Annotated in this window: 53 protein-coding genes and 2 pseudogenes (1 of these 55 only partly in view); 26 read left to right on the top strand and 29 right to left on the bottom strand. The window is 68.7% G+C overall.

The features are described from left to right. The 3 genes in view from CSC76_RS08230 to CSC76_RS08220 are tightly spaced (at most 2 nt apart) and all read left to right on the top strand, a layout consistent with a single transcriptional unit that may run on beyond the window. Positions 1-1,061, top strand: the 3' portion of a protein-coding gene (locus tag CSC76_RS08230; RefSeq protein WP_162109547.1) for a serine hydrolase. 583 nt of this gene lie to the left of the window's left edge; the window shows 1,061 of its 1,644 coding nt (coding positions 584-1,644); the start codon falls outside the window, past its left edge; the stop codon is at positions 1,059-1,061. Positions 1,062-1,063: 2 nt separating this feature from the next. Continuing rightward, on the top strand, positions 1,064-2,281 hold the full coding sequence (locus CSC76_RS08225; RefSeq protein ID WP_162109546.1) for a sensor histidine kinase: 1,218 nt from the start codon (positions 1,064-1,066) through the stop codon (positions 2,279-2,281). After that, on the top strand, positions 2,278-3,039 hold the full coding sequence (locus tag CSC76_RS08220; RefSeq protein WP_162109545.1) for a LytR/AlgR family response regulator transcription factor: 762 nt from the start codon (positions 2,278-2,280) through the stop codon (positions 3,037-3,039). The genes CSC76_RS08225 and CSC76_RS08220 overlap by 4 nt, the downstream gene beginning before the upstream one ends. Before the next feature lie 6 nt (positions 3,040-3,045). Here the strand turns inward: CSC76_RS08220 and CSC76_RS08215 are convergent, their stop codons facing one another. The 3 genes from CSC76_RS08215 to CSC76_RS08205 all read right to left on the bottom strand — a co-directional run bounded on the left by CSC76_RS08215 (position 3,046) and on the right by CSC76_RS08205 (position 6,452). Further along, positions 3,046-3,555 (bottom strand): methylated-DNA--[protein]-cysteine S-methyltransferase, encoded by a 510-nt coding sequence (locus CSC76_RS08215; RefSeq protein ID WP_238394914.1) that lies wholly within the window; start codon positions 3,553-3,555, stop codon positions 3,046-3,048. Positions 3,556-3,637: 82 nt separating this feature from the next. Continuing rightward, complete coding sequence (locus tag CSC76_RS08210) at positions 3,638-5,137, bottom strand: DNA-3-methyladenine glycosylase 2 (protein WP_162109544.1); 1,500 nt, start codon at positions 5,135-5,137, stop codon at positions 3,638-3,640. A 49-nt stretch (positions 5,138-5,186) separates the two neighbouring features. Next, positions 5,187-6,452, bottom strand: coding sequence for an alkaline phosphatase family protein (locus CSC76_RS08205; RefSeq protein ID WP_162109543.1), 1,266 nt, complete (start codon positions 6,450-6,452; stop codon positions 5,187-5,189). A 56-nt stretch (positions 6,453-6,508) separates the two neighbouring features. Here CSC76_RS08205 and CSC76_RS08200 point away from each other — a divergent pair, with 56 nt between their 5' ends. Next, positions 6,509-7,030 (top strand): YybH family protein, encoded by a 522-nt coding sequence (locus CSC76_RS08200; protein WP_162109542.1) that lies wholly within the window; start codon positions 6,509-6,511, stop codon positions 7,028-7,030. Between the two features lie 87 nt (positions 7,031-7,117). Next, positions 7,118-7,468 carry a hypothetical protein gene (locus tag CSC76_RS08195; RefSeq protein ID WP_162109541.1) on the top strand — a complete coding sequence of 117 codons (351 nt, stop codon included), beginning with the start codon at positions 7,118-7,120 and terminating at the stop codon, positions 7,466-7,468. A gap of 42 nt (positions 7,469-7,510) precedes the next feature. On the opposite strand, the gene CSC76_RS08190 is transcribed toward CSC76_RS08195, so the two are convergent. Further along, positions 7,511-8,245, bottom strand: a complete 735-nt coding sequence (locus CSC76_RS08190; protein WP_162109540.1) for a ThuA domain-containing protein — start codon at positions 8,243-8,245, stop codon at positions 7,511-7,513. Between the two features lie 107 nt (positions 8,246-8,352). Here CSC76_RS08190 and hutU point away from each other — a divergent pair, with 107 nt between their 5' ends. The 6 genes from hutU (at position 8,353) to CSC76_RS08160 (ending at position 18,264) form a co-directional block, all read left to right on the top strand. Further along, positions 8,353-10,020: a urocanate hydratase gene (gene hutU / locus CSC76_RS08185; protein ID WP_162109539.1), complete on the top strand. Its 1,668-nt coding sequence runs from the start codon at positions 8,353-8,355 to the stop codon at positions 10,018-10,020. A gap of 173 nt (positions 10,021-10,193) precedes the next feature. After that, entirely contained in the window at positions 10,194-10,793 is a 600-nt protein-coding gene (locus tag CSC76_RS08180; protein WP_162109538.1) for an RNA polymerase sigma factor, read from the top strand. Beyond that, a complete protein-coding gene (locus CSC76_RS08175) occupies positions 10,702-11,769 on the top strand; it encodes a FecR family protein (protein WP_338014943.1) in 1,068 nt (355 codons plus the stop codon). The genes CSC76_RS08180 and CSC76_RS08175 overlap by 92 nt, the downstream gene beginning before the upstream one ends. 91 nt (positions 11,770-11,860) lie before the next feature. Next, positions 11,861-15,238 (top strand): TonB-dependent receptor domain-containing protein, encoded by a 3,378-nt coding sequence (locus CSC76_RS08170; RefSeq protein ID WP_162109537.1) that lies wholly within the window; start codon positions 11,861-11,863, stop codon positions 15,236-15,238. A 102-nt stretch (positions 15,239-15,340) separates the two neighbouring features. After that, entirely contained in the window at positions 15,341-16,930 is a 1,590-nt protein-coding gene (locus CSC76_RS08165) for an alkaline phosphatase D family protein (protein ID WP_162109536.1), read from the top strand. After that, entirely contained in the window at positions 16,927-18,264 is a 1,338-nt protein-coding gene (locus CSC76_RS08160; protein ID WP_162109535.1) for a ComEC/Rec2 family competence protein, read from the top strand. Before CSC76_RS08165 ends, CSC76_RS08160 begins: the two co-directional genes overlap by 4 nt. Before the next feature lie 87 nt (positions 18,265-18,351). Here the strand turns inward: CSC76_RS08160 and CSC76_RS08155 are convergent, their stop codons facing one another. The 10 genes from CSC76_RS08155 to CSC76_RS08110 form a co-directional block, all read right to left on the bottom strand. After that, positions 18,352-19,887, bottom strand: a complete 1,536-nt coding sequence (locus tag CSC76_RS08155; RefSeq protein ID WP_162109534.1) for a sensor domain-containing phosphodiesterase — start codon at positions 19,885-19,887, stop codon at positions 18,352-18,354. Between the two features lie 255 nt (positions 19,888-20,142). Beyond that, a complete protein-coding gene (locus tag CSC76_RS08150) occupies positions 20,143-20,646 on the bottom strand; it encodes a lipocalin family protein (RefSeq protein WP_379605222.1) in 504 nt (167 codons plus the stop codon). 34 nt (positions 20,647-20,680) lie between these two features. Beyond that, a complete protein-coding gene (locus CSC76_RS08145; protein WP_162109532.1) occupies positions 20,681-21,763 on the bottom strand; it encodes a cyclopropane-fatty-acyl-phospholipid synthase family protein in 1,083 nt (360 codons plus the stop codon). Beyond that, a complete protein-coding gene (locus CSC76_RS08140; protein ID WP_425500847.1) occupies positions 21,760-22,548 on the bottom strand; it encodes a DUF1295 domain-containing protein in 789 nt (262 codons plus the stop codon). Before CSC76_RS08140 ends, CSC76_RS08145 begins: the two co-directional genes overlap by 4 nt. 5 nt (positions 22,549-22,553) lie before the next feature. After that, positions 22,554-23,804 carry an SAM-dependent methyltransferase gene (locus CSC76_RS08135; protein WP_162109530.1) on the bottom strand — a complete coding sequence of 417 codons (1,251 nt, stop codon included), beginning with the start codon at positions 23,802-23,804 and terminating at the stop codon, positions 22,554-22,556. Then, entirely contained in the window at positions 23,801-24,577 is a 777-nt protein-coding gene (locus CSC76_RS08130; RefSeq protein WP_162109529.1) for a DUF1365 domain-containing protein, read from the bottom strand. Before CSC76_RS08130 ends, CSC76_RS08135 begins: the two co-directional genes overlap by 4 nt. Continuing rightward, positions 24,574-25,857, bottom strand: a complete 1,284-nt coding sequence (locus CSC76_RS08125) for an NAD(P)/FAD-dependent oxidoreductase (protein WP_162109560.1) — start codon at positions 25,855-25,857, stop codon at positions 24,574-24,576. The genes CSC76_RS08130 and CSC76_RS08125 overlap by 4 nt, the downstream gene beginning before the upstream one ends. A gap of 2 nt (positions 25,858-25,859) precedes the next feature. Further along, entirely contained in the window at positions 25,860-26,783 is a 924-nt protein-coding gene (locus CSC76_RS08120; protein WP_162109561.1) for an acyl-CoA desaturase, read from the bottom strand. Positions 26,784-26,880: 97 nt separating this feature from the next. After that, positions 26,881-27,249: a hypothetical protein gene (locus CSC76_RS08115; protein WP_162109528.1), complete on the bottom strand. Its 369-nt coding sequence runs from the start codon at positions 27,247-27,249 to the stop codon at positions 26,881-26,883. Next, entirely contained in the window at positions 27,225-27,659 is a 435-nt protein-coding gene (locus CSC76_RS08110; protein WP_162109527.1) for a hypothetical protein, read from the bottom strand. Before CSC76_RS08110 ends, CSC76_RS08115 begins: the two co-directional genes overlap by 25 nt. Positions 27,660-28,049: 390 nt before the next feature. Between CSC76_RS08110 and CSC76_RS19040 the strand changes: the two genes are divergently transcribed. The 3 genes from CSC76_RS19040 (at position 28,050) to CSC76_RS08095 (ending at position 30,526) form a co-directional block, all read left to right on the top strand. Beyond that, positions 28,050-28,427 carry a sigma-70 family RNA polymerase sigma factor gene (locus CSC76_RS19040; RefSeq protein WP_238394913.1) on the top strand — a complete coding sequence of 126 codons (378 nt, stop codon included), beginning with the start codon at positions 28,050-28,052 and terminating at the stop codon, positions 28,425-28,427. Then, a complete protein-coding gene (locus tag CSC76_RS08100; RefSeq protein WP_162109526.1) occupies positions 28,424-29,092 on the top strand; it encodes a ChrR family anti-sigma-E factor in 669 nt (222 codons plus the stop codon). The genes CSC76_RS19040 and CSC76_RS08100 overlap by 4 nt, the downstream gene beginning before the upstream one ends. A 75-nt stretch (positions 29,093-29,167) precedes the next feature. After that, a complete protein-coding gene (locus CSC76_RS08095; protein WP_162109525.1) occupies positions 29,168-30,526 on the top strand; it encodes a S41 family peptidase in 1,359 nt (452 codons plus the stop codon). 23 nt (positions 30,527-30,549) lie between these two features. On the opposite strand, the gene CSC76_RS08090 is transcribed toward CSC76_RS08095, so the two are convergent. Next, on the bottom strand, positions 30,550-31,107 hold the full coding sequence (locus tag CSC76_RS08090) for a PH domain-containing protein (protein WP_162109524.1): 558 nt from the start codon (positions 31,105-31,107) through the stop codon (positions 30,550-30,552). 364 nt (positions 31,108-31,471) lie between these two features. Here CSC76_RS08090 and CSC76_RS08085 point away from each other — a divergent pair, with 364 nt between their 5' ends. The 3 genes and pseudogenes from CSC76_RS08085 to CSC76_RS08075 form a co-directional block, all read left to right on the top strand. Then, entirely contained in the window at positions 31,472-32,254 is a 783-nt protein-coding gene (locus CSC76_RS08085) for a hypothetical protein (protein ID WP_162109523.1), read from the top strand. A gap of 139 nt (positions 32,255-32,393) precedes the next feature. Then, positions 32,394-33,644 (top strand): putative DNA modification/repair radical SAM protein, encoded by a 1,251-nt coding sequence (locus CSC76_RS08080; RefSeq protein ID WP_162109522.1) that lies wholly within the window; start codon positions 32,394-32,396, stop codon positions 33,642-33,644. A gap of 8 nt (positions 33,645-33,652) precedes the next feature. Continuing rightward, a pseudogene (locus CSC76_RS08075) lies at positions 33,653-34,450 on the top strand (TIGR03915 family putative DNA repair protein); the annotation flags it as partial. Between the two features lie 28 nt (positions 34,451-34,478). Here the strand turns inward: CSC76_RS08075 and CSC76_RS08070 are convergent. Then, complete coding sequence (locus CSC76_RS08070; protein WP_162109520.1) at positions 34,479-34,880, bottom strand: GFA family protein; 402 nt, start codon at positions 34,878-34,880, stop codon at positions 34,479-34,481. A gap of 158 nt (positions 34,881-35,038) precedes the next feature. On the opposite strand from CSC76_RS08070, the gene CSC76_RS08065 reads away from it, so the two are divergent. Next, positions 35,039-35,962, top strand: coding sequence for a TolB family protein (locus tag CSC76_RS08065; protein WP_162109519.1), 924 nt, complete (start codon positions 35,039-35,041; stop codon positions 35,960-35,962). A 95-nt stretch (positions 35,963-36,057) separates the two neighbouring features. After that, positions 36,058-37,623, top strand: a complete 1,566-nt coding sequence (locus tag CSC76_RS08060) for a M20/M25/M40 family metallo-hydrolase (RefSeq protein ID WP_162109518.1) — start codon at positions 36,058-36,060, stop codon at positions 37,621-37,623. A gap of 66 nt (positions 37,624-37,689) precedes the next feature. On the opposite strand, the gene CSC76_RS18875 is transcribed toward CSC76_RS08060, so the two are convergent. Both CSC76_RS18875 and CSC76_RS19035 read right to left on the bottom strand, forming a co-directional pair. After that, the gene (locus tag CSC76_RS18875) at positions 37,690-38,079 is read right to left on the bottom strand and encodes a DUF1428 domain-containing protein (RefSeq protein ID WP_238394915.1); all 390 of its coding nucleotides are present in this window, start codon (positions 38,077-38,079) and stop codon (positions 37,690-37,692) included. Further along, positions 38,065-38,427 (bottom strand): annotated as a pseudogene (locus CSC76_RS19035) (DUF1428 domain-containing protein); the annotation flags it as partial. The pseudogene CSC76_RS19035 and the gene CSC76_RS18875, both read right to left, overlap by 15 nt. A gap of 140 nt (positions 38,428-38,567) precedes the next feature. Between CSC76_RS19035 and CSC76_RS08050 the strand changes: the two are divergent. Further along, complete coding sequence (locus CSC76_RS08050) at positions 38,568-39,299, top strand: hypothetical protein (protein WP_162109516.1); 732 nt, start codon at positions 38,568-38,570, stop codon at positions 39,297-39,299. A 7-nt stretch (positions 39,300-39,306) separates the two neighbouring features. Here the strand turns inward: CSC76_RS08050 and CSC76_RS08045 are convergent, their stop codons facing one another. Next, positions 39,307-40,410, bottom strand: coding sequence for a DUF1615 domain-containing protein (locus CSC76_RS08045; RefSeq protein WP_162109515.1), 1,104 nt, complete (start codon positions 40,408-40,410; stop codon positions 39,307-39,309). An 82-nt stretch (positions 40,411-40,492) separates the two neighbouring features. On the opposite strand from CSC76_RS08045, the gene CSC76_RS08040 reads away from it, so the two are divergent. Further along, positions 40,493-41,176, top strand: coding sequence for a GNAT family N-acetyltransferase (locus tag CSC76_RS08040; RefSeq protein ID WP_162109514.1), 684 nt, complete (start codon positions 40,493-40,495; stop codon positions 41,174-41,176). Here CSC76_RS08040 and CSC76_RS08035 read toward each other — a convergent pair. Continuing rightward, a complete protein-coding gene (locus tag CSC76_RS08035) occupies positions 41,173-42,210 on the bottom strand; it encodes a GlxA family transcriptional regulator (protein ID WP_162109513.1) in 1,038 nt (345 codons plus the stop codon). The two genes, CSC76_RS08040 and CSC76_RS08035, sit on opposite strands and share 4 nt — an antisense overlap. 100 nt (positions 42,211-42,310) lie before the next feature. Between CSC76_RS08035 and CSC76_RS08030 the strand changes: the two genes are divergently transcribed. Further along, positions 42,311-43,069 (top strand): sterol desaturase family protein, encoded by a 759-nt coding sequence (locus CSC76_RS08030; RefSeq protein ID WP_162109512.1) that lies wholly within the window; start codon positions 42,311-42,313, stop codon positions 43,067-43,069. A gap of 67 nt (positions 43,070-43,136) precedes the next feature. After that, on the top strand, positions 43,137-43,526 hold the full coding sequence (locus tag CSC76_RS08025; RefSeq protein ID WP_162109511.1) for a SpoIIAA family protein: 390 nt from the start codon (positions 43,137-43,139) through the stop codon (positions 43,524-43,526). 207 nt (positions 43,527-43,733) lie between these two features. Here CSC76_RS08025 and CSC76_RS08020 read toward each other — a convergent pair whose 3' ends face one another. From CSC76_RS08020 to CSC76_RS07990, 7 genes are all read right to left on the bottom strand, one after another. Then, complete coding sequence (locus CSC76_RS08020) at positions 43,734-44,282, bottom strand: redoxin domain-containing protein (protein WP_162109510.1); 549 nt, start codon at positions 44,280-44,282, stop codon at positions 43,734-43,736. A gap of 58 nt (positions 44,283-44,340) precedes the next feature. Continuing rightward, positions 44,341-45,099: a hypothetical protein gene (locus CSC76_RS08015; RefSeq protein ID WP_162109509.1), complete on the bottom strand. Its 759-nt coding sequence runs from the start codon at positions 45,097-45,099 to the stop codon at positions 44,341-44,343. Positions 45,100-45,190: 91 nt separating this feature from the next. Then, complete coding sequence (locus CSC76_RS08010) at positions 45,191-45,835, bottom strand: MarR family winged helix-turn-helix transcriptional regulator (protein ID WP_162109508.1); 645 nt, start codon at positions 45,833-45,835, stop codon at positions 45,191-45,193. A gap of 73 nt (positions 45,836-45,908) precedes the next feature. Then, positions 45,909-46,442, bottom strand: coding sequence for a hypothetical protein (locus CSC76_RS08005; RefSeq protein WP_162109507.1), 534 nt, complete (start codon positions 46,440-46,442; stop codon positions 45,909-45,911). A 16-nt stretch (positions 46,443-46,458) separates the two neighbouring features. Then, entirely contained in the window at positions 46,459-46,965 is a 507-nt protein-coding gene (locus tag CSC76_RS08000; protein ID WP_162109506.1) for a hypothetical protein, read from the bottom strand. A gap of 10 nt (positions 46,966-46,975) precedes the next feature. Then, complete coding sequence (locus tag CSC76_RS07995) at positions 46,976-48,055, bottom strand: SMP-30/gluconolactonase/LRE family protein (RefSeq protein WP_162109505.1); 1,080 nt, start codon at positions 48,053-48,055, stop codon at positions 46,976-46,978. A 138-nt stretch (positions 48,056-48,193) separates the two neighbouring features. Further along, positions 48,194-48,607 (bottom strand): DoxX family protein, encoded by a 414-nt coding sequence (locus tag CSC76_RS07990; RefSeq protein WP_162109504.1) that lies wholly within the window; start codon positions 48,605-48,607, stop codon positions 48,194-48,196. 115 nt (positions 48,608-48,722) lie between these two features. Between CSC76_RS07990 and CSC76_RS07985 the strand changes: the two genes are divergently transcribed. The 3 genes from CSC76_RS07985 (at position 48,723) to CSC76_RS07975 (ending at position 52,263) form a co-directional block, all read left to right on the top strand. Continuing rightward, positions 48,723-49,613 carry a LysR family transcriptional regulator gene (locus tag CSC76_RS07985; protein ID WP_162109503.1) on the top strand — a complete coding sequence of 297 codons (891 nt, stop codon included), beginning with the start codon at positions 48,723-48,725 and terminating at the stop codon, positions 49,611-49,613. 113 nt (positions 49,614-49,726) lie between these two features. Continuing rightward, complete coding sequence (locus CSC76_RS07980) at positions 49,727-51,127, top strand: DUF1800 domain-containing protein (RefSeq protein WP_162109502.1); 1,401 nt, start codon at positions 49,727-49,729, stop codon at positions 51,125-51,127. Positions 51,128-51,129: 2 nt separating this feature from the next. Next, positions 51,130-52,263, top strand: coding sequence for a DUF1501 domain-containing protein (locus CSC76_RS07975; RefSeq protein WP_162109501.1), 1,134 nt, complete (start codon positions 51,130-51,132; stop codon positions 52,261-52,263). A gap of 15 nt (positions 52,264-52,278) precedes the next feature. Here CSC76_RS07975 and CSC76_RS07970 read toward each other — a convergent pair whose 3' ends face one another. Both CSC76_RS07970 and CSC76_RS07965 read right to left on the bottom strand, forming a co-directional pair. Next, positions 52,279-55,485, bottom strand: coding sequence for a putative bifunctional diguanylate cyclase/phosphodiesterase (locus tag CSC76_RS07970; protein WP_162109500.1), 3,207 nt, complete (start codon positions 55,483-55,485; stop codon positions 52,279-52,281). 138 nt (positions 55,486-55,623) lie between these two features. Then, the gene (locus tag CSC76_RS07965; RefSeq protein ID WP_162109499.1) at positions 55,624-56,454 is read right to left on the bottom strand and encodes an alpha/beta fold hydrolase; all 831 of its coding nucleotides are present in this window, start codon (positions 56,452-56,454) and stop codon (positions 55,624-55,626) included. Between the last annotated feature and the right edge of the window lie 30 nt (positions 56,455-56,484).

Raw genomic sequence — 56,484 nt, 5'->3', positions numbered from 1 at the left:
GCGCGGGCGCCGACATGGAGAGGCTGCTGAAGCAGCGCCTGTTCGCGCCGCTGGGCATGCGGCATGCCTACGTCAACACGGCGCCGGACGGCGTGCGTGCGGCCGTGGGCCATACGCCGAACGCGCGGGTCACGTCGGCCTGGCATTTCCAGACCAATCTCGCCGGCGTCGGCGGCGTGCGCGCGACGCTAGACGACATGGTGCGTTACGTGCAGGGCCAGCTGGGGACCGAGCCCACGCCGATCTCGGCGGCGCTGCAGCGCTCCCAGCAGAAAGTGTCGGAGTCCCCGCCGATGGCGATGAACTGGATGCTGATGCCGGTCGGCGGACGCACGGTGCACGTGCACGAGGGCGGCACGGGCGGCTTCTCGTCGTTCGTGTCCTTCGACATCGAGAAACAGCGTGGCGTGGTGATCCTGTCCGACACCACCTGGAACTCGATCGGCAGCCTGGGTTCCCTGGGACTGCACCTGGTCGATGCCAGTTTCCCGCTGGGCGCGCCGCGGCGAGAAGCCAAGCCGGACGGCACGCTGCTGGATGCGCTGGCTGGCGAGTACGAACTCGCGGGCGGCATGAAGATGACGCTGCGCCGGACAGGCGACGCCTTGGAGATCCAGCCGGCCGGGCAGGGCACGTATGCGATGGGCTACGACAGTGCGGGCGATTTCTATCCGCGCGAGTTCGATGCCGTGCTGCGCCCACGGCGCACGGCGGAAGGCCAGTCCTTCACCTGGATGCAGATGGGCGCCGCGCTGCCGGCCAAGCGCATCGATGCCGCCGCGTCGGCGCCGGTGCTGAAGCTCGACGCCGCTGCCCTGCGCGACTATGAGGGCGACTATCCGCTCATGCCCGCGTTCTCGCTCGCTGTGAAGGCGCAGGGCGACACCTTGACGATCCAGGGTACCGGACAGCCGGCCCTGCCCGTGCAGGCGGTGGCGCGCGATGTCTTCGTGATGGACGCCGTGGGCGCGGAGATCCGCTTCGAGCGTGATGCGGCCGGCAAGGTGATCGCGCTGACGCTGAAGCAGGCAGGCCAGCAGTTGCGCGGAGAAAGGAAGTAAGCATGGAACGGACCTATCCGCTGCGGCAGAAGCTGCCGGCCGAGGTGCTGGTGGGCGGGAACGCGGTGTGGAGCCGTTATCGCCAGTACCCGGTGTTCGGCCTGCGCTGGCTGCTCGGCCGCAGCCTGTTGTTCTGCGGCGTGATCGCGGTGGTCGCCGCATTCATCGGTGCGGGTACCGGCGTGGCCCTGCAGGACCCCGGCATCGCGATCAGGGTAGGCATCACCCAGTTCATCGCCTTCAGCCTGATGGCGACGCTGGGCCCGGCACTGGCCACCGCAGTGCGCCATCGCGGCTGGCCGGTGGCGTGGGAGCGCAAGGCCGTGGTGGTAGCCGTGCTGGCCGGCATGGTGCTCAGCTTCTTCGTCGATCGGGTGGCTTCGTCGTACATCGATCAACTGGTTAAGCCGGAATTGGCCGCCGCCGGCCTGGCAGTTAAGCCACCCGTGCTCTCGCCGGTCGTGAAGGCGATCGGACTGGCCATCAACGTGGCGGCGCTGGTGGTGATCTACGGCCTGTTCGGTGGCGGCCTCGCCCTGCGTGCCTACTTCAGCGAACACCGCCGCTGGGACGAGCACCGCCATGTGCGTGAACTGAACGCGCTCGAAAGCCGCGTGCATGAAGCCGACCTTCGCCTGGGGATACTGCAGGCGCAGGTGGAGCCGCATTTCCTGTTCAACACGCTGGCCTCCCTTCGCGCGCTGGTGCGGCAGGATCCGGCCCAGGCTGAAGCGACCCTGGATGCGCTGGTCGATTTCCTGCGCGCCACGATTCCGAAGCTGCGCGAGGACCGCGGACTGCACGCCACGCTCGGCCAGCAGCTCGACCTCTGCAGCAGTTACCTGGCGCTGATGCAGGTGCGCATGGGTGGGCGACTGACCTATGACGTGCGGGCCGACGAGGCGCTGCGTGCGACGCCGTTTCCGCCGTCGCTGCTGATCACGCTGGTGGAGAATGCGATCAAGCACGGCATCGAACCACGGCCCGGTCCGGGCCGTATCGAGATCGACGCGGTGCGCGACGGCGACGCGTTGCGCGTGCAGGTGCGCGACGATGGCGCGGGTCTTCAGCCTGGCCTGAGCACCGGCGTCGGTCTGGCGAACGTGCGCGAACAGCTGGCGGCACGCTACGGCGCGCGCGCTGCCTTCGTCCTGTCGCCGGCCGCCGAAGGTCGTGGCGTTTGCGCGGAAATCCGCGTACCGCTAGGGTCGGCTGCGTGAACACCGTCACCGCCCTGATCGCCGAGGACGAAGCGCCGCAGCGACGCGCGCTGCAGCAGCAGTTGCGCGCGGCTTGGCCGGAGCTGGAGGTCGTGGCGGTCTGCGAGGACGGGCTCTCGGCGCTGGACGCCGTCGCGCAACATCGCCCGCGCGTCGCCTTCCTCGACATCCGCATGCCGGGCGTCAGTGGACTGGACGTCGCCCGGCAGGTAGTCGCCCAAGGCGGCCTGGTCGTGTTCACCACCGCTTACGAGGACTACGCGATCCGCGCCTTCGAGGCGGGGGCGGCGGACTACCTGCTGAAGCCGGGGCAGGACGCGCGGCTGGCGCAGGCGGTGGAGCGCATGCGGGCGCGTCTGGCCGAGGCGCGCGCGCCGGACATGCGTTCGCTGATCGACGACCTGGAAGCGCGCCTGCGGCCGCAGGGCGACCGCCTGATCCGCTGGATCACCGCCAGTGTCGGCGACAGCGTGCGCATGATCGCCATCGACGAGGTGCTGTTCTTCCAGGCGCAGGACAAGTACGTGCGCGTGGTGACCGCCGATGACGAAGCCATCATCCGCATGTCGCTGAAGGAACTGCTCGGCGGCCTGGATCCGGACGTGTTCTGGCAGGTGCACCGCGGGGTGCTGGTGCGCGTGCAGGCGATCGACCGCGTGCGCAAGGACGAACTGGGCCGCCACCAGCTGAGCGTGAAGGGACGCAACGACGTGCTGCCGGTCAGCGGCGCGTTCCAGCAGCGCTTCCGCGGGATGTGACCGCGCTCAGCCGAACAGGTCGCGGGACTTCGGCAGGGCGCCCTCCAGCTCCAGCAGGAACTGCTTGGTCGGCAGGCCGCCGCCGAATCCCGTCAATGCGCCGTCCGCGCCGATCACGCGGTGGCAGGGCAACACGATGGGCAACGGGTTGCGCCCGTTCGCCGCGCCCACGGCGCGCATCGCGGTGGGTTTGCCCACCCGCTGCGCCAACTGCGCATAGCTGATCGTTTCGCCGTAGCCGATCCCGGCGAGTGCCATCCATACGGCGCGCTGGAACTCGGTGCCGCGCGGCGCCAGCGGCAGGTCGAACACGCACCGCTTCGCGGCGAAGTAGTCGTCCAGCTGGCGTGCCGCCAGATCCAGCAGGCGGTGATCGCCGGGCATCCATCCCTCACGGTCTGCCGGGTGCCGGTTGCGCGGGAATTCGATGGCATGCAGACCCGCGTCCGTTGCGGCGACGGTGAGCGTGCCGACGGGGCTGTCGAGTTCGCGGTAGAGGATCATGGTGGGCAGCATACGAGCGTTCGATGTAGGAGCGACGTTAGTCGCGACCGGGATACTTCGGGTCGCAACAGCATTTCATTCTTGCGGTCGCGACTCACGTCGCTCCTACAGAAGGCATTGCCTTCTGCGCCGGCATACTGGCCTTCCACACGTGGATCACCGCATAGGCGCGCCATGGCCGCCAAGACTCCGCGCGCGCGGTCAGCGCCTTCGCCGTCATCCGCGTGCCATCGGTCGGCACGGCCTTCTGCAGCACCAGGTCGTCGGCGGGGAATGCATCCGGATGGCCGAGCGCGCGCAGCGCCATGTAGTGCGCCGTCCATGGACCGATGCCGGGCAGGGCGACCCAGCGCGCGGTGAATTCCTCCAGCGTGCGCTCCGGCCGGAAATCGACGCGGCCATCGAGCAGTGCCCGCGACATCCCGCGGATCGTGTCGGCCCGCGCACGGGTCAGGCCGATCTCGGTCAGGTCGGCATCGACCAGCGCCTCCGGCGTCGGGAACAGGTGCGTCAGCCCATCGAACGGGATCGCCAGCGGTGTTCCATGCCGTTGCGCCAGGCGCGCCGTCAGCGTGCGCGCGGCGGCCACGCTGACCTGCTGGCCGATCACCGCACGCACCGCGATCTCGAAACCGTCCCAGCCGCTGGGCAGGCGCAGCCCCGGCCGCGCCTCCAGCAACGGGCGCAGGCGGTCGTCATGGCCCAGCGCCGCGGCAATCGCCTGCGGATCGGCATCCAGGTCGAACATGCGCCGCAGGCGGTTGACGATCTGCAGCAGGTCCGCCGCCGCACCGCCCTGCAGCTCCAGCTTCAGCGCATGCGTCTCCCCGCCCCAGGCGCTGACCCGCAACCAGCCTGGCGTATCGGGCGTGCCGATCACGCGCCGATAGCTGACGTCGTCGACGACTTCGACGCCCGGCAGTGCGCGCCCGCGCAGGAAATCGAGCATGGCGCCGAAATCGTACGGTGGTCGGTAACCGAGCCGCAGCGTCATCGCATCGCGGGCGACCGGCAGTTCGCGCTTGCGCAGATCGCGCGGCGCCATCCGGTATTCCTCGCGGAAGGCGGTGTTGAAGCGGGTCAGGCTGCCGAAGCCCGCCGCCAGCGCCACCTGCGTGATCGGCAAGGTGGTCTCGGTCAGCAGCTGCTTGGCGAACAGCAGGCGACGCGTGCCGTGCACGTCGACCGGTGTGGCACCGAGGCGATCGGTGAACAGCCGACGCAGGTGCCGTTCGCCCAGGCCCACGCGCTGCGCAAGGTCCGACAATGGCGCCTCGGTCAATGCGCCCTGGTCGATCAGCTTCAACGCGCGCGCCACGACCTCATCGCCACGCCGCCACGTGCCATCGCCCGGTGCCAGTTCGGGACGGCAGCGCAGGCAGGGCCGGAAGCCCGCGGCTTCTGCGGCCGCCGCGTTCCGGTAGTAGACGATGTTCTGCGGTTTCGGTGCCGGTGCCGGGCACACCGGCCGGCAGTAGATCCGCGTGCTGGTGACGGCGGTGAAGAACAGGCCGTCGAAGCGCGCGTCGCGGCTCAGCCGCGCCTGTTCGCAGACGTGGCGATCGGGCAGGGAGGTGGCATCGGACGGGACCATGGAGGCAGGCTAGCACCGCATCCACGCGTCGACTCACCGTTTCCGGACATTAATGCGCCGGTGTCGCCCGCGGTTTCAGCGCCGGGGTGAACGTCTGCAGCGTTCCGTCGTTCGGCACTGCGTGGATGCGCAGCAGGTGGGCCAGCAGCGGATAGACGTCGACGTTGTCGAAGGCGGGCAAGGTCGCGCTCGGAACGAAGTCGGGCCCAGAGGCCACGAAGAAGGCGCGCATCTGCGGGTCTTCGGGCGCGAAGCCGTGTTCGCCCTTCAGGGGTTGATGCGGCAGCGGGTGACGGCGCAGTTGCAGGCGCCAGCCCGTATCCACCTGGCAGACGATGGATGCGATGCGGGGGTTGCGGCCGTAGTGCCAGGCGGGCGGTAGGGAGGCCTTGTCCCAGCAGGCGTAATGATCATGGCGCCCGAGCAGCCGGCGGCGCACTTCGGCCGCCTGACCCGGGTGCGGCGTGATGTGGGCGACAGGGCCCAAAGATGTCCACGCGTAGAGCGATTCCGGCACCACATCGTCAAGATAGGCCGTGTCCGAGGTGCGTACGTCCGCCATGCCATGGTCGGACAGCACGATCAGGTTGGTGTCGGCGCGAAGACCGCGTGCATCCAGTCCGGCCAGCAGCTTCGCCAGCGCGGCGTCGATGGTCTCCATGGCCTCCATGGCCTGGGGCGAGAAGGTTCCCGCCGCATGCGCGGCGACGTCGTACTGTTCCATGTACAGGGTGATGAACCGCGGGCGTTCGCCCGCCGGAAGATCCAGCCACGCCAGCACTTCGGCCACGCGCTGGTCGGGCGTCAGCTTGCCGTCGAACGGCCGCCAATGGTCCGGGCGCGTACCCGCGATCTCCGCTTCCGAACCGGGCCAGAACATCGTTGCCGTCTTCAATCCCGCACGGCGCGCGGCCACCCAGATGGGTTCGCCGCCCCAGAACCTGCCGTCCCGCCCCGACGCCTTCTTGGACTCGAATCGGCCCAGCATCGAGTCCTCGAGGTCGTTGTGCACGATGCCGTGCCGATCCGGGCGCAATCCCGTCACCAGCGTGTAGTGGTTGGGGAAGGTCAGCGTGGGGTACGACGGATTGACCCACGCCGCCCGCGCACCCTGGGCGAACAGCGCATCGAGCGTGAGCATGCGGCCGCTGCCGGGGATGTCGGCGCGCAGGCCATCGATGGAGACCAGCAGCAGGGTGGGCGGCGAAGCTGAAGCGGCGGCAGGTGCCGGATCGGCGCGTCGGGCGGGAGAGCTGCAGGCGGCCAGCAACACCAGCATGGCCAGCCACGCCCCCCTGACGATTGGCAGGTGCATAGGCTACGTAATCACTCTAGAACGGGGACAGCTTGGCAGACTCCGGGACATTCCGCATGACAACGCGCCTCCGACTTTCGTCCACGCTGGTCCTGGGCCTGCTGGCGGGCCACGCACTGGCCGCAGCGCCGGCGACTGTCCCGCAGGCCGAGTGCCAGGTCTGGCAGCGCGAGCTCAGCTTCGCCCGCTCCGTCGCCGACCACGACGCTGCCGCCTTCGCCCAGCATCTGCATCCCGAGGCGGCCTTCGGCGTCAGCAGGACACCCACGCGCGGGCGCGACGCCATCACCCGCGAGTGGACGCCCCTGATCCAGGGTACGTCGCTGAAGCTCAGCTGGTACCCCGCCGTGGTGACCCTGGGAGGCGACGGCCGCACGGCGTACTCCAGCGGGCCGGCGTTATACGAGGATCCCAAGACCGGGGAAAGCCGCATCGGCCGCTTCGGCTCGGTCTGGCATCGCGGCGACGATGGCGTGTGGCGCGTCCTGTTCGACGACGGCGTCTCGCCACAGAAAGCCGATGCCGCGGCCATCCAGCGCTTCCACGAGGGGCGCCGGGAACAGTGTCCCGCGGCATGAGGAGCACCTGAACCGCAGGATGGAAGCGTGCGACGCGGGCGCGCGCCGGGGCGTACCGTGTAGACCACGTTCCTCCGGAGCTCCCTCATGAAGCATCTCCCCCTCCTGGCCCTCGTTGCCTGCCTGATGGCGACCACCGCGCAGGCCCAGTCCCCCGCATCGACGCCGGAGCCGTCACCCGCGCCCACGCCTGCGCCGGTTGTCGACCCGCCGCTGGATGCCGCCACGTCGGCCGCCATGCCGGTGAAGAACGAGGACACGCCGCGCCTGTCCGACCTCAACTGCATCCGGCAGACCGGCAGCCGCATCCGCCAGCGCGATGCCAAGACCGCGTGCAACGGCCAACCCGGGCGTTCCTACTCGAAGGACGATCTGGACCGCACGGGCCAGCCGAGTCTGGCCGAGGCCTTGCGTACCCTGGACCCCTCGATTCGGTAAGGTTGGTTTTCGCTCTTTACGTGAGTGTGGAGAGCGAAGGCGTCAACAGTCGTCCGAACGTCCCGCGACGTAGCGCAGGCCGCCACGTAGTTGGGCGATGAAGTGGCGGTCGGCATAGACCGCCGCATCGTGCCCGAGTCCGCTGTACCAGCCACGACCGCCATCGAAGGCATGGCACCACGCGATGGGATGGTCCGCGCCCATCGGGCCGCCCTCGTATTGCCGCTCGTCCACCGTGGCGATCCCCCGCACCCGTCCACGCGGATGGGTGCGGTAGTTGTACAGCTCATCCGTGATCGGCCATGGCGTGCCGATCGGTTTGCCATGGCGTTCGGGCTGCACATGGGTGGACTGCAGGCCCTGTGGATGGCTTTTGAAGTACGCGCCCACCAGCCGACCGTACCAGGGCCAGTCGTACTCCGTGTCCGCGGCCGCATGCACGCCGAGGAAGCCGCCCCCCTGACGCACGAAGCCTTCCATCGCCGCCTGCTGTGCTTCATCCAGCACGTCGCCCGTGGTGCTCGCGAACACGATCACGCGATAGCGCGCCAGGTTGGCCGGACGGAACGCCTGCGCATCCTCGGTGTGGTCCAGCGCCATGCCCTCGTCCGCCGCCAGCCGCCGTAGCGCTTCCACGGCGGCCGGGATGGCGTCATGGCGGAAACCCTCGGTCCTGGTGAACACCAGGACGCGGTCGGGTGGGGCGCCCTGCACAGGCACGGCAAACAGCAGGCTGGCCGCCAGCAGGGCCGGAAAAGCGCGGCGGACAGGATTCATGACCCGATTCTGCCACGCATGCCTTCGCGCCCTGCAGCATCGCTGCGGCTCGCGCAGGGGGGGGCCTCCCGCCGATAATGGCCGCATACCTGCATCTGGAACCCGCCATGCCCGATCCCCGCCACGACCCTTCCCGCGGCATCCGCGCCCCGCGTGGCAACACGCTGACCTGCAAGTCCTGGCTCAGCGAGGCGCCGTACCGGATGCTGCAGAACAACCTGGACGCGGAAGTCGCCGAAGACCCCACATCGCTGGTGGTGTACGGCGGCATCGGCCGCGCCGCGCGCGACTGGGCCTGCTACGACGCCATCCTGAAGTCGCTGCGCGAACTCGACGACCATGAGACCCTGCTGGTGCAGTCCGGCAAGCCGGTCGGCATCTTCCCCACGCATCCAGATGCGCCGCGCGTGCTGATCGCCAACTCCAACCTGGTGCCGCACTGGGCCACCTGGGAGCACTTCAACGAACTCGACCGAAAGGGCCTGATGATGTATGGCCAGATGACGGCCGGCTCGTGGATCTACATCGGCAGCCAGGGCATCGTGCAGGGCACCTACGAAACCTTCGTCGAGATGGGGCGCCAGCACTACGGCGGCAACCTGGCCGGCAAATGGATCCTCACCGCCGGCCTCGGCGGCATGGGTGGGGCGCAGCCGCTGGCGGCGGCGCTGGCTGGCGCCAGTTCGCTGAACATCGAATGCCGCCAGTCCAGCATCGACATGCGCCTGCGTACGCGCTACGTGGACGAACAGGCCGCCGACCTCGATGATGCCCTGGCGCGGATCGCGAAGTACACCGCGGCCGGCGAGGCGAAGTCCATCGCGCTGCTCGGCAACGCCGCGGAGATCCTGCCGGAACTGGTGAAGCGCGGCGTACGCCCGGATGCCGTCACCGACCAGACCAGCGCGCACGACCCCGTGCACGGCTACCTGCCGATCGGCTGGACGGTGGAGCAGTGGCTGGCCGAGCAGAAGGCCGAACCCGAGCGCGTGCGCGATGCGGCCAAGCAGTCCATGCGCGTGCACGTGGAAGCGATGCTGGCGTTCCAGCAGATGGGCGTGCCGACCTTCGACTACGGCAACAACATCCGGCAGATGGCGTTCGACCAGGGGTTGAAGAACGCGTTCGATTTCCCCGGCTTCGTGCCGGCCTACGTGCGTCCGCTGTTCTGCCGAGGCGTGGGTCCGTTCCGCTGGGTCGCGCTGAGCGGCGACCCCGAGGACATCTACAAAACCGATGCCAAGGTGAAGGAACTGATCCCCGACGATGCGCACCTGCATCGCTGGCTGGACATGGCGCGCGAGCGCATCAGCTTCCAGGGCCTGCCGGCGCGCATCTGCTGGGTCGGCCTGGGCCTGCGCCACAAGCTCGGCCTGGCGTTCAACGAAATGGTACGCAACGGCGAGCTGAAGGCGCCGGTGGTGATCGGCCGCGACCACCTCGATTCCGGCAGCGTGGCCTCGCCGAACCGCGAAACCGAAGCGATGAAGGACGGTAGCGACGCCGTCAGCGACTGGCCGCTGCTCAACGCGATGCTCAACGTCGCCGGTGGCGCCACCTGGGTGTCGCTGCACCACGGCGGCGGCGTCGGCATGGGCTACTCGCAACACTCAGGCGTCGTGATCGTCTGCGACGGCTCGGAAGAGGCCGACAAGCGCATCGCCCGCGTGCTGTGGAACGACCCCGGCACCGGCGTCATGCGCCATGCGGATGCCGGCTATGACATCGCCGTGCAGTGCGCGAAGGAGCAGGGGTTGAAGCTGCCGATGGTGTGAGCCATCGTCTGCCGTGATCGAAGACGGCCAGTCACGGCGAGCCGTCTTCCCGATGCGGCGCACCGTAATATCCGCGTCATCCCCGCTGCCCAGAATGGGGCGGTCGTGCCTGTCCTCCCCCTGGGCACGTTCGGGGATCCGTCGTGTCGCTCCAATATCCGGTCGAAGAGGCCGTGCCCGACGATGCCGGGCGCGAGCACTGGTTCGCGGTCAACATCCTGCCCCACGAAGTGTCCCTGCGGCGCTGGCTGACACGGCTCCGGGTCCAGGATCCGGATGCACTGGACATCATCCAGGAGAGCTATGCGCTGCTCCTGGAGCGCGAGCGGCTGGACGACATCCTCAATCCCCGCGCGTATCTGTTCCAGGTCGCGCACTCGCTGATGTTGCGCAACATCCGCCGCGCGCGGATCGTACCGATCCTGGCGATCGAGGAGCTGGGCAGCGTCGAGCTGGCCGACAAGGCGGCTACGCCGGAACGCGATGCCATGGGCCGGGACGATCTCCGCCACCTGGCCGACCTGATCGCGGGCATGCCCGAACAGGCGCGCCAGGCCTTCGTCCTCCGCCGCATCCATGCGCTGCCCCAGCGGGAGATCGCCCGACGCATGGGGATTTCCGAGAACACCGTCGAGAAACACATCGCGCGTGGCATCCGATGGCTGGGCGAACGGCTGGCCGATGGCGGAAACGGGGTGTCTGACGTCTCCAAGGGGAGTGGTCGGGATACCAGGAGGGTCTATGGACGGTCGCGAAACCAGTCAGGCGATTGAGCGGAAGGCTGCGCAATGGGTTGCGCGGATGGATCGCGGACCGCTCGACGCGCAGGAACAGGGAGAACTCCAGCATTGGCTGAGCGGCGATGCGCGCAGGCGCGGTGCGTTCATCCGGGCGCGGGCCTTGTGGCGCCGCCCGGACGTCATCGCCCGCGTGGCGCAACCGTCGGTCCTGCACGCGCTGGAGGAGGTGCCCGCGCCCGCCAGGCCATGCGGGCATCGCACGGATCGCGCACCACGGCGCACCGGTCCGGCACTGCGCCGCGGGGTCGCTGCGCTGGCGGCGTCGATCATGCTGTTCGTCCTGGTGGTCGCCAGCATGCCGATGCCGATGGCCTACGCGACGGCGAAGGGAGAGATGCGCCGGGTACCGCTGATCGATGGTTCCACGCTCACCCTCAATACCGAAAGCCGCGTCGACGTGTATGAACAGGAGCGCCGCCTGCGCGTGAGGATCCGGCGCGGGGAGGTGTTCGTTGAAGCGTCCGGAAGCGGCGAGCCCCTGCTGGTGGAAGTCGATGGAGTGCAGCTGCGTGCCGGCGTCGCCGCCTTCGTGGTACGCAAGCTGGATGGCCAGCCGGCCCAGGTCGTGGTGCAGGACGGCGAAGTGGCTCTGCCTGCGCCCGACGGATCGGTGAAGTCGCTCGCGGCGCACCAGCGTGGATCGTGGAAGAGCGTCGCCGGCCGCGTCGAGGTGGCGTCGCTGTCAGCAGACCAGATGCATCGCGAGTTGGCGTGGCGCGAAGGCAAGCTCGCCTTCCACGGGGAGCGCCTGGCCGAAGCGGCCGAGGCCTTCGCGCGCTACAGCGATGTCCGGATCGTCATTTCCGATCCGCGCCTGGCAAATGCGTCCATTACCGGCCTGTTCGCCGCCAACAATCCGGCAGGGTTCAGTCGCGCGGTGGCGGATGTGTTCGGTGCCGAAGTCCGACAGGAAACCAGTCGCGAGATCGTCATCGTTCCGGAAGATTAAATTTTCATGACGCATGGCGGAAGCTGGGCCACGGCGTCTCAAGCATTCGAGGTCCGCAATTCCTGCGGCCAACAATGCGAGTGCTTGCCCGATGATCCGCTGCAACAAGCTTCTCCTGGCCACTGCCGTCGCGATCGCGCTGACCTCCGCGCCGCACGCGATGGCGCAACGGCGCCAGTTCAACGTCCCCACGCAGCCGGCGGTGACCGGCATCCCGGAGTTCGCGCGCCAGGCGCAGCTGCAGATCATCGCCCCCGCGGATGCGCTGGATGGCGTCAACACGCAGGCGGTGGTGGGCGAAGGCGACGCGCGGCAGACGTTGCGTACGCTGTTGCGCGATACCGGTCTGGAAATCAAGTCCGATGACGGTCGCGTGATCCTGCTGCAGCCTTCGCGAGCCGGCGAACCGGGCGCGGGAAGTGGAACGGTGCTGGGCAGCGTGCTGGATCCGGCGACGGGCGGCTATCTCCGGGACGCGGTCGTGCGCATCACCAGCAGCGCCGGCACGCGTGTCGTCCATTCGGGCGAGCGGGGCGAGTTCCAGTTGGCCGGGGTGCCGGTGGGCACGGTGGAGGTGACGGTGAGCTACACCGGCTTCCACGAGGAGCGGCGCACCATCGAGCTTGAGCCGGGCGAACGCGAGCGGCTGGAGTTCCAGTTGCGCAGCACGTGGGTGGAGGCAGGCACCTCCGGCACGCGTACGCTGGATTCGCTGCAGGTGGTCGGGGTGCGCGAGGGCGATGCCAGGGCGATCATGGAGCAGCGCGCCGCCATGAACATCACCAACACGCTGTCGGCCGACAGCTTCGGCGAGATCGGCGACGGCAATCCGGGCGAGTTCCTCAAGTACATGCCGGGTGTCGATTTCGACGTGGTGGCGGACGATGCGCCGCGCAACATCAGCCTGCGCGGCCTGCCGGCGAAGTACACGGGAGTGACGCTCAACGGCGTCAGCCTTCCCGGGATAGATGCCAACTCGTCGAGCTCGCGTACCTTCAGCTTCGAACAGAGCGCACTGGCGGGCGTGGATTCGATCAGCATCAACAAGACCGCCTCGGCCGACATGGATGCGAACGCACCGGCCGGCACCATCGACATCCGGACCAGGAAGGCGTTCGACGCCAAGGGGCGGCGGGTCGTCGTGTCCCTCGGCGGTACCACGCACTCCGGCCTGTGGGACAGCAGGAACACCGGGTGGATGGAAGGCGGCTACGACACCAAGTGGCTGCCCAGCAGCTCCATCACGTATTCGGACGTGTTCTTCGACAAGCGCCTCGGCATCACCGCCGGCATTAGCAGCATCACCAACCTGGTGGAACAGGCACAGATCACGGCCGGCCGGAACTACGTGGCGACGGCCACCAGTCCCTATCCGTATGCCGTGACGTCGATCGCCGCGTCGGGCTACGACCGCGAATACAACCGGCGTGTCGCGTCCTTCAATGCGGACTTCAAGGCGACCGATACGCTGATCCTGTCGCTCTCGGCCAACCTGAGCCGCGGCGACATCGATCCCAACACCATCACGCCCACGTTCACCAACGGCCGCGCGACCGCTGCCAATCCGCATGAGGGCGATCCTTCGCTGGACTGGACGACCCGGTATCCCGCCAGCACCAACACGTTGGCGTTGAACCACAGCTACACCTACAAGGTCGGCTACTCGCGCAACTTCGTGCCCAGCTTCGTCTGGCAGAACGAAAACCTGAAAGTGGATGGCAACCTGTTCTCCGCCACGTCCACCAGCCGCTACGACTCGGTCAAGAAGGGACAGGTCTCCAATCTGCTGAATACGCTGAGCGCGCGCGGCAACTACAGCGCCTCTCGCAGCGACTGGATGCACCAGGACTGGCAGATCCAGCAGATCGACGGCATCGACTGGGCCAGCCCCGACGCATTCACGCTGGGGTCGTATGCCGGCGCGCTGGGTGCGTCCACGAGGCCGTCCATCCGCACCACCAGCGGCAGTTCGGCCGAGCTCGACTACCGGGGCGGGGCGCTCAATGTCGAGTTCTACCAGGACATCGGCCGCATTCCGGTCACATGGAAGACCGGCGTCAAGGCGACCCGTGCCGGCTACGAGTTCGGCAACACCTCCGACGCCAACATCTGGACCTACAACGGCCCGTTGAGCAACGCCGAGTTCCTGCGCGCCGTGCAGAGCCGCAACGTCTGGCACGGGGGCGAGAGCGGCATGGACATCAGGACGCTGAGCGGCGGCGACGTATATCTCTACAGCCTGGCCAGGATCCACCAGATGATGCAGGCCAATCCCGAGCAGTGGATACGCAGCGAGACGGCCGCGCAGTGGTACAACGCCCATATCGCGAACGTGAACGAGCTGGACGAACGGATCACCTCGCTCTATTTCATGGGAACCGCGGATTTCACCGAACGGCTGAAGGGCCAGGCCGGTCTGCGTTGGGAGAGGACCCGTGAGATCGGCTACGATTTCGACCCGCTCAGCCCCGACCAGGTGCGCGCTGCCGGGTATGCCGTTTCCGCGGCCACGGGCCGGGCCGCCACGGTCGACGGCCTGAAGTACCAGTATCTGACCAACCCGCGGAAGGAAACCGAGGGCCGCTACGACGACTTCTTTCCCAGCGCGTCGCTCAAGTACAGCGTGACCGACAGCCTGGACATCCATGCAGGCTACAGTAAGACCATCATGCGTCCGGAGGTCGGCGACCTGGCCGGCGTGTGGTCCATCGCCTACGGCACCGAAGACGGGAACGTGCTCAGCGCGCCCAACGCCAGCCTGAAGCCGGAGTACTCGGACAACTTCTCCCTGCGCGCGACGCAGTACTTCGAGCCGGTCGGGCTGGTGGCGTTCGGCGTGTTCCACAACCGGATCAAGGACCTGATCGATACGGCCACGCTGACGCCGGAGGAGTTCGGCTACGACGGCGACGAGCCCGTCGACCTGGTCAGCACCGCGACCAACAGCGCGGCGGACATCACCGTCAACGGCTACGAGTTCGAGTTCAACCACGCCATGGACTACCTGCCGGGTCCATTGAGCGGGCTGACCCTGCGCGGCCATTTCACCAACACCAACCCGTCGAAGAAGCTTTCGCGCGTGGCCCAGCAGGTGGCGGGCCTCGGCTTCGGCTGGAAGTACGGGCCCATACGCCTGAACCTCAACAGCGTGTGGAGCGACGAGAAGGATCGCGGCCCGACCAGCGCGGTAAGCGTGAACAACGGCAATGGCGCCTATTCGGTCGTCCAGGAGCAGCCCTTCGACGACTACCTGGAGGTGAACCTGTCCGGCAGTTACACCCTCATTCCCAAGACCCGCGACAACTGGCTGGGGCTGGAGGTGTACTTCAGCGCCAACAACCTCTTCGACCAGAACCGCCACACCGTCTACTCCAACGGCCCGGTCGGACTGGGCGCGGGCGGCCACCACAGCCAGATCTACATCACCAGCGGCCGTCGCGCCTCGCTCGGCATCCGGGCGCGCTTCTAGGCATCCGATGGCGGCGGGTGTGCATGCCGCTGGTGCGCGTCGCCGGCGGCAGGGCGCCGCGCCATGCCTCGTCTCCCCTTCCAGAGAGCAGACCGATCCCTCATGTCTACCCGATTCGATCGCCGCACCTTCCTGCAGGCCGCCGGCCGCCTGGCCCTGTTTGCGGGACTGGCTCCGGCCGCGCGCGTGTGGGCCTCGGCGCCCTTTCCCGCGTATCCGTTCCTGCTGGGCGTCGCGTCGGGCGATCCCGTGCCGGATGGCTTCGTGATCTGGACGCGCCTGGCGCCGCGTCCGCTGGATGAACATGCCGGCATGCCCATGGTCGCCGTTCCCGTGCGCTGGGAAGTCGCCGAGGACGAGGCCTTTGCCACCGTGGTGCGCAGGGGAGAGGCCATCGCGCGTCCCGAGCTTGGCCACAGCATCCACGTGGACGTGCAGGGGCTGCGCCCGCGTCGCCCCTACTGGTACCGCTTCCATGTCGCGGGGCAGCCGCCGAGTCCGGTGGGAACGGTGCGTACCGCACCCGCGGCAGCGGATTCGCCGGAGCGCATCCGCATCGGCGTGGCCGGTTGCCAGCACCACGAAGCCGGGCTCTTCACCGCCTACCGCCATCTGAGCCAGGAGCAGGACCTGGATGCGGTGTTCCACTACGGCGACTACATCTACGAGGGGGCAGGCAAGGAGGGTGCGCTGTCCTTTGTCGACACCCACGGCCGCCGCGTGGATCGCAGGCACGTGGGCGGCGAAATCTACGCGCTGGACGACTATCGCAGGCGTTACGCGCAGTACAAGAGCGATCCCGACCTGCAGGCCGCCCACGCCGCCACCGCCTTCCTGTCCACCTGGGACGACCACGAGTTCGACAACAACTGGGCCGCTGCGCTCGACCAGGACGGCACGCCTCCCGAGGTCTTCGCACTGCGGAAATTCGCCGCCATGCAGGCCTGGTACGAGAACATGCCGGTGCGGCGCGCGCTGTTTCCCTCACCGCAGGGCGGCATCACCCTGTATCGGCGGCTGGACTATGGCCGGACGCTGAGGGTGCATCTGCTGGACACGCGGCAGTACCGGAGCAAGCAACGGTGCGAACGGGGGACGACCAGGCCCTGCCGCACCGATGCGGTGGCCGGACCGGAGCACATGCTGGGCAGCGCGCAGGAACAGTGGCTGGGCGCCGGCCTGGACAGCGGCGTGCACTGGCACCTGCTTGCGCCGCAGGTGATGGTGATGCCCTACGCCTATCCGGACAGCCGCAAGTCCGGACCCATCAATACCGACTCGTGGAGCGGCTACCCGGCGGCGCGCGCGCGTCTGGTCGACACCCTCCGGGAAAGAGGGCAGGGCAATGTCGTGGTCGCGACGGGCGACGTGCACAAGCATCATGCCGGCGTGATCCCCTCCGTGGATGGCGATCTGCTCAGCACGCCGGTGGCGACCGAGTTCGTCACCACCTCGATCGCCTCCGGCGGCGATGGCAGCGATATCCCTTCCGGCTGGAAACACGTGCCATCCGAGAATCCCCACACCCATCTGCTCAATGACCGCCGTGGCTATCAGGTCTTCGACATCGGTCCCCGGCTGTGGCGTACCGAGGTGATCGGCGTGGACAAGGTGTCGGCCCCCGGAGGGACGAAGACCGTGAACGCCCGCCTGGCGGTTGAGCACGGCAAGCCAGGCATCCAGCCCGCATGACCGCCGCGATTGAACGCCGCCGCTTCCGGAGTTCCGGCCGGTCGCACGACAGGCTCTGCGGGCATCGTGCTCGGGCGAACGGACACGCAGCATGCCTGCTTTCTCCGGTACTGCTCCTGCTGGCACTTCCCCTGCTGGCCAGCTCCGATGTCGCGTCCGGACCGGGCCGGACACTGCCCGCATGGCGCGAGGGCGAACTGGACATCCACCACATCAACACCGGACGCGGCGAGGCCCAGCTGATGATCCTGCCGGATGGCAGCAGCGTGCTGGTGGACATGAGCGGCAAGACGAACGAGCAGGCGCCGTTCTCGCTGCCCACCCGGCCGGACGCATCCCGCGCGCCGGGAGAGTGGGTGGCACGCTACCTACAGCGCGTATTGCCCGAGGAAGCGAAGGGGCTGGACTACGCGGTCGTCAGCCACTTCCACGGCGACCACATGGGCGCGATCACTGCGGACTCGCCCGCCTCGGCGAAGGGCTACCAACTCAGCGGCATCACCCAGGTCGCCGAGTCCGTACCGATCGCCAAGGTCATCGATCGCGGATGGCCCGGCTACGACGATCCGGTGCCGCTCCGCGGCGCGACCATGGACAACTATCGCCGGTTCCTCGACTGGCAGGTGCGGCACCGCGGCATGAAGGTGGAGAGGTTCGAGCCGGGCCGCAAGGACCAGATCGTACCGGTGAACGACGACGGCGCCTATCCCGGTTTCGAGATCCGAAACCTCTATGCGAACGGCCTGCTCTGGACGGGCGAGGGAGAGACCGTGCGCGCCCTTTTCCCCTCGGCGGAACGGATGGCGGAGCAAGGCGTGCCGGGCGAGAACAAGCTGAGCATCGCGTTCCGTGTGCGCTACGGCGGGTTCGACTACTACACCGGTGGCGATCTCTCCTCCGTCGACGAAGAGGTCGCGTTCGGGCCTGCCGCGTGGAAGAACGTCGAGCCAGAAGTGGGGCGTGCCTGCGGCCCGGTCGATGCGATGAAGGCCAACCATCACGGCAGTTGGGATGCCAACAGCATCCCCTTCCTGGCGGCATTGCAGCCGCGGGTGATCGTCATCGCCACGCGCGCCGACGGTCATCCCGCGGTGAATGCCTACAAGCGGATGACCTCGGACGCCGTCTGGCCCGGACAGCGCGATATCTTCATCACCCACCTGTCGGATGCGACCGCGAAGACGACCTATGGCGTGAGCGCAGCGGCCAGTACGCAGGGCCATGTCGTCATCAGGGTGGAGAAGGGGGGCGCGCGCTATCGGGTGTTCGTGCTGGACGATGCGGACGAGACGATGAAGATCAAGGCCGTGTTCGGCCCCTATGCGTCCCGATGAGAGGCGAGGGAGCCCCTGCCGCCTGCATCGGAAGGAACCCTCTTGCGTTCACCTCCTGGCGGGGTGCGGAAACGACGGTCCGTCCCGTCAATCCGGGCTGGGAAGTGCCGGATCCCGCCTTGCCAGCTGCTGCTCCAGTTCCACCTGCCGCGAAATGTCGGTGAACACGCCGAACCAGCAGCGGGTGCCGTCGGGGGCTGTCCGGGGCGTGGCGCGGCTGGAGACCCAGCGCCAGCGCTCGTCGAACCAGCGCAGGCGGAAGCGGGTCTCGAACGTGTCGCGGGTGTGTACGGCGGCCAGCCATTCGGCGCGCACGCGCACGCGGTCGTTCTCGTCCATGCGTGCATACCAGGCGGCCATGCGCGTTTCCATCGAGCAGCCTTCCGGCTCCTGCGGGACGGGGCTGATGTAGGTGAGGGTGCCGGCGGCATCGCTGACCCACAGCACGTTGGGCCCCAGTTCCACGACGGCGCGGTAGGTCGCTTCGCGGGCGCGCAGCTCTTCCTCGACGCGCTTGCGGTCGGTGATGTCGATGCTGACCACGGAGATGCCGATGGGCTGGGCCGTTTCATCGGTCACCCGTGAGCCGACCACCAGAAAGGTCTCTTCGCGGCCCGGGAAGCGGAATTCGATGCGGGAGGTGTCGCCGCTGTCCAGGATCCGTTGCGATGCCTGCACGATCCATGCCGCGATATCCGGCGCGTAGACCTCTCGGACATGCGAACCCACGATCTCGCAGGGCGGCCGGCCCACCATGCGTGCGAACTGAGTGTTCGCCGCCGCGTAGCGCATGTCCAGGTCCAGGAACGCCAGGCCCACCGGTGCGCTGTTGTAGAGCGAGGACAGCTGGTGCTGGCGCAGGTAGGGCGACATCGGCTGCGATGCGGGCGAGGCGGTATGCACGGGCGCCGTCGCCAGCAGCTGCGCCACCGCGCCGCCCGGCATGGGCCGGCCGGTCAGCCAGCCCTGCGCGTAATCGCAGCCCAGCTCGCGCAGCACGTCCGCCTGCGCTTCGGTCTCCACCCACTCGGCCACCACCGGCACGTCCAGGCTGTGGCCCAGGCCGATGATGGCCGACACCACCTTGCGGCTCTCGCGGTCGGTGGTCAGGCGCTGGATCAGGCCACCATCGATCTTCAGTTCGTCGAAGCCGAAGCGGCTCAGCCGCACCATGCTGGAGAATCCGGTGCCGAAGTCGTCCAGAGCCACGCGGATGCCGTGGGATTTCAGATAGCCGAAAGCCCGTTCCGCGGCGGGTTCGTCCTCGACCAGTTCGTCCTCGGTCATCTCGATGCAGATGCGGTCCAGCGGGAACGACGACTCGGCCATCGCCTCCAGCAGCAGGCGCACCGCCGGTGCGTCCTGTAGCAGCGATGGCGGCACGTTGAACGCCAGGCAGAATCGGCCAGGCCACGTGCTGGCTTCCGCACAGGCGCGGCGTACCAGATTCAGTGTCAGCAGCGGCAGCAGCGAAGCCTGCAGCGCGATGGGAATGAAATCCTTTGGCGGCACGGCGCCGAAGTCGGGATCGTGCCAGCGCGCCAGCACTTCCAATCCGTGGATGGCACGGGTCCGCAGGCAGACGATGGGTTGGTAGGCGGGGTAGATCTTCTCGTGGCACACGCGTCGGCGATGCGCTGGCGCAGCGCGTCGGCAGTGTGGAACGGTGTTGTCGCCATGCAGCCCCCCAGCGCAGCCTGCCCGACCCCCGGTGTCGTCGAGTCCCTTCCCTCGGCATCGGCGGGGGGGAGGCCCGACTTGAGGCGTCGGACCGCGGCGCGGTGGGCGCTGCGGTCCGGCCACATTAGCGCCTGCGGGAGGGCGCAGGAAAGCGCGCGCTGACAGGCGGCCCGGTAAGCGCGATTACGCGCCTGGGCTTCAAGGTGCGTGCGGCACGCGCCGGATCTTCGACACGTCGTATCCCAATGCCTGGATCTGCCTGATCCGTGCTTCGTAGTCCGCGTCGGATATCCGCGGCGTGCGCGCCATCAGCCACACATAGTCGCGCTTGCTGCGCCCCACGATCGTCTGCTGGTAGTCGGCGTCCACGTACGCGATGACGTACTCGGCCTGGATCGGCCAGATGAACTGCATGCCCCACACCGCACCGCCCGTGCCGGGCGTGACCGTGCCGACCGGATGCATCGTCTTCTCCGGTCCGTCCAATGCGCCCTTGCGGAAGCGGAACGTGGTCTGGATGCGGCCGTCGGGCAGCTTCGCGTACGACTCCACGGCGGCATAGGCTTCGCGCTCGGGGAACGAGGGGATATGCGCGATGACGTACCAGTCGCCCATGAAGCGGTCCACGTCGACCGGTGCCGCCGTGGGGATGGACGGCTTGACGTTGCCGGAGCGGCAGGCGGCGGTGGTGGTGGCGACCATCAGGGCGAGCAGCACGAAGGGCAGGGTGCGCATGTCAGTGCTCCCGCGCCGGCCGCTGGAAGCGATAGTGGGCCACCAGCCACTCCTGTCCGTCGCGGTAGCCGAACAGTTCCGCACAGGCCATCCAGAACATCCGCCAGCGCTGGTTCCACAGTGGCGCTGCCTCGCCATAGGCGGCGCGCAGGACGGACATCACCTCGTCGCGGTGCGCATCGTGGTGGGCCAGCCAGTGGTTGGCGGTGCGCTGATAGTGCGTGCCGTCCAGCATCCAGCGTTCCTGCAGGTGCAGATGTTCCTGGAAAAACAGCAGCAGGTCGGCCGACGGCATCATGCCGCCGGTGAAGAAATGCCGGCCCATCCAGTTGTCCTCGCCCTGCGTCTCGAACGGATACATCAGGTGGCGGTGGACGAAGATGTGCACGAACAGTGCGCCGCCCGGGCGCAGGGCGTCATGGATGCGACGCATCAGGGCGGCATGGTTGCTGACGTGTTCGAACATCTCCACCGACACGCAACGGTCGAAGGCCTGCGGTTCCAGCTGCAGCTGGTTCACGTCGCAGGTGATGACGCGCACGTTGCGCAGGCCGCGTTCGGCGCAGCGCGCCTCGATGAACTGGCGCTGGGAGTGCGAATTGGAGACCGCGGTGATCCGCGCATTCGGATAGCGCTCGGCCATCCACAGCGTCAGCGAACCCCAGCCGCAGCCCAGCTCCAGGATATCCTGGCCGTCGGCGAGCGCAGCGCGTTCGCCGTACAGCGCCAGCATCGCGTCCTCCGCCTGGTCCAGCGTCTCAGTGCCGGTGGGGTAGTAGCAGCTGCTGTACTTGAGCCGGTGGCCAAGGCAGTGGCGGAAGAAGTCCGCCGGCAGTTCGTAGTGTTGCCGGTTGGCGGCATCGGTGTGCACCGCCAGTGCCCCCTGCCGCAGCGCGCGCAGGCGTTGCGCCAGCAGAGCCGACTGCGCCTGCTGCCCGCCCGCGGTCTCGTCACGCAGCCGCTGCGCGCACAGCCGGCGGATGCCGGCACGGATCAGCACATCAGGCAACAGGCCGCGCTCGGCCAGGCCCAGCAGGCCGGGAGCAACCCGGTCGGCGGCCAGTTCTTCCACCATCGCGTTCATCGTGTCGCCTCCTTGGTGGCGGATTTGGGAAACCAGGGGAACAGCATCGGCGTGGTGCGCTGGTATTCGCGGTACTCGTCGCCGCGGGTGCGCAGCGCCTGCGCCTCGGTATAGGGAATGCCACTGATCCAGCGCAGGAACACGTACATCACCACCGGCCCGCACCACGACAACCCCTGCCAGGGCGATCCGACGGCCAACGCGACGTAGGCGAACCAGTGCAGCCATTCGAAGAAGTAGTTGGGATGGCGCGAGTAACGCCACAGGCCCTCGCGGCAGGTCCTGCCGCGGTTGGCGGGATCGGCGCGGAAGCGCGCCAGCTGGCGGTCGGCGATGGCCTCGCCGGCCACGCTGCCCACCCAGATGGCCACCGCCAGCACGATCCACGGCCATGCGGCATCGACCGGACTGCGCGCCGCGGCGGCGAAGGGCAGGGCGAACAGCACCACCAACAGCGCCTGCGCCATGAAGAACAGGAAGAACTTGCCCTGATGCCCGTGCCAGTGTTCGCGCAGGTAGCGGTAGCGTCCGTCCTCGGGCTCGCTGCGCACGCGGTGCCACAGGTGCAGCGCCAGGCGCGCACCCCACAACCCGCCGAGCACCGCCAGCGTGGTGCGCGCTTGCCACGCGCCGTCGCCCAGCACAGCCAGTAGGATCGCGCTGCCGCCCACGCAGGCCGACCACAGCACATCTACGATGCCCGCATTCTCGCGGCGCCGCTGCCACAGCCAGCCCAGCGTCATCATCGCAGCGGCGACCAGGGCCCCCCAGGCGAGGGAGTGCAGGAGACTCATGCGGCCCCCGACGGGTGGCCGGGACGAGCCATCAGCAAATGGGATACGCCGATGGACCGCTCCAGGAAGCCGCCTTCGCAATAGGCCAGGTAGAACTCCCATAGACGGATGAAGCGCTCGTCGAAGCCCTGCGCGCGCACCTCCGCCAGCCGGATCATGAAGCGGCGCCGCCAGGCCCGCAGCGTGTACGCGTACGACAGGCCGAAGTCCTCCTGGTGGACGACCTGCAGGTCGCTGACGCGGGTCTTTGCGCCGTACATGGCGTTGAGCGAGGGAATGAAGCTGCCGGGAAAGACGAAGCGCTTGATGTAGTCCACCGAGTCGCGCGCCTGCACGTAGCGATGATCCTCGATGGTGATGGCCTGCAGCAGCGCCTGTCCGCCCGGCCGCAGCAGACTGCCCAGCTTGCCGAAGAAGGTGTCGAGGTACTGCGCGCCGATCGCCTCGATCATCTCGATGGAGACCAGCTTGTCGTACTGTCCCTGCAGGTCGCGGTAGTCCTGCAGCAGCAGGGTCACCCGGTCCTGCAGGCCGGCCTCGGCCACGCGCTGGCTGGCGAGCGCGTGCTGTTCGCGCGAGATCGTGGTCGTGGTGACATGGGCCCCATAGTGGCGCGCCGCGTGCAGCGCGAAGCCACCCCAGCCGGTGCCGATCTCGATCACCCGGTCGCCGGGCGCCAGCGCCAGCTTGCGGCACACGGCATCGAGCTTGCGGTACGAGGCCGTTTCAAGATCCTCGTCCGGCGAGGCGAACATCGCCGAGGAGTACATCAGGTCCGGCGACAGGAACAGCGCGAAGAAATCGTTGCCCAGGTCGTAGTGCGCCGCGATGTTGCGGCGGCTGCCCTCGCGTGTGTTGCGGCGGAGTGCATGCCAGCTGCGCAGCGCCCAGCCCCCCAGCCGCGCCAGCCCGCCTTCCATGCCGTCGAGCAGCTCGCGGTTGCGTACCAGCAGGCGCACCAGGCCCACCAGATCGTCGCATCGCCACTGGCCGGCGATGTAGGCCTCGCCCGCGCCCACGCTGCCCTGCGCGGCGACGGCACGGTAGAACGACGGATCGTCGATCCGCAGGTGCACGACGGGCAGCGCATCGCCACCGGTACGTCCGAAGCGGTGCTCGCCCAGCGCGTCGCGGACCACCAGCATGCCGTGGTCCAGCGCATCCAGGCGCGCCAGCAGCTGGGACCGTAGCAGGCGATCGAGCGCACCGAAGGAAGCGGCGGCGGGAATGTCGGCGATCTCGTTCATGGGGTCTCGCGGGCAAGGGAAGGATGGTCGTGGACGGGCGTGCGCTTGAGCCACAGGCGCAGCGCCTGCCAGTGGATGCCGGTCATCACCTGCGCTGTCATCAGCGGATAGCGCCACAGCACGCGCGCCAGCGAACGGCCGTCCAGCGGCTGGCGCAACAGGGTGAGGGTGGCGTCGAAGGCGCGCCGTCCTTCGCGGTCGACCTGCATGTGCACGCGCAGCGCTTCGTCGGGCACGGTGAAGCGCCAGCGGTAGGCGCAGTCGATCGGCAGGAACGGCGACACATGGAAGGCCTTGTCGAAGCTCCATTCCCAACCGTCGCCATACGGCACGCCGTCGCGCACCGGCAGTACGTAGCTGTGCCGCTCGCGCCACGGCGTGTTGGTGATCTCGGCCAGTACGGCGTCCAGAGTGGCGCCATCGGGCTGGAAGCAATAGTAGAAGCTGACCGGGTTGAAGACGTAGCCGCCGTAACGCAGGTGCGTCAGCAGACGGACCGGACCCTGCGGACGGTGGCCCAGCGCGCGTTCGACGCGGTCGCGCACGGCTTCGGCCAGCGGCTGGTCATGCGGTGCCAGGTAGTCGTGCCGGCGGAACTCGGCCAGGTTGCGGCGATCCACCGACCACAGCCAGCGGCGGGCGAACACCGTTTCGATCTCGTCCAGGTCCAGGTAGAGCTGCGCCATGCGATAGCGGAATGCGTGCGCGCGTGGCGCATGCCGGCGGTGCCGCACCCAGCCCTCGTACACCGCGCTGGCCAGGGGCGCGTTCATGCGCCCACCGGTTCGACGCCGGCCGGCGCGGGCGCTTCGACGGGCAACGCCTGGATGGCATCGACCACGTCACGCGCACTGCGGATACCGTCTTCGTGGAAGCCCCAACCCCAGTAGGCGCCTGCGAACCACGTGCGCCGCTGTCCTTGTATCTCATGCCTGCGCCGCTGCGCGGCGACCATGGCGTGGTCGTAGACCGGATGCCGGTAGTGCATGCGGCGGAGGACGCGGGCGGGGTCGATGGCATGGCTGCGGTTGAGCGTGACCACGAAGGGCTCGGGCGAGTCCACGCCCTGCAGCAGGTTCATGCAGTAACTGACCGTGCACGGTGCCGACGGGTCGCGCGGCACGTGCGCGTTCCAGGCGGCCCAGGCCTTGCGGCGCTGCGGCAGCAGGCGCGCGTCGGTGTGCAGCACGGTGTCGTTGGACTGGTAACGGATCGCACCGAGGATGTCGCGTTCGCGTGCGTCGGCGTCCTGCATCAGCCGCAGCGCATCGTCGCTGTGGCAGGCCAGCACCACCTGGTCGAAGCGTTCGCGGCCGCGCAGCGTGTCCAGTTCGACACCATCGGCATCGCGCCGTACCGCCAGCACAGGCGAGGACAACCGCTCCTGCACGCCCCAGCGACGGCGCAGCGCCTCCACGTACGTCGCCGACCCGCCGGTCACCACGCGCCACGGCGGGCGGGTGCCCAACGTCAGCATGTGGTGGTTGGCCATGAACTGCACCAGGTACCGCGCCGGGAAAGCCAGGATGCCCTGCGGTGGCGAGGACCATAGCGCGGACGCCATCGGCACCAGGTGCTCGTCGCGGAAGGCGTCGCCATAGCCGCCGGCCTGCAGCCAGTCGCCCAGGGTGGGTCCGGTGGCATCGCCCTCGAGCAGCGCAGGTGCCTCCCGGTAGAAACGCGCCAGGTCGCGCAGCATGCCCCAGAACCGCGGCGACGCCAGGTTGCGGCGCTGGCAGAACAGCGTATCCAGCGAGGTCGCGTTGTATTCGACGCCGCTGCACTCGCTGTGCACGGAAAAGCTCATCGTGGTCGGCTGCGATGCCACGCCGAGTTCGTCGAACAGTCCGCACAGCAGCGGATAGTGGTCCGGGTTGAACACGATGAAGCCGCTGTCGATGCGGTACTCGCGGCCCGCCTGTTCGATGTTGTGGGTATGCGTGTGTCCGCCGAGGTAGTCGTTGGCTTCGAACAGCACAACCTCGTGCCGCCGCGACAGCCACCACGCCGAAGCCAGGCCGGCGATGCCGGATCCGATGACCGCGATGCGCATGCTCAGCGCCTCGCCTTGGCCAGCACCCATGCGGGCACCGGCTTGAGGTCGCGCACCAGCCCGAACAGCGCCATCGCGCGCAGGCCGTACCAGGTCAGGTCGATCTCCCACCAGCGGAAGCCCTGGCGTGCGGTCCCCGGGAAGAAGTGATGGTTGTTGTGCCAGCCCTCGCCGAAGGTCAGCAGGGCGAGCCAGAGATTGTTGCGGCTGTCGTCGCGGGTGTCGAAACGGCGGCGGCCGTACCGGTGCGCCAGCGAGTTGATGGTCACCGTGGCATGGAACAGCACCACGGTGGAAACGAAGAAGCCCCACACCAGCATCTGCGGCCCGTTGGTGCCCAACTGCGGGGCCGTGCTTTCCAGCAGCGCGCCAAGACCGTACAGGGCGGCGGCAAGCAGCACCGGCACCACGGTGTCGTAGCGGTCCAGCCAGCGCAGCTCCGGGTAGCGCGCCAGGTCGGGGATGCGCGACCAGTCCGTGCGGAAACCCTCGCGGGTCAGGAACCAGCCCGCATGGCTCCACCAGAACCCGCGCTGGTTCGGCGAATGCGGATCGGCCGCGGTATCGGCGTGGCGATGATGGTTGCGGTGGTGCGCGGCCCACCACAGCGGTCCGCGCTGCACGCTGGAGGCGCCGATCAGTGCGAACACGAACTGCAGCACGCGCGAGGTGCGGAAGGTGCGGTGCGAGAAGTAGCGGTGGTAGAAGCCGGTGATGGCGAACATCCGTACCGCGTACAGCGCGACCGCCACGGCCACCGCGACCGGCGACACCCCGACCCAGAGCACGGCGACGCACGCCAGGTGCAGGCCGATGAAGGGCAACACGCGCAGCCAGTCGATGCGGTCCGGCTGCCCGCCGTCGTCGCCGTGGGCCTGGGTGTCGAACCAGCGGCGCAGGACGGACGCGGCACGGCGGACCGGCATGGAAGGGGAGGAATCGCGGGCCGGCATCACGGGGGTCTCGGTTGCGTCGTTCATCACTACGGCGCAGCGGCGGTATTGGATGCGGGAAGACGCGTCGTCATCCGCGGCACTGCCGCACCAGCGGCGTCGCCAGCGCGCCCTGCAGCGCGCGTGCATCGGCAGGGGTGGCCGCCTGCGGGAACACGATGCGCACGTCCTGATGGCGGCCTTCTTCGTCGCGGATGGTCGCGATGCCGGCGAACTCCAGCAGGCGCCGGTCCTCGCTGGCGTACGTCAGCTCCATCGTCGGCGCCACGAAACCGGACCAGCGGTCCAGCTTCATCGACAGGCGCTGGGCGGGCACGCCGTTCCAGCGCACGGCCGGGCCCGGCTGCAGCTTGACCGGAACGAACGCGAAGCGGCTCGGCAGCAGGAAGGGTTGGGTGACCCCGCGCCCCGACCTCAGCGCCTCCCAGTGCTGGCGCACGCTGGCGTCGAAGCCCGCATCGATGACGGCATCGGGGGCGTCGCCAGGGTGCGCTCCTTCGGACGGGCGTCCCCGACGTCCCTGACGTAGACCACGCGCCCGCCGGGGCCGGTGCGCACCCCCTCGCGATAGCCGTCGCGCGCATCCTCGAAGTCGAAGTCGGGCGCCTGCGCGGCAGGCCGTTCGACCACGGTCTTGCGGGCGAACGCGCGCCCGTCGGGGCATCGGTACAGCACCAGGCGCCGCGCCACCCCCTCCTGGCGGTAGCGCCAGTGGGATTCGCGATAGAGCACGGTGTCGCCCTTGCGGGCGTAGGCGATGGCCTCCTGGCGCAGGACGTCGGTACCGGCAAAGGCGGGGGGCGCCATCAACAGCAGCGCGGCCAGCAGGCGCAAGGGTCGGCGGGGCATGGGACGCTCCGTGGGCAGGACCCGAACGTCTACGCAGGTCGGCGTCCGGCGGATGCCTCCGGCAGCGCGCGGGCCTCTGCATCCGAACCCCGGTCATCTTCGTAGAGACCGTCATCACGCACGCACCGGGACCTGGCATACCATGCCCACCGACTTCACAAGGAGACCGCCGCCCCTTCGGGCCGCATCCCCGGTGTCCACGCCTACGCCCCTCACGCGCGACGCGCACGACTGGACCGCCGACATGCTGTCGGTGGCGCGCGCGCGCGACCGCGCGGCCTTCATGCGCCTGTACGACCACTTCATGCCGCGCCTGTGCCTGTACCTGCGTGGCCTGGGCAGCCCCGAGGCCGTGGCCGAGGAACTGGCGCAGGAAGCCCTGCTGCGCCTGTGGCAGCGCGCCGCCATGTCGACCCGCAGCAGGGCGCGGTCTCCACCTGGCTGTTCCGCATCGGCCGCACCCTGCATATCGCCCGCATCCGGCGCGAGCCGGGCTGGGTGCAGGGGCTGGAGGAAGCCGCGCCCGCCAGCGACGAGGAACTGGCGCGACCGTTCACCTCGGCCGAGGACTATGCCGAGCACGTGCACCTGCAGCGCCGCATCGAAGACCTGCCTGCCGTGCAGGCGCGGCTGATGCGCATGTCCTACTTCGAAGCCAAGAGCCACCAGGAAATCGCCGACGAGCTGCAGATGCCGCTGGGTACGGTGAAGTCGCACCTGCGGCGCGCGTTCCTGCGCCTGCAGGGTCAAATACGAGGTCAGCCGTGAACCCGCATCATCATCTCGACCCCTCCACCGTGGTCAGCTACGCGGCCGGCGCGCTGGCCGTGGAGATGGCCGTCGTCGCCGCCACCCATCTGGAAACCTGCGCGCACTGCCGCGCGCGCGTGGACGAGGCCGAACGCATCGGCGGGCAGCTGGTCGAACACCAGCAGCCGGCGTTGTCGCCGTCCCGCCCGGCCGACCTGCGTGCCTCCATGCTGGAACAGCTGGATGCACCGCTGCCGCCGGCACCCGTCGCGGCCCCCCGTGGCACGCCCTACGAGGACGATGACCGGCTGCCGGCGCCGCTGCATCCGTACTTCGGCGCCTCGTACCGCGCGCTGAAGTGGCGCTGGATGGCACCGGGCGTGCACTGCATCCGCGCTGCCGGCCCTCGCAGCGGCACCCTGCTGATGCTGAAGATCGGTCCCGGCCGCAGCATGCCGGTGCACAGCCACGGCGGTACCGAGCTGACCCAGATCCTGCGCGGCGCCTACCACGATGCGCTGGGCCAGTTCGCGCCCGGTGATATCGCCGATCTCGACAGCGGCGTCGAACACCAGCCGGTCACCGTGCCCGGCACCGCCTGCATCTGCGTATCCGCACTGGATGCGCCGCTGCGCTTCCCGGGCTGGCTGGCGCAACGGCTGCAGCCGCTGTTCAAGCTGTAGCGGACGCCTCCATGGAGCTTGCCACGCCGACCGCCATCGCCTAGCGTGCACGTATCGAAGCAAGGAGTGCGCGCGATGACGGTATGGAAATGCCTGCAGGGGGCGCTGGGTGTGGTGGGGATTGTGGCGTGCACTGCGCACGTGCATGCCGCGTCACCATGGTCGCTCATCGGCAATCCGGCGCACTATGTCCTGGATGGGGGTGGTGACGTGCAATCGGAACGCGGCGCGTCGCTGACGGTCTACGCAACGCCCGAGGCGGATACACGGTTCGGTGGCGGCACTGCCGTCATCGATGCGACGCCTTACCGGGAGAAGCGTGTGCGCCTGACCGGGCGCATTTCCACGCAGGCCGTATCGGATACAGCACGCATCTGGTTGCGCGCAGATGCAGCGTCCGGCCGCGTCGCATTCGCCAACAGCGAACGTAATCCTGTGACCGGCAATGCCGCTGATGTGGTGCGCCAGGTCGAGATCTATGTGCCTGCCGCGGCCGAACGGCTGTTGGTCGGCCCCCTGCTGATCGGCAAGGGTCGCATGAGCGTGCGGGAACTGCGCCTGGAGCAGGCCCCGCCATCACCGGACGACGGCGTGCCGCCTGCCCGCATCGTGGAGGATGCGGTCAGGCATGTGCGCGCGCATGCACTGTATGCCGATCGCATCGACTGGGACCGTACACAGGCCGATATCGCGTCGCGCGTGCAGCGGGTGCACACGGCGGACGCGGCCTACGACCTGATCCGCAGTCTGCTTGCCCAACTGGGCGACCGTCACAGCGGCGTGCTGCCGCCCAGCGACGTCAGGCGCTCCGCCACCGAGGGCGTGCCATCCTTCGTGCCACGCGTGGAAGTACGACAGCGGGTAGGCATCGTGGCTGTTCCTGGGTTCTCGGGTACGGAGCAGGCCGCGTCGCTCGATTTCGCACGGGGCCTTGCCACCGCCATCGCCGACCGGGCGGCCTCAGCTTCGTGTGGATGGATCGTGGACCTGCGCGGCAACTCGGGCGGCAACATGTGGCCGATGCTGTCCGGCCTGCATCCGCTGCTGGGGGACGCCACGGTGGGCTATATGCGTGATCGGGATGGACGCCAGAATGCCTGGCGCATCGCGCCGCCGGGCGTAACGGCCCCGGATCTTTCCGCTGTCCCCGTCGTTGTGGTGACGGGCGCGAAGACCGCCAGCTCCGGCGAGGCCGTCGCCGTCGCGTTCCGTGGGCGAGCACATACGCGCAGCATGGGCCAGGCCACCATGGGTGTCAGCACCGGAAATCAGTTGTTTCCGGTGCTAGGCGGCGCCGCGCTGAAGCTGACCACCACCCGGTTCGTCGATCGCACGGGCCATGCTTATGGCGAGCCGCTGGCGCCCGACGAGGAGGCTTCGGAAGCGGACGCCGTGGCGCGCGCAGTTCAGTCGCTTGCGGGGTGCGCTGGCTGACTCGCGATGCGCGGATATCCCGGTCAATGCGGGCGCAGGTGTTCGCGTAGAAGCTCCGCGATCTCGTCCAAACGCGCGCGGATCGCGTCCAGTGCGTCGCCTTGATGGTACGGGACCTGGGATGTTGGTGTGCGCTGCATGCGCAAGCGTTCGCGACGGGCGAGGATTTCGTCGCGCAGCGCGTGCGCGTCGACAATGCCGACCAGCTGCATGCTGTGCGCCTGGCCCGGACTCTGGCCCGCGGTCTCCACGCGCAGGATGCTCAGGTGGTAGAGCCGCAGGATGGGGCCTTCGATGAAGGTCACGTCCTGGATGTTCTCCAGCGGGATGGTCTTCTCCACCCGGAACAGGATGCCCTTGCGGAACTGCAGCGTGCGATCGTCCAGCGTGCAGCCCAGCCGGTCGAAGTAGTGCCGTGCCCACCATTGTCCAGGCCCCAGTACCCATACCAGGATCAGCGGTGCGCCGAAGATGGACAGCAGCAGATACCACGCCACCATCGCCACCAGATACGGCCGGATCAGCGGATTGAACGTGGCATGCAGCGGGGGCGTCTCGGAAAGGGCGGGAGATGTCGGCACGGTCGCCTCCAGTCGGGGTGCGCGATTCTTGCATGCCTTGGCTCATCCGCGGTATCGCGCGCCCGGCGTCGCTGCGTTGGCATGCGCGTCGCTCAAACGCGCACGTCGTCGCCATTTGCTCCCCGCTCAATGGGAGACGCAGCGCATGCAGCGGTGATCTTCATCGGTGGCCTGGCGCGCTCTGCGCGTGCGCGACATTCCGCTTCCACCCATGCCTGTTAATGCACGTCGATAACGCGTGAAAGCAGTGCGCTCGCGGCGATTTCCGCATCGGAATGAATCCAAGCGGCGCGATGCCGCGTAGGGGAAGGGCCGCGTGCATGTCGCCGCGGAACTCCACCCATCACATCTGGATACCATCACCATGAACACAAGGCTGGCTGGCTTGATGCTGTTTGCCGTTTCCGCTCCGGCGTTTGCGGCAGGCCCGGAACAGGGCAAGTTTTCGATGTCGCTGTTCGGTGGCGCGGACACGCCCATCAGCGGCGACGTGCATGATGGCGCGGTGGCGCCCGTTCCCGACCTGGGACCGTTGAATCCCGATCTGGCCGGCGTCAGCGCCGAACTGCGCATCCAGCCGCGCAGCCACGAGGACATCTACGACCAGGCCTTCACCTACGGCCTGGAGTTCTCCTATGGGCTGAGCGACCGCGCCGAAGTCTTCGGCCAGGTGCGCCGCACCGAAGCCGACCCGGGCACGGTGCGCGTCGGCGGTGCCTTCGTGCCGGCACTCAACACCGAACTGCCGGTGTACGGCACCTTCAGCGATTACAAGGCGCTCAGCCTGGAAGCCGGTTATCGCTACTATTTCATGCAGCCCGGTTCGGCGCGTCCGTTCGTCGCCGGGCGTCTGGGCGCCACCCAGACCGACGACATCCGCGCGACGTTCGAGATCCCCGATGCCGCCATCACCATCGCCAACGCGCCGTTCACCGAGAAGAAGTGGGCGGCCACCGCCGGCGTGGACGTGGGCGTGCTGATTCCGGTCAGCGAGGCCTTCAGCATCACCGCGCAGGCGGGCGTGCGCTATGTCGCCGACCTGGAAGGCGACGACAGCGCCATCGGCGGACTGGGACTGGGCTCCATCAACGACACCGGCAAGCGCGTTTCGGTGCCGATCTCCATCGCGGCGCGCTTCGATTTCTGAACGCGACGTCCACGTCGTCTCGGCTTCGCGGACAGGACGCGACACGTCCTGTCCGCAAGGCGTCGGAATGTGGCGTCGGCTTCAGGGTCATGACGGATCGTCTCAGTCCCTGCATGCAGTCGCTCGCTAGAATCCGGCCATGCAACTGAAAGACAAGCTGGCGATCCTGGCCGATGCGGCCAAGTACGATGCCTCGTGCGCATCCAGCGGCGCGGGCAAGCGGCATTCGCTGGGCAAGGGCGGCATCGGCAGCACCGAGGGCATGGGCATCTGCCACTCGTACACGCCGGACGGACGCTGCGTATCGCTGCTCAAGATCCTGCTGACCAACTTCTGCATCTACGACTGCGCCTACTGCGTCAACCGTGTCTCCAGCAACGTGCCGCGCGCGCGCTTCGCCACCGCCGAGGTGGTGCGGCTGACGCTGGAGTTCTACAAACGCAACTACATCGAAGGCCTGTTCCTCTCCAGCGGCATCATCCGCAATGGCGACTACACCATGGAGCAGCTGGTGGAAGTGGCGCGGAGCCTGCGCGAGGACCATCGCTTCGCCGGCTACATCCACCTGAAGACGATTCCCGAGGCGTCTCCCGAGTTGCTGGCGGCCGCAGGACGCTACGCCGACCGCTTGAGCATCAACGTGGAACTGCCGACGGAAGCCGGCCTGAAGCAGCTCGCGCCACAGAAAGACGCGCCGGGCATCCGCGCCGCGATGGGCGAACTGCATACGCGCATCCTCGCGGCCAGGCCCAGCAAGCAGGAAGCGCAGCCGAAGCGCCGCCGACCGCCGAAGTTCGCGCCGGCCGGGCAGAGCACGCAGATGATCGTCGGTGCCGATGCCGCGGACGACCGCGCGATCCTGGTCAGCAGCGATGCGCTGTACCGCCAGTTCCGCATGCGCCGGGTGTATTACTCCGCCTTCAGTCCCATCCCCGATGCCTCCACCCAGCTGCCGCTGCGCGCGCCGCCGCTGCTGCGCGAGCACCGCCTGTACCAGGCCGACTGGCTGCTGCGGTTCTACGGGTTCGACGTGAACGAAATCGTGGAGGACGTTCCGGGGCAGGGCGGCATGCTCGACCTGGACATCGACCCCAAGCTGGCATGGGCGCTGCGCCATCCTGATCGCTTCCCGGTCGATCTCAACACGGCGCCGCGCGAGATGCTGCTGCGGGTACCCGGGCTGGGCGCACGCAACGTCCAGCGCATCGTCGATTCGCGCCGCCCGGGCAAGCTGCGCGTGGCCGACCTTGCGCGCCTGCGCGCGCCGCTGCAGAAGCTGCTGCCGTTCGTGGTGCTGCTGGATCATCACCCACGCCAGCGACTGGACGATCCGGCGCGCCTGCGTCGCGAGCTGGCGCCGGCGCCGCGCCAGGCCGATCTGTTCGGCTGAGGCACACGATGTTCCGCGCCACCGTCACCCCGGCCTGGGATCTGGATGCGTGGCGTGCGCAGGCGCGCCATGCATGGGAGGCCGGCCTGCCGCCGGACGTCGTGGAATGGCAGGCGGATGCGCAGGGAGAACTGCTCGCCAGCGCCGCCGTCACCGATCAGCCGGCACGCCGGCAGGGCCTGTCGGTGCCGGCGGATTTCATGGCGTTCGCCGCCTCGGTGCTCTGCCATCGCGATCCTGGCCGGCACGCGTTGCTGTACCGTCTGCTGTGGCGCATCGGCAACGGCGAGCGCGCGCTGCTGGATCGCGCCACCGATGCCGACGTGCATCGCGCAACGCGCTGGGCACAGGCCGTCCGTCGCGATACGCACAAGATGAAGGCGTTCGTGCGCTTCCGCCAGGCCGAGGGCGAAGACAATGCCTACATCGCCTGGTTCGAGCCCGATCACTACATCGTCGATCGCGTGGCGCCGTTCTTCATGCGCCGCTTCGCCGGGATGCGCTGGGCCATCCTCACCCCTTATCGCAGCGTGCAGTGGGATGGTGAACATCTGTGGGCGGGCGAGGGCGCCCAGCGTTCGGATGCCCCGGCCGACGATGCCGAAGACGCCTTGTGGCGCACCTACTACGCCAACATCTTCAACCCGGCGCGTCTCAACACCCGGATGATGCGGCAGGAGATGCCGCAGAAATACTGGAAGCATCTGCCCGAGACGCACCTGTTGCCGGATCTGGTCCGCGAGGCCGGCCGGCGCGTGCGCGACATGGACGAGCGCGAGGCGCAGGCGCCGCGGCGGCGGATTCCGGAACGCCTGCGCAAGCGGGAAGACTGATTCAGGGTTGTCTCGGGAACGCCTGCAGGGCGGGATCGATAGGGGCCCATGCCGGCGCCGAGTCGGTCCAGATGACGGTGGTCGGCACGATGCCCGTGGCATCGTCGAGCGTGCCCACGCGGATCACCATGCGCTCGGCGTTCTCGCGCGCCTCGCTGAACATCGGGGTCCCACACCGGGGGCAGAACGAGCGCCGCATGTGGTTTCCGCTCTCGGCCATGCTGTCCCAACCGTCCAGTTCACCGTCCACCCGCACGGCATCGCGCGGGACGAGCATATTCACCGCCGCATTGCCGGTGCTCCAGTACTGGCAGTCGCGGCACCAGCACAACCGCACCGCAAAGGGCTCCGCGCTCAGCGTGTAGCGCACCGCGCCGCAGCGGCATCCGCCTGTCCGGGTCATCCTCCACCTCCATCTCGGGCTACGGATACCGTATCGGCCAACCGGCTTGAGCGGAAGCGGCGCGCGGTTGAATCAGGCTCAAGGCTGGGTTGTGGAATGCTCGCTACCCGCTTGGGGCGAACCCGGATAGGGTGGCGCCGGCTCAAGGGAGACGGATCATGAGGATGTGCGTGTTGTTGTCCGCCTGCGGGATCGCGCTGGGACTCTGGTGTCGCGATGCGTGGGCGGGCGATCTGCAGGTGCCGGCGCCGCCGGCGCGCTGGACGCCGCAGGCCTTGAGCACCGATCAGTACGAGTCATCGCCGGTGTTCTCTCCCGACGGACGCGAGCTGATGTTCTTCCGGGCGCCCCCGGCGTTCGATCGATACCGGCTGCGCATGTCGCGTTGCGAAGACGGGCAGTGGAGTGAAGCCGGCGAACCCGCGTTCTCCGGCCCCGACGCTGCGCTGGAGACCGATCCCGCCTACAGTCCCGACGGCGGATGGCTTTACTACGCCAGCGACCGGGCGAACGCGGGCGATCTGGATATCTGGCGCGGGGCGCGCGGTTCCGAGGGACAGTGGGGTGAACCCGAGCGCCTTCCGGGACCGGTCAACTCCCCACAGACCGAACTGCTGCCGCGCCCGCTGGCCGACGGCCGCCTGCTGTTCGGCTCGCACCGGCCCGGCGGGATCGGGGGCAGGGATCTCTACATCGCCACGCCGCTTGGCAATGGCCACTGGGAGGTCGAGCCGCTGCCTGCGCCGGTCAACACTGCCGGCGACGAGTACGAGGCCGACCTGTCGCGCGATGGCCGCGTGCTGGTGGTCGTGGCCCATCGCGGTGTGCGTTCGCACCTGTACGTGTACGACCTGGACGCCGACGGCTGGCACGAGCGGGGTCGTGTGCCTGCGCGCGAGGACGTGTTCCAGGTCGGTCCCCTGTTGTCGCCCGATGCGAAGCGCCTGCTGTTCGCCCAAGCCGACGGGCCTGCATCGGGCGAGTTCTTCCTTGTCGAACTCGCGCCTGGCAGCGATCCCGCGTGGCCACCGGCCTGTGCCGGCCCGGACGAGGGCACGCGCCGCGGGGGCGAATCGCCCTGAACCACGCGCTGCCTGTCGCGAAACGCCGTCCGTGTCGCGGCGCATGCGATCCGGCTCGTGTAAGGTCCGGGCATGGCAACCCACAGGGAGTCGTGATGTCCGGCCTGCGTACGCTTTCGATCAGCCTTGCCCTTGCACTGTCGTGCGCCACCGCGCTTGCCGCCCGCGCCGCGGATTCCCCCCGCCCCGCTTACGCATGGACGACCACCGAGGCCTTCGACGTTTCGCGCGTGCCGACGTACGCAGGGCGTCATGATGCGGTGTACGCGCGCATCGATGCGGACCTGGAGGCGCATGTCGCGCACCTGCAGCGCTGGGTAAGGCAACGCTCCATCAGCGCGCAGGACGATGGCATCGATGCGATGGCGGCCATGGTCGCCGACGATCTGCGCGCGCTGGGGTTCGATGAGGTGAGGCAGGTAGAGACGCCCGGCCATCCCGGCGTGCTGGGCTACTACGATGCCGGAGCCGCCCGCACGCTGGTGGTATACATGATGTACGACGTGCAGCCGGTGGAGGACAACTGGCGCATCGACGACCCGTTCGCCGGATCGCTGGTGGAGAACGAACACGGCATGGTGCTGATGGCGCGCGGCGCGACCAACCAGAAAGGACCGCAGCGGGCGTTCCTCAACGCACTGGACGCGATGATCAAGACCACCGGCACGCTGCCGGTGAACCTGTACGTCGTCGCCGAGGGCGAGGAGGAACTGGGCTCGCCGAACGTCGGACGGATCTTCGAGCCGTGGCTGGATCGCCTGCGCCAGGCCGACGGCGCCTTCTTCCCGATGAACATCCAGCGGCCCGACGGCTCCGCGTCGCTGAACCTGGGCGTGAAGGGCATCGTGTACTTCGAGCTGGAATCGAAGGGAGGCGCGTGGGGCGGGCCGGCCCGGTCCGAAGTGCATGGCTCGGTGAAATCGCTGGTGGATTCGCCCACGCTGCGGCTGGTGCAGGCGATCGCCTCCATGACCACGCCGGACGGCAACACCATCACCATTCCGGGCTACTACGCGCCGGTGACGCCGCCGACCGTGGAACAGCAGCGCCTGGTCAATGCGCTGGCGGCCGGCGCCGACGATGCGGCGCTGCAGCGCAGCCTGGGCGTATCGCGCTGGATCGATGGGCTGACCGGACGCGAGGCCATCGTGCGCGACCTGTTCGAGCCGACGCTCAATGTGGATGGGCTGTGGAGCGGCTACACCGGCGCGGGCATGAAGACCATCCTGCCGCACGTCGCGACGGCCAAGATGGACTCCCGCCTGCCGCCCGGACTCGAGCCGGAGGATGCCCACCGGATGATCCGCGCGCACCTGGATGCGAAGGGCTTCGACGACGTCGTGATACGCCCCCTGTCCGGATATCCCGCCGCCTCCACTTCGGTCGACGCTCCCCTGGTGCAGGCCATGCGGGGCGTGCTCAACAAGTACGGGGCGCCTGCGCGGGGGTCGCCGGGGCTGGGCGGCAGCGCGCCGTTCTACCAGTTCACGCGCACGCTGGGCCTGCCGTTCGTGTTCGGCGGGCTGGGATACGGCACGGGCGCGCACGGGCCGGACGAGTTCATGCTGATCCATCCCGCGCAGGGCGTGAAAGCGGCGGGCCTGGCCGACATCGAGAAGTCCTACGTGGACATCCTGCATGCGCTGTCGGAGAGCCGCTGAGGCGCGCGACAGACGTTTCCGCACGCCATCGCCCGTCCGGGGACGGGCGATGGCGGTGTGCGAATCCTAGGCGCGCAGCTCCACCACGGGCTTGAATCCGCCGAACACCATGCGCTGTCCATCGAAGGGCATCGGCGGATTGTCCTTGTTCGACGGATCCATACGCGGGTCTTCCATCATCTTCTGCATGCCGGCATCGCGCGTGGCCTTGTCCGGCCACTCCACCCACGAGAACGCGACGGTCTCGTCGTCCTTCGCCTCCACCGCGCGGTAGAAATCCGTCTGCGTGCCGCGCGGCACGTCGTCGCCCCAGCCTTCGATGATGCGCGTGGCGCCGAAGCCCATGAAGATCGTGTCGAAGGTGGTGGCGTAATCGGTGAACGCGGCCTTGTCCTTCGTCGGCGCGGCGAGGATGAAGCCGTCCACGTAGGACGAAGGCGTGGCGCCGTCGCCCAGTTCCAGCGTCGGCACGAAGCCGCCATAGATCAGGCGCTTGCCGTCGAACGGCATGGGGTTGTTCTCCGGCGACATGCGCGGGTCGTCCATCATCTTCTTCATGCCGGCGTCGCGAGTCGGCTTGTCCGGCCATTCGATCCAGGAGAACACCACGCTTTCGTCGGGCTTGGCCTGCACGGTCCTGCGGAAGTCGGTGACCTTGCCATCGGGCACATCGTCCTCCCAGCACTCGATCACGCGGGTTGCGCCCTGTTCGATGAACACGGGGTCGCCGAGGCGGGCGTGATCGATGAACTTCTGCTTGTTGGCGGTGGGCACGGCGGCCACGAAACCATCGATGTACGGCATGGGGAAACCTCCGGAAACAGGGCATCGGGATGACGCCTTCCTGAACATGACGAACGAGGAGGGCGGAATTCGACAGGCGGCTGGCCGGTGTCCGCCGACGTGGGCGTTCAACCTGCCACGATCAGGACGAAGGTGGCGTGATGGCGGTTTCTGCAACGGGCGCGGCGCCGCGCCGACCGGGCCCGTGGGGCATCGGCAGCGGTGCGTGGATGTGGGGCCTGGTGGCCCTGGTGGGCGTGGGCTTCTGGAAGACCTATTTCAGCCGCCTGGGCCTGGCCGACGCGGTCACGCATCTGCACGCGGGCCTGATGCTGGCCTGGATGGCGATGCTGCTGGTGCAGCCCTGGCTGATCCGCACGCGGCGGATGGCGCTGCACCGGCAGATCGGCCAGTTCTCCTACGGCGTGATGCCCGGCGTGCTGCTGACGGCACTGTGGCTGTCGCAGCTGCGGATCGCGGCCGCGCCGCCGGAGATGTTCGGCCTGCAGTCGATGCTGCTGTACCTGGGCACCGCCGCGTCGCTGATGCTGGCCCTGTTCTGGGGCTTGGCCATCGTCCACCGGCGCGAACCGGCCCTGCACGCGCGCTACATGGTCGCAACGGCGCTGGTGATGATCGATCCGGCAGCCGCGCGCCTGATGCTGGCGTTGCTACCCGAGGGCGCGCGTTTCAATCCGTCATGGGGTGGCTATGCGGTGACGTTTGCAATCCTGACCGTACTGATCGTGTTCGATCGCGCGGCGCCCCGCGGACGCGGCGTGTTCCGCTTCGTCGCCGCGGTGTTCGCGCTGAACTTCGTGCTGATGCACGTGGTGCCGGGAACGCAGGCATGGCAGTCGTTCGCGCACGGGTGGGCGGCGCTGGGCGGTTGAGTCAGCCCTATCGCTGCATGCAACGTCGGTAACGTTCGTCCACGCGGGTGGCGAACCACGCGGTGGTCAGTTTGCGGGTGATCTTCGGGCTTTCCAGCGTGATGCCCGGGATCATCGCGCGCGGCAGCGGCGTGCCGGCGCGCGCTTCCGCCAGCGCGTAAACCCGCGCATACAGCGGGGTGTCGTCGAAATCGAGGCGGCTGCCGCGCTGCAGCGCCTCACGGATTTCGCGCTCGTCCAAGTGCAGCTCGCCGGCCAGGCGGCGCACGGCGCGCTCGGTCTGGCCGGGCTTGTCCATCGGGGCGCCGGGGTTCCGCAGGTCGCCGTCGAGCGCCAGCGTCACGCCGGCAGCGATGCCCACGGCGTTCTGGAACGCCGCATTGCGGCTGGCGTACCAGCCGGCGTTGTAGTCGGCGAAGCGGTGCACCTTGCGCGTGTAAGGCGTCTGGTAGCCCAACAGATGGGCAATGCCGAAGTACAGGCCTCCGCGTCGGGTGAATACTTCATCGCGGATGCTGCCTTCGACCGGATAGGGATAGCGCGAGGCATTTGCTGCCGCGAACGGGATGCCCACCGGCATCGGCCCGCCGGTCTGCACCGGGTTGTAGTCGGCGAACAGCCGCTTGCCCAGCGGCACGCTGCCGATCAAGTCTTCGTAGAGTTCGCTGAGGTCGCGCTCGGTGCGCACCGAGCGCAGGCGCTCGGCATAGCTGCGGCCGTCGGGCGAGCGCACTGCCAGTGCCGCGTCGACCATGAACTTCGGTACGTGCAGGGCGGCCGCGCGGCGGTCGATCTCGCCACGGGCGATCTTCGGGAGGTTCGCCACCGCTGGGTTGGCGACGTAACCGGATTCCTGCTCGGTGATGGCCAGCACCGCACAGATGTTCTCGCTGGTGGGCTCGATGCGCTGCGCGGCGAACGCGGTCTCGATGTCGGCGGCCCAGCGGTCGCGGTCCGACACCTTGGCCGGCATGCGCCGCACGATCTCGCTGCGCGTGTCGGCAGGCGGTCGCGTGGGGGCCGGCGGTGCGGTCACGCAGCCGGCCAGCAGCAGGATGGACGCGGAGGTCGCGGCGCGGAGCAGGGAACGGAAGGCGGGCGATGTGGTCATGGGCGCAGCATACGGAGCGCCCCCGCCGGATGCACCGGGGCTCCCTGCAGGGATAATCTTGATTCCTCCCGCGTGCACGTCGATGACAGCGCCCCTCGACACCCCGTTCTGGTCCGCCCTCGCTTCGATCCATGACGGCATCGCCCTGCGCGCCGGCGAGGTGGCACGCTATCCGGCCGACTACGCGCCCTTCCTGGGCGTAGCCAATGCGGACGTGCGCGTGGGCGATGCGCTCCGTCGCCTGGTGACGCCGGGAGAGTCGGTGTACCTGCTCGGGGTGGTACCCACGCTGCCGCCGGGATGGCAGCTGCAGGCGTTCCGCCCGCTCGCGCAGATGGTGTGCGACGCGCCGCTCGCGCCCACCCAGGGGCCGGAGATCGTACCGCTGGGCGACACGCACCGCGAAGACGTGCTGGCATTGACCGCCCTGGTGTATCCGCATTACTTCCGCCCGCGGACGATGGACCTGGGGCGCTACTTCGGCATCTACCACGAAGGCCGGCTCGCCGCGATGATCGGCGAGCGCCTGGGCGACGAAGGCCGTCGCGAGATGAGCGCGATCTGCACGCATCCCGACTTCCATGGGCTTGGCTACGCGGGCCACCTCACCACCTGGCTGACCAACGACACGCTGGCGCATGGCCGGCAGCCGTTCCTGCACGTCAGTTACGAGAATCCGCGTGCGCTGGGTCTATACGAACGCCTCGGTTACCGCGTGCGGCGCGACATCGGGTTCTGGTCGCTGCGCCGGATCGACGCGGGCTAACGCGCGCCCGCGTCCCGCAGCATCCGCCGCATGCCGCCGAAGCGCCGGCGGTACTGGGCCGGCGACAAGCCCACCTTCCGTCGGAACAGCCGGCTGAAGTAGGCGGCGTCCTCGTAACCCACGGCCTGCGCGATGGCTTCGATGGCCTCGTCGCCGGTTTCCAGGTGCTGCTTGGCTTCTTCCAGGCGCAGCGTGTGCACGTACTCCAGCGGCGACAGTCCGGTGGCCTGCTGGAAGCGGCGCGCAAAGGTGCGCTCGGCCAGGCCGCTGGCCTGCAGCATGCCGGCGACGGGCGAGGGTGTATCGTAATGCTGCGCGATCCACACCTGCGCCTGCGAGACGGCCGCGTCGGAGGTCGTTCGCGTGCGCGCCAGGCTGGCGAACGGCTGCTGGCCGGTCTGGTGCCAGTCGATCAGAAACACGCGCGCGGTCTGCATCGCGCATTCGATCCCGGCCACGCGCGCGATCAGGTAGAGCGAAAGGTCGTGCCAGCTGGAGCCGCCGCCGCCCATCACCAGCCGCTGGTCGGGGCCGGCAGTGACGACGACGCGCTGCGGGTGCACGCGCACGTTGGGGTGACGCGTGGCGAGCGCGTCGCAATAGGCCCAGTGCGTGGTGGCGTCGTGTCCATCGAGCAGCCCGGTTTCGGCGAGCAGCATGGCACCGGTGCAGGCCGCGGCGATCACGCTGCCGCGTGCGTGGCAGTCGCGCAGCCAGCGGGCTTCTTCTTCGTAGCCGTGCAGGGCGATGTCGCCGGGATAGATCGCCAGGTCGGGGATGCAGATGTAGTCGGGCGCGGGCAGGTCGCGCAAAGCGACCTGGGGGGTGACGACGATGTCGTTGACGACGTTCAGTGGCGCGGTGTCGCGCGCCACGATCAGCGGATGAAAGGCCGATTCGCCCGGTGGCAGGCCGATCATCGGCGGCCAGTCGCGGCCGGCCGAGTGGAACAGGTCGTACATGCCGTACAGCACCGAGGCGGCGGCGCCGTGGGTGGCGAGCAGGGCGATGGTGGGGCGTTCACGGCGCGGCATGACGGAAATGTCAGGTTGGCGGCGGAAATGGCTGCGGTGGCACGGCGCAAGGGTCCGTATCGTGCCTCCTCCCCCGTAGTAGACCAGAGCCGTTACCGCCATGCCAACGCCCCTTGAACTCCTTCTGCATCCGCTGTCCTTCGCCTTCTTCGGCATGTACGCCGTGCTGATGCTGTGGGAGGCGATCGCCCCCGCGCGTGTCCTGCCGCGCATCGCACGCTGGCGTACGCGCGGCCTGCTCGCGGCGGTGTTCTACTTCCTACTGTCCTCCTATCTGCCGATGCTGTGGACGCAGTTCCTGCTGCCGTTGCAGCTGTTCGACCTGAGCCATCTCGCGTGGCCGGTCGGCGGGCTGGTCGGGCTGCTGGTCTACCAGGCCTGCGCCTACGCCTGGCACCGCGCCATCCACGGCAACGACTGGCTGTGGCGCTTCGGCCACCAGCTGCACCACAGCACCGAGCGGCTCGATACGTTCAGCGCCTTCTGGTTCAGCCCGTTGGACACGGTGGGCTGGACGGCCGTCGGCAGCCTGGCGCTGACGGTGATCGTCGGCCTGAGTCCGGAAGCCACGACGGCGTCGCTGCTGGCGGCCACGCTGCTGGCGATGCTGACCCACACCAACGTGCGCACCCCGCGCTGGCTGGGCTGGTTCGTGGAGCGGCCGGAGATGCATTCCTGGCACCATGCGCGCGGCCTGCACCGGCAGAACTATTCCGAACTTCCGGTGTTCGACCTGTTGTTCGGTACCTTCCACAATCCCCGCGAGTTCGCTTCGCAGACTGGCTTCCACGAAGGCGGCTCTTCACGCTTCATCGAAATGGTGATGGGGCGCGACGTGACCCGCGATCCCGCTTCGTGAAGTCTTCTTGACGCCGTCGTGCACGGCGGCGGCTATGGTCGCCGCTTCCGCATGAGGGAGTGTCTGCATGATCGAAACCCTGACCAGCCCGCCATACGTGGCCGCGTACCGGTTCACCGGCCAGCTCAGCGGCGAGGACTACGATGCCTGCATCGCCGACCTGGAAGCGCGGCTGGCGCAGTTTCCGCGCATTGCCGTGCTGAGCGACCTCAGCGACATGCAGGGCGTGTCGCTGGAGGCGATCGGGAAGGACCTGCGCTATGCGGCATCGAAGCTGGGCGAGTTCGGCCGGTTCGCGCGCGCAGCGATCGTCACCGACAAGCGGTGGCTGGTGACCGTGACGGAATTCGCAGCACACCTGATGCCGAATACGGAGGTGCGTACGTTCGCGCAGGACGAGCGCATACTCGCGCTCGCATGGGTTGCGGAACTCGATCCGCATACTCCCGAGCCCTGAACCTCTAGAGAAACAAGGCCCCACTGAGCGCCGCCAGCGTCATCCCCAGTCCCATGAAGGCCAGTCGGTGCAGCAGCGAGAAGGGGGCGGGTGCGCGGTGCATGGTGCTATGCAAACCTGATTGGCGCGAACGCGCCGTGAAGCCCCTGTGTCAGTTCCAACGCCGCCGACGGGCGGCACCGGCCAGGCAGTCAGGCGGTCAGGCGGTCAGGCGGGTAGCGCGCAGCCTTCTGGACCGCAGCCCGGTGCGATCCTGGCGCCGTCCCGTTCCCGCGCGGTGAGTTGAGCTTCATGCACCAGCGAGGCGATCTGCGCCCCCAGTACCAGATCGCTGACCTGGCCGAAATGCTGGTGGCGGATCCGACCGTGTGCGTCGATCAGTACCAGCGTCGGCGTGCCGCGCATGGCGTAGGCCTCCATCGTCTGCGGAATCGGGCCCGGCGTGCCGGGGCGGTCCACGCCCACCGGAAACGCGATGCGGTACTCGTGCAGGAAGGCTTCCAGCGCCACCGGCGTCATCGCCGCGTGGTGTTCGAACACGGCATGCAGGCCGACAACGGCGACCTGGTCCGCGGGGAACGTCGCATGCACGCGCGACGCCTGCGGCAGGCCGTGCGACACGCAACCCGGGCACAGCATCTGGAAGGCCTCGAGCACGATGACCTTGCCGCGGAGCGCTTCCAGCGACAGGGGACGGGAGGTGTTGAACCAGCGGTCCACCTGCCAGGGTGGCGCCGGGCGATCCATGGCGTTCATGGCAATATTCTCGTGGGGTCGCAGCCGGCCCGTGCGGACCGGAGCGAGTAGGGTGCGATTACTGGTTCGGCTTGCCGGGCAGGCTCAGGTTGCCGGAGGCGACCTTGAACACGTCCACCACGCACAGCAGCGGTGCGTGCACGCTGGCGTTGACGCGCAGACCGGCGGTGACGCCGTCGAAACTGCCAGCGGTGACCACGCCGATATCGTCGAACGGCACTTTCACTTCGACCGTCTCTGCATTCAGCGTCGGACTCCAGCCGGGGCTGTCGAGCAGGATCGGAAAGCCGGGCCAGGTCTTCGGCAAACGCGGCCTGCTGCCTTCGGGAATGTCGACCACGCCCAGCGCGCCGGGACCGCAGGCGTCGTTCGGCTTCAGCACGACCCAGTGGCTGTGCCAGAGATTGCCGTCGTTATCGCGCTTGCCGTCGCCGTTCTCGTCGTACAGCGGCGTGTCGTCGAAATCGGGATGCGCGGTGACCGCCATCGCCAGGATGCCGGCGCCTTTCTCGAAGCCGACTTCGTACGGATCGATGGTGGTCGGCCACACGTAGGAGAACACGTCGCTGCCGGCCAGCTTGCCGGTGGCGGCAGGCGTGCTGTTGCCGGCCTTGCCGGACACGGCCATGTGGAACGTGGCGATGTTCTTGTCGGTGCTGATCTTGGTGTGGACGATGTCGAAATCGGCGGTCACCGCCTTGTTGGCGGTGGACGGAATGCCGCCGGTGTGGGCCTTGCCGTCATGGGCGTGCACGCCGCCGATGGCCAGCGTGAGTGCTGCGGCCAAGGCGAAACGTCGGGGGGTGTTCTGGCACATAATGAAATTCCTCTTGCTTGCTCTCGTAGGGTGGGTGGGAGGTACCGGGCGGCGTCCGATGGCAGTCGGGCGCCGTCCTTCTTTTTTCCGCCTAGGGCGGAGTCGGTTGGCGGAAGCGGGCCACGCTTCCAAGCCGGTGTTCGTCGTCGCCAGGCTGCTGTTCGGCACAGTCCACGCGCAGTTCGCTGTCGCCGAAGGCCTTGTCCAGGAAGGCGCAGACATGCGGCGCCGTGCGTTCGCCCGAGGCGAACGGCCGGAAGAACTCGCAGCCCAGGCAGGTCCGCCGGCCGGTGGCCAGCCCCTGTTCCTGCGCTTCGTTGACCAGCAACTGGGTGACCCGCAACAGCGCGCCGAGGTCGGTTTCGTCGAGCGATTCGATCAGCGAACCCATGCCCTGGTCCGGGCGATGCAGCAGGGTGGCCATGCGCGAGCCGGCAGAGGTCAGCTTCACACGGGAGGCGCGCGCATCGTCGGGGTCGGGGGTGCGACGGATCCACTGCTTGCCCTCCATCGCCTTCAAGGAGTCGCTGAGACTGGCGGGCGATACGCCCAGGCGCTCGGCGATATGGCGGGCGCGCAGGCCGTCCTGCACGCCCTGCAGCATCCGCAGCACCGCGGCCTGCGTTGGCGGCAGCGAGGGTGTGCCGTCCTGGCGCCACGATTGTGCGCGCACCAGGTGGGCGAGCTGTTCCAAGCCGCGCGTGGCCTGTCTGCGCTGGAAGGGGGTATCGATCACGACGAATAAGTTAGGAGTCCTAAATATATAAGTCAATGACCGTTCGTCGGCACGATGCGGCAGGCCCACCGTGTCACCAGCGCACCATCGGCAGCGGATCGAGTGGATGGTGGCGTAGGCGCATGAGCGTCAGTTCCGCCAACCGCCGGTGGAAGCCTGCGTCCGGGAAGGCCGCCATCACCTCGCGCACGACACGCCGCGAGAGGCCGAACCGGCGCATGCCCAGGCTGACGTCGATCCAGTCGGCGCGGCGGAAGGCTTCCACTGCGGGCGATGTGCCGGCAGGCGTGCGCGTGACTTTGTGATGGCATTCGATCATCGCATCCATCTCGACCATCCAGGCCGCCTTTCCCGTCTGGTGCAGGTAGTCCCTCGCGAGCACCCGCGAGGGTGGCAGGTAGTCGAACGTGCCGGCCGTCCAGATGCCGAGGTCATGGAAGGCCACGGCGATGCTCAGTTTCTCGAGCGCATCCGCATCGCCGGGCGCCAGTTGCCAGTAGAAGTTCGCCACCCGGTACGCATGGTGGCGATACCCGGTGGCGTCTTCACCCAATGACCCTGCGTGCGCGGCGAGCAGGGCGTCCAGCGTGGGCAACGCGGTCAGCATGGCCGCGCAAACCGGCTCAGGTCGCAGGCTGGGCCAACGTCGTGCGCCCACGGCGCAATGCGCGAACCTGCAGCACCATGCCCACGAGGAAGACCAGGAAGGTGCCGCCGACCAGTTTCTGCAGCAGCGGATCCTGCGGGCCGGACACCAGCGGTGCGCCGATTGGCACGCGGGTCAGCGTCTCGGTGAAGCCGGGAATGAAGTGGAAGTACACCGTCAGCGTGAACGCCAGCGCCGAGGCGACGTGCCGCCAGGAGCCGGTCACCGCATTGCGTCCCAGCAACACGGCTGCCGCCAGCACGACCAGCGTCAGTACGGTCAGCCCGTGAGCTTCGCTCAGCTTGCCGGTCCGCATCAGGAAGAAGCTGGTGAGGCAGGTGGCGACGGTGAACCAGGTGTAGGTCTTGCCCAGCGGCGTCGCGTAGCGGATGTCATGGTGGCGCAGCAGCGCGTACAGGCCACCGAACAGCGAGACGAGGCTGATGGCGGTATGGAACCAACCGAACGGGGTGATGTTGAGCATGGGATGCTCCTCAGTGGGCAGGCGGCGGATCGGGAAGATCGAACTGCATGAGGTTCCAGCGGGTGACGTCCTCTTCCCACTCGTCGCCGGTCGCGGCGCTGAGCGGCAGGGCGAGGTTGGCCACGATCATGCGGCGGCCCTGCACGGCGCTGGCCGCAGGAAACAGCAGGCCACGCGGCGCACCCTGCCCATCCACGCCGAGGAAGTCGCCGGCACGATGGCGGACGCGGCCGCGCTCATCCAGTGCCACCAGCGCGTCGATCTGGTTGGCGGATACCCACAGCAGGCCTTCGTGGAACAGCAGCCCGTCGGCACCGTAGACGCTGTCGGCCAGTACCTCGATGGCGCCGTCAGGCATGCGCTTGCGCAGGACGCGGCCGTCGCCGGCGTTGTTGATGTAGAGCATGGACTGGTTGGCGTTGAAGGCCATGCCGTTCGCGCCGAACGGCAATGCGCCGGTCGTCGCCAGCAGCGGATCGCGTGCGAACACGTCCACCTTGCACGGACGGCAGGTCGCCGCGTTCGCGATGCGGTAGACCGCGCCCTGGAACGAATCGGAGACATACAGCGTGCCGGCGCGGTCGAACACCAGGCCGTTGATGGCCGAGAAGCCCTGCGACCCGAACGTGATCGTGTCGTGGCTGCCATCGGGATTGTCGATGCGCCGCGCTGGCGGCGCGGGGGGCGACAGTGCGGCGAACGTGGCCACATCCTCGATCGCGCTGTCCGCATCGAAGCGCGCCGGCAGCCGCTGCAGTTTCGAGGCGCCGAAGTTCAGTACGTAGACCTGGCCGTCATGGAAGGAGACGCCTGTCAGCGGCGTCGGCCCGAAGTGGCGCTGGGCCAGCAGCCGGCCGTCGGCGGCGAAACGCAACACCTGGTTGTTACGGGCCGACTCCGGCATGCGCGCGTCGAAGGGGCCCACGTAGACCTCGCCGGTCGCGGGGTCCACGTCCAGGCTTTCCGGATGCCGCACGTCGGCAGGCAACGTGGCGAACGGCGCCACTGGCAGGCGACCGGTATCCGCGACGACGGCGGGTCCGGCGATCGACAGGGCGGCGATGGCGATGGCGAGCAGGTGGCGGCGCATGCGTGGGCTCCGCGAAGGGGCAGGCGCACGCTGGCATGCTCGTTGTGGGCAGGCTTGTACCCGCGTGCGGGCACGCGCCGGAAACGAAGAACGCCGGCATGGGCCGGCGTTCCGGGTGGTGCATGAAGCGATGCTGCTTCAGCGGTTGTCGAGGCTCCAGCCGCCGGCGCCGCGGGCCGCCAGGGTGATGAAGCCACCGGCGAGGGCGAAGTTCTTCAGGAACATGATCTGCTGGATCTGGTCGTCCAGATTGCTGTGGAACAGCGCCGCGCTGGCAATCGAGAACACCGCCAGCAGGCTTGCGACGATGCGGGTCTGGTAGCCGGCGACGATGGCCAGGCCGCCCAGTACTTCGAGCGCGATGACCAGCGGCAGCAGGGCGCCGGGCACGCCGACGGACTCCATGTAGCCGGCGGTGCCGGCGTAGGCGGCCAGCTTGCCCAGGCCGGAGATGACGAACAGGGACGCCAGCAGGCTGCGGCCGACGAGGTCGACGGCGCCACGCAGGGCGGGAACGCGGGTGGTGCTCGGGGTAGTGGTAACGGTTGACATGGTGGACTCCGGGGAATGAGGGGTGGGTGCAGCGGGTACGGAGCGCAGGTTAGGGCGTGGCGATGCATCCCGGAAGCCTATATATTTCGATGAAAACCATCGTCTGGAGCGATACATGCTGGATGCCGTCACGCTCGACCAGCTCCGCACCTTCATCGCCGCCGCCGAGCAGGGCAGCTTTTCCGCTGCGGGCCGCAAGCTGCGCCGTGCGCAGTCGGTGGTCAGTCAGACGCTGGCCAATCTCGAGCTGCAGCTCGGCGTCAGCCTGTTCGACCGCAGCGCCCGCTACCCGCAACTGACCGAGGCCGGCCGACTGCTGCTGGTCGAAGCGCGCGCGGTCGCCGAGCACATGGACACGTTCAAGGCGCGCGCCCGCAGCGTGGCGGAAGGACTCGAGCCCGAACTCTCGGTGGCCGTGGACGTGATGTTCCCCATGGATGCGCTGACGCGCGCCGCCACCCACAGCCGCGCCGCGTTTCCGCACACGCCGCTGCGGTTGTACGTGGAGGTCCTGGGGGGCGTGATCCAGCCCGTGCTGGAGGGCACGTGCCGCATCGGCGTGGTGGGCTCGCTGCCCGACCTGCCCGCCGACCTGGTGGCCGAACCGCTGCTGGCGGTGCCCTTCGTCACTGTCGCGGCGCCCACGCACGCGATGGCGGCGCAGCGCGGCACGGTGCCGGTGAAGACCGCGTCGAAGCATGTGCAGCTCGTGCTCACCGACCGCACGCCGTTGACGGCGGGGCGCGATTTCGCGGTGCAGTCGCCGCTCACCTGGCGCTTGGCCGACCTGGGTGCGAAGCACGCCTTCCTGCGCGCGGGCCTGGGCTGGGGCCACATGCCGCTGCACATCGTCGAAGAGGATCTCGCCGCAGGCCGCCTCAAGCGCCTGCGCATCGCCGAGGCCGATCCGCGGTACGCGCAGATGCCGATGCGTGCGGTCTGGCGCAAGGACACGCCGCCCGGATCGGCCGGACGTGCCTTCCTTGCGCAACTGTGCGCGGATTGATCCGTCGTGTTCATGCGGATGAAACCGCGTCGACATCGCTGACCACGCGGCGCAGCTGTCAACCCGGGCGCAGGCCGCGCGTTGCAAGGAACATCGCCCCACGGGATGCCGTGATGATCCGACGCGAAACCACCAGTGCCGCCAACCGTTTCGGCCTGGGCGCACGCCCCGGCACGCTGGCGCAGGTCGACGACCCGCGCGCATGGCTGCAGGCCCAGCTCGATGCACCTGCGGCCGTATCACGCACCTCGTTGCACACCAGCGCCGATTACCTGCGGCAGGAGTACGACTACCTGCGCGACCGGCGCGCCGCACGCAAGAACGAGGGCAACGGCCCGGACAACGCGGTGATGGGATTCCGCCAGCGCTTCGCACGGCTGCAGCTGGGTGAACTCGGCTGGCGCTACCGGCAGGCGGTGGCCACTGAGCATGACTTCATCGAACGGCTGGTGCGGTTCTGGTCGAACCACTTCGCCGTGTCCGCCGACAAGCGCGCCGCAGCGCTGTATGCGGCGCCGATGGAGCGCGAGGCGATCCGTCCGCACGTGACCGGGACGTTCGCCGACCTGCTGGTCGCGGTGGAGCAGCATCCGGCGATGCTGCGTTACCTGGACAACGTGCGCTCGGTGGGCGAGCAATCGCCGCTGGCGAAACGCCAGCGGCGGCGCATGGACGAAGACGGCGCACGGCGCGCAGGCCTCAACGAAAACCTCGCGCGCGAGATCCTAGAATTGCACACGCTTGGCGTGGACGGCGGCTACGCACAGGACGACGTGCGCGAATTGGCGCGCGCGCTCACCGGCTGGAGCGTGCCGCTGCCGCGCGACCTCGACGCCGCCGGCGCCGCTACGTTCCGCTTCCGCGCCAACGCACACGAAGCCGGCCCGCGCGCGGTGCTTGGGCGTCGCTATGCGGCCGAGGGCGAAGCGCAGGGCCGCGCCATCCTGCACGACCTGGCGCAGCACCCGGCGACCGCGCGCCACGTCTGCTGCAAGCTCGCGCGGCATTTCGTCAGCGATACGCCGCCACGTGCGCTCGTGGACCGTATGGCGACCGCCTGGGCGCGCAGTGGTGGTGCGTTGCGCACCGTGTATGCAGCGATGATCGACAGCCCCGAAGCCTGGGCCGACGACGCGCGCAAGTTGAAGACACCAGACGACTTCGTCGTATCGGCCCTGCGCAGCACCGGAACGTTGCCGAACGAGCAACCGCGCGCGCTGGTCGGTTTGCTCGGCCGGCTAGGGCAGCCTCCCTTCACGCCGCGCTCGCCGGCGGGCTTCGCCGATGACGCCGCGGAATGGAGCGGCGCGGATGCGGTGTGGAAGCGGATCCAGGCCGCGCAGACGCTGGCGGAAACCGCGGGCGGCACGGCGCCGGATCCGCTGCGTACCGCAGGCGACGTGTTCGGTCCGCACCTGGATGCGGACACCGCGCTGGCGGTGCGCCGTGCCGAATCGCCGCGCGAAGGGCTGGCGTTGCTGTTCGCCAGTCCCGCCTTCCAGTGGAGGACGTGATCATGAAACTCACCCGACGCCATTTCCTCGCCGCTGGCGGTGCCGTCACCACGCTCAGCCTGTGGCCGCACCTGGCGCGTGCGGCGGATGCGCAGGACACGCGCTTGCTCGTCGTGCTGCTGCGCGGCGGCCTCGATGGCCTGCACGCCGTCACGCCTCTCGGCGATCCGGCGTTCGCGCGCCTGCGCGGCGGTCTGGCCGCGGACGGCGCGCGCGCGCTCGACGCAGACTTCGCGCTGCATCCGGCCCTGGCTTTCAGCCATCAACTCTACGCGCGACGCGAATGGTTGCCGGTGCTCGCGGTCGCGCCGCCGTACCGGCTGCGCTCGCACTTCGAAGCGCAGGACAACCTGGAAAGCGGCACGCCCGCTGGCGGCGGCGTGGCGAACGGCTGGCTCAACCGCTGCGTCGCCGCGCTGCCGTCCTCGCGCGCGCTGTCGGTCAGCACGGTGATGCCGCTGATCCTGCGCGGCCCGGCCGATGCGACGACGTGGTCGCCGCCGTTGCCCGAGGACGTCAACCCGATCCTGCTGCAACGCCTGCAGTCGCTCTACGCGGCCGACGCGCAGCTCGCGTATCCGTTTGAACAGGCGGCCGCGGCGCAAGGCATGCAGGCCGCCGGCAACGTGGCGCGACTGCCGCAGGCGATGGCGGCGGCGGCGCAGTTCATGGCTGCGCCGGACGGGCCGCGCATCGGCTTCGTCGAGAACACCGGCTGGGACACCCACGCGCAGCAGGAGCCGGTGCTCGCGCGCAAGCTGGCCGAACTCGATCAGGGTCTGCGCCAGTTCCACGAAGGTGTCGGCGCGCTGTGGTCGCGTACGGTGGTGATGGTGGTCACCGAATTCGGCCGCACTGCCGCGGTCAACGGCACCGGTGGCACCGACCACGGCACGGGCGCGCTGGCGATGCTGGCCGGCGGCGCCGTCGCGGGCGGCCGCATCGCCGGCGATTGGCCCGGGCTGGCACCGGCGCAGCTCAATGAAGGCCGGGACCTGCGCGCGACCACCGACCTGCGTAGCGTGTTCAAGGGCGTGCTCGGCGACCACCTCGGCATCGCGACGTCGGCGCTGGACGCGCGCGTGTTCCCGGACAGCCAGGGCGCGCGTGCGATGACGGGATTGCTGCGCGGCTGATGCCGCGCCGGATCGTCAGATCGTCGCCTGCCGCAACTGCCCGCGCGCCAGCGCGGTCGCTTCGTCCACTTCCATCGGCCGGCCGAAGAAGTAGCCCTGCATCTCGTCGCACTGCATCTGCTGCAGTGCGTTCATCTGTTCCACGGTTTCCACGCCTTCGGCGATGGTGCGCAGGCCCATTTCGTGGGCCAGCACCAGGATCGTGCGGGCGATGGCGCGATCGGTGCTGTCCTCCGCGGCAATGCCGTCCACGAAACTGCGGTCGATCTTGATGACGTCCAGCGGCAGGCGCTGCAGGTAGGACATGCTGGAATAACCCGTGCCGAAGTCGTCCAGCGCCAGGCGCACGCCGAGTTCGTGCAGCGACTGCAGGATCCGCTGCGCCGCGCCCATGTCCTCCACCAGCACGCTCTCGGTGAGTTCCAGGGTCAGCGCGTCGGCCGGCAGCGCATGCCGCTGCAGGCAGTCGGCGATCCACGGCGCCAGCGTCGGCTGGCCCAGCTGGCTGGGCGACAGGTTGACCGCCATGCACAGCGTGCGTAGCCCCATCGCCCGCCAGCGGGCGAGCTGCTGACAGGCCTGTTCCAGCACGAAGTGGCCGATGTCCTCCATCAGGCCCGCGCTTTCGGCCAGCGGGATGAAGACCGACGGCGGTACCTCGCCCCATGCCGGATGGCGCCAGCGTGCCAGCGCCTCGAAGCCGATCAGTTGCAGGGTGTCGCCCGCCACCACGGGCTGGTATGCCAGGCGCAACTGGCCGCGCGCCACGGCCTCGCGGAGGGCGGTGACGCGGCTCAGGCGATCGTTGGCATCCTGCTGCGCACCGGCGGAAGGCAGCCGCACCTGGTTGCGTCCCGCGCGCTTGGCCAGGTGGCGCGCGTCGTCCGCACTGCGGAGCAGGCTCTGCAGGTCGATGCCGTGTTCGGGCGCATGCGCCAGGCCGATGCTGGCGGTGACGGTGAACGAGGGATGGGTGGAGTACAGCGCGATCGGCTGTCCCACCGCGCGCCGGATCTCCTCCGCCCAGCGGCTGAGCTGGTCGATGTCGGTATCGATGAAGTGCACCAGGAAGCCTTCGCCGCCATAGCGGTACACGCGGCCCTGTTCGCCCACCGCGCCCGAGATGCGCTGGCCCATGCGGCGCAGCACTTCGTCGCCGCCATCGTGTCCGAACGAATCGTTGACCATGCCGAACCCGTCCAGGTCGACGATGGCCAGCCCGTGCCCGGACGGCGCCTGCGTGCCGATCTGCTCGGTGATCAGGGTCGCCTGCGCCGAGAACCGCGGCAGGCCGGTGGCGCTGTCCATCGCGGCCGCATCGTTGAGCCGCCGCTGCGCATCGAGCCGGCGTTCGGTCTCGGTCAGCAGCGAGCGCGCCGTTTCCGCCGCCTCGGTGGAGCGGCGCCGCGACAGGTCGAGCAGGAACAGCACGAACGCGATCAGCAGGCCGCTGCTCAGGCCGCCCACGACGAGTGCGCGCGGCAACGCGAACGAGGTCAGTGAGGGCGGTGCCCACAACGAAAGCTCCACCTCGTGGCCGGGCAGGGCGACGGTCTGCACCGACAGCGGCTCGCCGAAGGTCTGGCCCTGTTCCACCATCACCATGCCATCCGCGGTCGCGCGTACCGGGCGGTCGGAGAACATCGCCTTGTTGAGGGTCATGACGAAGCCGTCCAACGCGATGAAGGCCTGCGTGCGCCGCCCGGCTTCGTCCACCGTCAGCCACCACCCGCCCGGCACCGGCTGCAGCAGGCCTTCGTCGGCGACCGGCGACGGTGGCGACGGCGCGGCAGGTGCGTCGAACCCCGGTTCGACCCAGCGGAACTCGCCTGCATCGCCCACGCTGCGCACCACGCGGAACGCGGCGAACGCGCGGACCATGTCGGCGACATGGCGATCGAACAGCGCTTCCGCCACCTCCGGACGCGCGGCCACCAGCGACGCCGACAACTGCCGCAGCGCGCCGCGGCGGAGCTCCACGCCGCGCAGGAACGTCGCCGATGCGCTCGCCGTCTGGGTTTCCATCACCCGGCGAGCCATCGCATCGCGGTCCGCGCTGGCGGCCAGCCAGAACATGCCGCCCAGTGCCAGCGCGGCGGCCATCGGCAACACGCCGAAGAGACGCTCGCGCAGGGAGTTCTCGCCCGCGACCGCCAGCGCCAGGCCCATCGCGACCAGCTGCGCCGTCGCGGTCAGCGAAATCTGGTAGACCGACATGCCTTCGCGCGGGTAGGGCAACTGGATCAGCAGGCCCAGCGCTGCCATGCCCGCCACCGACGCCATCGCGATGCCCAGCCCGCGCACGAGGCCCCAGCGCACGTTCTCCCAACGTTGCAGCGCCTGCGGCAGCAGGGCCACCCCCACCCACGCGGTCAGCACGCCGTAGTCGGTATAGCCGCCGATCAGGGGCGTGCTGGCGCGGGGCAGCCATCCCACCCGGTGCAGCAGGGCGTTCAGCGGGGTGGTGACCTGGCCCAGCGTCTGCAGCAGCGTGAGCACCAGGGGGACCGCCACGATGGCCATCAGGAGCCAGGCGGCATGCTCGCGGTCGCGCTGGCGCAGCAACAGGGCCAGCGCGAGCAGGGCGACGGCCAGCGTCGAGATGGGGCGCATGGGCGGATAGTCCACGCCCATCCTGCCCACCAGGCTGCCGGGCACGTGCCAGCCCACCAGGGCCAGCACCGCGAACGCCAGCACGAAGGCGATCAGTTCGGCACTGGTGTCCAGGGCCTGTCCAGCCCGCAGCGACGGCGTATACACCAGCAGGAAGATCGCCAGCGCCGAGAGCGCAAGCGACCAGCCGATATCGGCCGGCGGGGCAGGGGGTTGCAGGGCGCCCAGGACCGGCTGCACGGCGAGCAGCAGCAGCGCCGCCGCCGACACACGCATCACGAATTCGGGCCAGTACCCCCGCCACAGGCGGGCCCAGGCGATGACCGCCGCGGCCGCCAGCACCAGGCACGTGCCCAGGCCGTGGAACTGCCACAGATGCAACACGAACAGCAGCGACAGCAGGCCCGCGACCGCGCCGCGCACCTGGCGGTGTTCGCTGCGCCAGGTGGCGATGGCCACCAGCACCCCCACCAGCGGCACGCTGTCGTCGACGAAGTGGCCACTGCCCATGTTCGCCAGCATGAAGCCGGCCGCCATCGCCCATGCCAGCGCGGCGGCGAAACGCTGCGCCCACTGCACGGGCCGCCATAGGTCCTGGTGTATCGCCAATGCCATCCCCTGCGGGGCCGACACCCCGTGCCCCTGTGATACCCAAATCGCCGCCGCCCCGCAAGCGCGGGCGGCGCAATCGGTGAACAGGGCGGGCAGAACCGGCGCGCCGTCACGCGCGCCGGCGGCGGTCGGGCATCAGCTCTTGACGAACGCCAGCATGTCGGCGTTGAGCTTGTCCTTGTGGGTGTCGGTGATGCCGTGCGGGGCGCCCGGATAGACCACCAGCTGGCTGTTCTTCACCAGCGTGGCCGACGCGCGCGCCGCGGCGTCGATCGGCACGACCTGGTCGTCGTCGCCGTGGATGATGATCGTGGGCACGTCGAACTTCTTCAGGTCCTCGGTGAAATCGGTCTCCGAGAACGCCTTGATGCTGTCGTACGTGTTCTTGTGGCCGCCCATCATGCCCTGCAGCCACCACGCATCGATCACGCCCTGCGACGGCTTCGCGCCCGGACGGTTGTAGCCGAAGAACGGGCCGCTGGGGATGTCCTTGAACAGCTGCGCGCGATTGGCCAGCAGGCCGGCGCGGATGCCGTCGAACACGTCGATCGGCAGGCCGCCGGGGTTGGCGTCGGTCTTCAGCATCAGCGGCGGCACCGCCGAGACCAGGCCGGCCTTCTTCACCCGCTTCGTACCGTGGCGGCCGATGTAGCGCGCCACTTCGCCGCCGCCGGTGGAGAAGCCGAACATCGCGATGTCCTTCAGGTCCAGGTGTTCGATCAGCTGCGCCAGGTCATCGGCATAGTGGTCCATGTCGTTGCCGTCCCACGGCTGGCTGGAGCGCCCGTGGCCGCGACGGTCGTGCGCGATCACGCGGCAGCCGTTCGCGGCCAGGTGGTACATCTGCGACTCCCAGCTGTCGGCATTCAGGGGCCAGCCGTAGCTGAGGGTGACGACCGGGCCGTCCTTCGGGCCCCAGTCCTTGAAGTAGATCTGTACGTCGTCTTTGGTGGTGAACAGGCCCATGGTGGTTCTCTCTACGGTGGAGGAGGGGGG

Source organism: Pseudoxanthomonas mexicana (genome assembly GCF_010093385.1).
Classification (GTDB): domain Bacteria; phylum Pseudomonadota; class Gammaproteobacteria; order Xanthomonadales; family Xanthomonadaceae; genus Pseudoxanthomonas_A; species Pseudoxanthomonas_A mexicana.
The sequence above is the reverse complement of the archived record's forward strand: the minus strand, read 5'-3'. Positions and strand labels throughout refer to the sequence as shown.

Coding starts and splice junctions, on each gene's coding strand:
- CSC76_RS07980 (WP_162109502.1), top strand. CDS start 49,727: ATGATCCGACGCGAAACCACCAGTGCCGCCAACCGTTTCGGCCTGGGC.
- CSC76_RS08225 (WP_162109546.1), top strand. CDS start 1,064: ATGGAACGGACCTATCCGCTGCGGCAGAAGCTGCCGGCCGAGGTGCTG.
- CSC76_RS08195 (WP_162109541.1), top strand. CDS start 7,118: ATGAAGCATCTCCCCCTCCTGGCCCTCGTTGCCTGCCTGATGGCGACC.
- CSC76_RS08045 (WP_162109515.1), bottom strand. CDS start 40,410: ATGACCACATCGCCCGCCTTCCGTTCCCTGCTCCGCGCCGCGACCTCC.
- CSC76_RS07990 (WP_162109504.1), bottom strand. CDS start 48,607: ATGTCAACCGTTACCACTACCCCGAGCACCACCCGCGTTCCCGCCCTG.
- CSC76_RS08205 (WP_162109543.1), bottom strand. CDS start 6,452: ATGCACCTGCCAATCGTCAGGGGGGCGTGGCTGGCCATGCTGGTGTTG.
- CSC76_RS08020 (WP_162109510.1), bottom strand. CDS start 44,282: ATGAACGCCATGGATCGCCCGGCGCCACCCTGGCAGGTGGACCGCTGG.
- CSC76_RS08170 (WP_162109537.1), top strand. CDS start 11,861: ATGATCCGCTGCAACAAGCTTCTCCTGGCCACTGCCGTCGCGATCGCG.
- CSC76_RS08120 (WP_162109561.1), bottom strand. CDS start 26,783: ATGCCGGTCCGCCGTGCCGCGTCCGTCCTGCGCCGCTGGTTCGACACC.
- CSC76_RS07965 (WP_162109499.1), bottom strand. CDS start 56,454: ATGGGCCTGTTCACCACCAAAGACGACGTACAGATCTACTTCAAGGAC.
- CSC76_RS08130 (WP_162109529.1), bottom strand. CDS start 24,577: ATGAACGCGCCCCTGGCCAGCGCGGTGTACGAGGGCTGGGTGCGGCAC.
- CSC76_RS08200 (WP_162109542.1), top strand. CDS start 6,509: ATGACAACGCGCCTCCGACTTTCGTCCACGCTGGTCCTGGGCCTGCTG.
- CSC76_RS08000 (WP_162109506.1), bottom strand. CDS start 46,965: ATGCTCAACATCACCCCGTTCGGTTGGTTCCATACCGCCATCAGCCTC.
- CSC76_RS08065 (WP_162109519.1), top strand. CDS start 35,039: ATGAGGATGTGCGTGTTGTTGTCCGCCTGCGGGATCGCGCTGGGACTC.
- CSC76_RS08085 (WP_162109523.1), top strand. CDS start 31,472: ATGAACACAAGGCTGGCTGGCTTGATGCTGTTTGCCGTTTCCGCTCCG.
- CSC76_RS08135 (WP_162109530.1), bottom strand. CDS start 23,804: ATGAACGAGATCGCCGACATTCCCGCCGCCGCTTCCTTCGGTGCGCTC.
- hutU (WP_162109539.1), top strand. CDS start 8,353: ATGCCCGATCCCCGCCACGACCCTTCCCGCGGCATCCGCGCCCCGCGT.
- CSC76_RS08160 (WP_162109535.1), top strand. CDS start 16,927: ATGACCGCCGCGATTGAACGCCGCCGCTTCCGGAGTTCCGGCCGGTCG.
- CSC76_RS08080 (WP_162109522.1), top strand. CDS start 32,394: ATGCAACTGAAAGACAAGCTGGCGATCCTGGCCGATGCGGCCAAGTAC.
- CSC76_RS08040 (WP_162109514.1), top strand. CDS start 40,493: ATGACAGCGCCCCTCGACACCCCGTTCTGGTCCGCCCTCGCTTCGATC.
- CSC76_RS07995 (WP_162109505.1), bottom strand. CDS start 48,055: ATGCGCCGCCACCTGCTCGCCATCGCCATCGCCGCCCTGTCGATCGCC.
- CSC76_RS07975 (WP_162109501.1), top strand. CDS start 51,130: ATGAAACTCACCCGACGCCATTTCCTCGCCGCTGGCGGTGCCGTCACC.
- CSC76_RS08210 (WP_162109544.1), bottom strand. CDS start 5,137: ATGGTCCCGTCCGATGCCACCTCCCTGCCCGATCGCCACGTCTGCGAA.
- CSC76_RS08050 (WP_162109516.1), top strand. CDS start 38,568: ATGGCGGTTTCTGCAACGGGCGCGGCGCCGCGCCGACCGGGCCCGTGG.
- CSC76_RS08015 (WP_162109509.1), bottom strand. CDS start 45,099: ATGTGCCAGAACACCCCCCGACGTTTCGCCTTGGCCGCAGCACTCACG.
- CSC76_RS08165 (WP_162109536.1), top strand. CDS start 15,341: ATGTCTACCCGATTCGATCGCCGCACCTTCCTGCAGGCCGCCGGCCGC.
- CSC76_RS08035 (WP_162109513.1), bottom strand. CDS start 42,210: ATGCCGCGCCGTGAACGCCCCACCATCGCCCTGCTCGCCACCCACGGC.
- CSC76_RS08060 (WP_162109518.1), top strand. CDS start 36,058: ATGTCCGGCCTGCGTACGCTTTCGATCAGCCTTGCCCTTGCACTGTCG.
- CSC76_RS08175 (WP_338014943.1), top strand. CDS start 10,702: ATGGCGGAAACGGGGTGTCTGACGTCTCCAAGGGGAGTGGTCGGGATA.
- CSC76_RS08215 (WP_238394914.1), bottom strand. CDS start 3,555: ATGCTGCCCACCATGATCCTCTACCGCGAACTCGACAGCCCCGTCGGC.
- CSC76_RS08095 (WP_162109525.1), top strand. CDS start 29,168: ATGACGGTATGGAAATGCCTGCAGGGGGCGCTGGGTGTGGTGGGGATT.
- CSC76_RS07985 (WP_162109503.1), top strand. CDS start 48,723: ATGCTGGATGCCGTCACGCTCGACCAGCTCCGCACCTTCATCGCCGCC.
- CSC76_RS08125 (WP_162109560.1), bottom strand. CDS start 25,857: ATGCGCATCGCGGTCATCGGATCCGGCATCGCCGGCCTGGCTTCGGCG.
- CSC76_RS08145 (WP_162109532.1), bottom strand. CDS start 21,763: ATGAACGCGATGGTGGAAGAACTGGCCGCCGACCGGGTTGCTCCCGGC.
- CSC76_RS08025 (WP_162109511.1), top strand. CDS start 43,137: ATGATCGAAACCCTGACCAGCCCGCCATACGTGGCCGCGTACCGGTTC.
- CSC76_RS08070 (WP_162109520.1), bottom strand. CDS start 34,880: ATGACCCGGACAGGCGGATGCCGCTGCGGCGCGGTGCGCTACACGCTG.
- CSC76_RS08150 (WP_379605222.1), bottom strand. CDS start 20,646: ATGGTCGCCACCACCACCGCCGCCTGCCGCTCCGGCAACGTCAAGCCG.
- CSC76_RS08005 (WP_162109507.1), bottom strand. CDS start 46,442: ATGCTGACCGCGTTGCCCACGCTGGACGCCCTGCTCGCCGCGCACGCA.
- CSC76_RS08110 (WP_162109527.1), bottom strand. CDS start 27,659: ATGCCCCGCCGACCCTTGCGCCTGCTGGCCGCGCTGCTGTTGATGGCG.
- CSC76_RS08190 (WP_162109540.1), bottom strand. CDS start 8,245: ATGAATCCTGTCCGCCGCGCTTTTCCGGCCCTGCTGGCGGCCAGCCTG.
- CSC76_RS08030 (WP_162109512.1), top strand. CDS start 42,311: ATGCCAACGCCCCTTGAACTCCTTCTGCATCCGCTGTCCTTCGCCTTC.